We start from the raw sequence: 56,451 nt of genomic DNA, 5'->3' as shown, positions 1-56,451 counted from the left end.
TGCGTCCAGGCGGCGCGCGCGGGGGCCAGCGCCGCCGGGCCGGCGCAGTGGGCCTGCAGCGCCTGCACCAGCGCGGGTGCCTGCGCGGCGAACGCGCGCGCCAGCGGCGCGGTGTGGTCGCGGTACAGCGCCGACACCGCGTCGGGCGGGTAGTAATAGGGCGCGGCGGCCTGCGCCCACAAGGCGCCCGGCGCGCTCAGCAGCAAGGCCAGTGTGGCGGCACGCAGGCGCATCAGAGACTCTCCACGAACTTCACCAGCGCCTGGCGGTCGGCCTCGTTGAACTTCAGCACCTGCTGCTTGCTGGCCTCGGCCTCGCCGCCGTGCCACAGGATGGCCTCGAGCACGCCGTCGGCGCGGCCGTCGTGCATCAGGCGCGTGTGGCCGTTCACGTCCTTGATCAGGCCGATGCCCCACAGCGGCGGTGTCTTCCACTGCCGGCCGCTGGCCCGGAAGTCGGGGCGGCCATCGGCCAGCGCCTCGCCCATGTCGTGCAGCAGCAGGTCGGTGTAGGGGTGGATGGTCTGGCCCTGCAGCGCCTTGCTGCTGAGGTTCGGGAAGGGGCCTTCGGCCGTGGTGTAGCTGGGCCGGTGGCACACCGCGCACTGCGCCTGCGCGAACAGCGCCTGGCCGCGCAGCACTTGCGGATCCTTGGCGTTGCGGCGCGCGGGCGGTGCCAGCGTGGCCTGGTAGAAGACCACTTCGTCCAGGGTCTTCGGATCGATCTCGGGCTCGCCGTCCTTGCCACCGTGCGGCGCGGCCAGGCAGTCTTTCTGCTTCGGCGTGCAGGTCTGCTGCGGGTGCTGCACCGACGTGATGCCGATGTCGCCATGGAAGGCGCCGGCCGTCTGGTGCGCCAGCGTGGCCACGTTGGCTTTCCAGCCGAAGCGGCCGACCATCTCGCGCTGCGCGAACGCGTCCCACACGCGGTTGGGCTGGCCCTTGATGGGGCCGTCCAGCGCGGCCTGCGCCTGCGCGTTGGCCAGGATCTCGCGCTCGGGAATGGCTTCCAGCAAGCCCACGCCGATGACCTGCGGCGCGATGCGCGGGCTCACCATGGCGCCCTGGGCGAGCGGGCCGTAGGCCAGGCGGTCGATGATGTACTCGGGCTTTTGCAGCGTGTAGGGCGTGCCGTCGGCGAACTTGCCCTTCACGGCTTCCCAGCGCAGGCGCACGCGGCCCTCGGGCTTGACGCCCTGGATGGCGGAGGTGTTGAGCTGATCGCCGTAGACGGGGTCGTGCAGCGGCCCGCCCGTGGCGTCCGCCCCGGGGATGGACAGGCGCAGCAGCAGCGCCAGCGGCTCCTCGTCGGAGATGCCGCGCTTCCACGGCGGCGGCTCACCGCGGCCGTCGAACAGGTGGCAGGCGCCACAGGAGCGCGCCAGGAAGTTCGGGCCCAGGCCGTCGCGCGCCTTGGTGCTGGCGGGCGCCTCGACCCAGTTGCGCTTGAAAAAGGAATTGCCGATGACGAAGCGCGTGCGCTCCGCGTCCGTGAGGTTGGCGGCGGGAAAGGAAAACGCGTTCTTTCCCGTGGCCCAGACCGTGGTCTCGCCGCCGGTCTTCTCGCCCAGCGGATCGGGGGCCACATCGGTGGGAACGGCGGTGGGGGCGGCGGCCTGCGCGCCAGCCAGCCCCGCGTGGAGCGCAGCGGCCACGGTGGCCGCCGCGAGGGCGGTCAGCGCAGCGGCCGTGAAGGCCGCGCGCTTCACGGCTGCACCAGCGTGAGCTTCTTGATGCCCACGGCCGCGGCCGCGGCCACGATGTCGTTGGACTGCTCGGTCAGGCTCTTGATGGTGGCCTCGACCTTCGGGCGGCCCGCCGAGCCGGCGATGATCGCTCGGTCAAACGGCGCGGGAATGGCCTCGGCCGCTTCCACGGAGGTGCGGATCTGCTTCGAGGTCTTCTCGGCCAGCGCGGCGTCCTTGGCGTTCACCAGGTCGCGCAGGCTGGGGCCTTGCAGCGTGCTGCCGTCGGCGCGCACGTAGCGGCCGAGCCAGACGTTCTCGATGCCCTTGGCGTTGGTCACGGCGTCGCGGTGGGTGTTGTCGGCGAAGCAACTGTGCTCGTCTTCCTGGTCCTGGCTGGCCAGGGCCACTTCAAGGCGTTCGCCGGCCAGCTCACCGCGCGAGAGCGAGCCCATGGCCACGAACATCTTGCGCAGGGACTCGTTGCCGCCCTTCTCGAACCGGGCGCGGTAGTTGTTCTTGGCGCCCGGCGCCCAGGCCTTCACCAGGCCGCTCAGGTCGTCGACCAGCAGTTCGGTGACGACATTGAGGTACTGGCGGCGGCGATCGGCATTGGGCGCCTTGCCGTCGACGAAGTCCTCGAAGCTGCGGTTGCCCGGGCCGGTCTCGGACAGGTCCTGGCCCCAGAGCATGAATTCGATGGCGTGCCAGCCGGTGGCGATGTTCTCTTCGCCGCCTTTTTCGTTCATGCCGGCCAGGGCCTTCTTGGTGATGGCCTGCTTCTTGTTGTTGACGATGCCCGAGGTTTTCTTGCCGTCGATGTAGTCGACGTAGGACTCGTCCATGGGCCAGGCGTTGAGCTGGCCTTCGGGGCCGTTGTCGTTGTCGATGGGGCCGCCGTAGAAGCGGAAGGCTTCGGTCTGGCCGTAGAACTCGCGCGCATCGAGCCAGGCCTTGCGGGCGGCGTCCTGGGTCTGTTGCGAGGGCGCGGCGGTGAAGGCCTTGACGGCGGCCTGCAGGGCCTTGGCGGCGTTGAGCGTGTCCTCGTAGTTGGCGTGCACCAGGGTGGCGTAGTGCGTGGCCACGCTGGCGGGGGTGGCGGCGGTCTGGGCGTGCAGGGGGGCGGCCAGGCTCAGGGCGAGCACGGCAGCGGCGGCGAGGGGCTTCAGGCGCATGGCGGTTCTCCAGGACAGAAGGGGGAAACGCCGGATTCTAAATGCAAATAATTCTTAACATCGGCGTGAATTGGGCGGAAGCAAGGGGGATTCCTTCTCCGATTGCGATGGTTGGGGGCGTTTTCTCCGGCTGCTCCGGTCGGCTGCTCCGGTCATCGGCGCTCGGGTGTCCGGCTCCGCGACTGTCCCCCGGAGCGGATCGCTGGCGCGCTCCGCTCCTCCTCCTTTATGTCGCTGCGCCGGACACCCGATCACCGACGACCTCGTTGGCACTCGGTCGGTTGGCGTGCTGCCGTGCCCGTTGCTCGCGGACGCTGGGTGCCTTGCGCAGCGAAATAAAGGAGGAGCCAAGGGCGCAGCCCTTGGCGGGGGACATTCGCGGAGCAGGGCACCCAGTGGCCGCGAGCTTCGCGAGGTGCAACGAGCGAAACGAAGCGCTGCGTGACCCGTAGCCACAACAGGGCGGAAGAAGCTCAGCCCACCCCCGTCTGCCGCGCCAGAAACACCTGGTGCAGGGTGATCTTGCGCACCTCCACCTGGCTGGTCTGGATGTGCGTGCGCAGCAGCAGGCTCGCGCGGTCCGCGTTGCGCGCCAGCACCGCCCGCAGGATTTTGGCGTGCTCGTCGTAGGTCGCGTCGATGCGCATCTGCTTCAGAAAATCCAGCCGGCGGATGATGCGGATGCGCTCCGTCACGTCCTGGTGCACACGCGCCAGCTCGTCGTTGCCGGCCGCGCGCACCAGCGTCTGGTGAAACGCCTCGTCCATCGCCGCCACCGCGGCCGCGTCGCTTTCGCGGTCGCCGGCCGGCACCAGCCACAACTCCTTCAGACCCTGCAGCAGCGGGCCGGGCGGGCCCTCGTGCGCGCACAGGCGCTGCACCGCCGCCGTCTCCAGCAGCATGCGCAGGTCGTAGAGCTGGTCGAAGCGGTTGAAGTCGAAGGGCAGCACGCGCCAGCCCGCGCGGAACAGCACCTCCACGAAGCCCTCCTGCTGCAGGCGAATCAGCGCCTGGCGCACCGGTGTGCGCGACACATTCAGGCGCTCGCAGAGCTCGTTTTCGGTGAAGCGGTCGCCCGGCAGCAGGTGGAAGTCGGCGATGTCGCGCTTGAGCTGTTCGTACACCTCGTCGGCGCGCGAGGGTGGCGTCGCTGCGCGCTTGGCGTGAGGGGCTGAACGTCGTTGGGCGGTGGTGGGCACAAGGCACTCTAGCAGTGTGGGGGTCAGGGCGTGGGCAGCGCGGCCAGCAGGGCGGCGCTGGACGCGGTCCAGCCGACGATCGCGCCTTGCGCGCGGATCATCTCCAACGTGGCGCTCTTGAAGTGCGGAAAGTAGCTCTCGGTACAGTCTTCCAGCAGCAGGCCGTCGTAGCCGCGGTCGTTGGCCTCGCGCATGCTGGTCTGCACGCAGACCTCGGTCGTCACGCCCATGAAGACGAGCTGCGTGACGCCGGCCTGCTGCAGCAGGTTGTGCAGCGGCGTGGCCCAGAAAGCGCCCTTGCCGGGCTTGTCGAGCGCGATCTCGCCCGGTCGCGGCGCCAGCGCTTCGATGATCTGGTTGCCCGGCTCACCGGCCACGAGGATGCGGCCCATGGGCCCCTCGTCGCCGATGCGCAGCGTGGGGCTGCCGCGCAGGCGCTTGGCCGGCGGGCAATCCGACAGGTCGGGCCGGTGCGCCTCGCGCGTGTGCACCACCAGGCCGCCGGCGCGGCGCCAGGCGTGCAGCACGGCCTGGCAGGCGGGCACGATGGCCTGCAGGCGTGACACGTCGTTGCCCAGCGTCTCGCCGAAGCCGCCGCGCTCCATGAAGTCGCGCTGCATGTCGATGATCACGAGTGCGCAGTGCGCGAGGTCGAAGTCGAAGGCGAAGGGTTGTGCCGCGATGTTCATCCGTGTCCCCCGCCCATGTGGGCGCCCAGCATTTGCCGATCGGCCTGCGCGGCCGTTGTTTCGAATGCGATGCGACCCTCGCTCATCACCACGATGCGGTCGGCCAGTTCCAGCAACTCGTCCAGGTCTTCGCTGATCAGCAGCACGGCGCCCCCCTGGCGCCTGAGCTCGCGCAGGCGGCCGTGGATCTCGCGCACCGCCGCGAAGTCCAGACCGAACACCGGGTTGGCGGCGATCAGCACGCTGATCTGCCCGTGCAGTTCGCGCGCCAGCACCGCGCGCTGCACGTTGCCGCCGGACAGGCTGCGGATCGGCGCGTTCTCACCCTGGGTCTTGATGCCGTACTCGGCGATCCACTCGCGCGCGCGTCGGCGCCATTCACCGAAGCGCAGGCGGCCGCCCGCGCACAGCGGCGGGCGGTCGAAGTCGCGCAGCGCCATGTTCTGCGCCACCGACAGGTCGCCCACGCAGGCATTGCGCAAGGGCTCCTCGGGCAGGCTGCGCACCTTCAGGCGGTGGTTCTCCTCACGCCGCGCGGCGTAGGCCTCACCCTGCACGCGCACACGGCCGGCGGCTCGCGGGCGCTGGCCCACCAGGGCCTCCACCAGCTCGCGCTGGCCATTGCCCGACACGCCTGCCACGCCGAGGATCTCGCCCGCCGCCACCGACAGGCTCAGCTCGCGCACGGCCAGCGTGCCGCGGTCGCCCATGGCACTGAGGCCCTGCACCTCCAAGGCGGGCAGGCCGCCCTCGGAGGCGACCGGTGTCGCCGGGGGCGCGTTGGTGGCATCGATGGCCTCGGCAGGCGCATCGGCGCCGCCCACCATGGCCTGCGCCAGTGCCGCCGGGTCGGTCTGCGCCACGGCCGCGTGGTGCACCGCCTGGCCGCGCCGCAGCACGGTCACGTCGTCGGCGTAGGCCATCACCTCGCGGAACTTGTGGGTGATGATGACCACCGTGCACAGCCCGCTGAGCGCGAAGCCGCGCACGTGGCCCAGCACCTCGTCGGCCTCTTGCGGCGTCAGCACCGAGGTCGGTTCGTCCAGGATCAGCAGGCGCGGTTTGAGGAAGAGCTGCTTCAGCAGCTCGAGCTTCTGCTTCTCGCCCGCGGCCAGCGCCTGGGGCTTCGCGTCCAGGTCGAGCTTGAAGGGCGTGGTGTCGAGAAACGCGGCCAGCCGCTCGCGCTCGCGCCGCCAGTCGATGCGGGCGGGCACCCGTCCGCTGGCCAGCAGCAGGTTCTCGGCCACCGTCATGCCCGGCGCCAGCGTGAAGTGCTGGTACACCATGCCGATGCCCAGTTCGCGCGCGGCCACCGGGCTGGCGATGGCCTGCTCGCGCCCGTCCACCAGCACGCTGCCGCTGGTGGGCCGCTGGAAGCCCGCCACGCACTTCACCAGCGTGCTCTTGCCCGCGCCGTTCTCGCCCAGCAGGGCGTGCACCGTGCCGGGCGCCACTTTCAGGTTCACGTCGCGCAGCGCGTCGAAGCTGCCGAAGCGCATGCCCAGGCCGTAGGTCTCCAGCGACATCGCGCCGAGGCCGCGCGGCAGTGCGCCGATGGGGGTGGCCGGCGCTTCGATCATGCGATTGCGTCCAGAACCGCCTGCGAGGGTGCGTGCGCGCCGAACACGCCGCCCTGCATGGTGATCATCTTGAGCGCGGCCTCGTGGTTGCCGCGGTCGGTGGCGGCGGTGCAGTCCGACAGCAGCAGGCATTCGAAGCCGCGGTCGTTGGCCTCGCGCATGGTGGTGTGCACGCACACGTCGGTGGTGATGCCCGCGAGCAGGAGGTTGTGAATGCCGCGCGTGCGCAGGATCAGCTCCAGGTCCGTCGCGCAGAACGAGCCCTTGCCGGGCTTGTCGATCACCACCTCGCCCGGCAGGGGCGCGAGCTCGGGAATGATCTCCCAACCCGGTTCGCCGCGCACCAGGATGCGGCCGCAGGGCCCGTCGTCGCCGATGCCGATGCCGTCGGTGCCGATCTGGCGCGAGCGCCAGCGCTTGTTCGCCGGCAGGTCCGACAGGTCGGGCCGGTGGCCCTCGCGCGTGTGCATCACCGGGTAGCCGGCCGCGCGCATCGTGGCCATCAGCCGCTTCAGCGGTTCGATCGGCGCGCGCGTGAGCGAGATGTCATAGCCCATCTTGTCCACGTAGCCGCCCTCGCCGCAGAAGTCGGTCTGCATGTCGATGACGATGAGCGCGGTGTTCTCTGGCCGCAGGTCGCCGTTGTAGGGCCAGGCGTAGGGGTGGGCGTCGACGAAGCGTTCCATGTCAGCGGTTCGATGAGAGTTCGGTGGGACTGCCGGGCACCACCTGGCCGGGCCGGCAGGTGATCACGAGGATCAGCAGCGTGAGTGCGTAGGGCACGGTGTTGAAGAGGTGGTAGCCCCAGCCGATGCCCACCGATTGCAGCGCCGGCCCGATGGCGCCCGCGCCGCCGAACAGCAGCGCGGCGCCCACGCAGCGCAGCGGGTGCCAGCGCGCGAAGATCACCAGCGCCACCGCGATGAGGCCCTGGCCACTGGAGATGCCCTCGTTCCAGCTGCCCGGGTAGAACAGCGTGAGCGAGGCGCCCCCCAGGCCCGCGATGCAGCCGCCCACGGCGGTGGCCGCGATGCGGATGCCCTGCACCGGATACCCCAGGGCGCGCGCCGCGTTGGCCGAGTCGCCGGCCAGGCGCACCAGCAGGCCGGCGCGCGTGTGGGCGAAGGCCCACCACAGCAAGCCCGCCAGCGCGATGCCGACGGGCAGCAGCGGGTTGATCTGCAAGGCCGATCGCACGGCCGCCGAGTCGCTCCAGAAGCCCAGCGGGATGGCGGGCAACTGCGCCGCCTGCGGCTGGATCAAGGGTTTGCCGAGGTAGAAGGCCAGCCCCATGCCCAGCAGCATCAGCGCGATGCCGGTGGCGATGTCGTTGACGCGTGGCAGCGAACACAACAGGCCGTGCAGCGCGGCCAGCAGCGCGCCAACCACCGCCGCCGCCAGCACGCCGACCCAGGCCGAGCCGCTGAGGTACGAGGCGCCGAAGGCCGTCATGGCCGAGAGCACCAGCACGCCTTCGAGGCCGAGGTTGATGCGACCGCCCTTCTCGGTGAGGCACTCGCCCAGGCTCACGAACAGGAAGGGCACGCCCACGCGCAGCGCGCCGCCGACGATGCCCGAGAAGAGGATGAGCCACTGTTCTCCCGTCATGGCTTGTCTCCGGTGCCCGGCAGGGGGGTGAGCGGTGGCAGCGGCACCGGTTCGGACGGCCCGAAGCGGCCGAAGAGCGCGAGCAAGCCCTTCCAGTCGCGCTCACGCAGCGCCTCGCTGGCCAGGATGAACACGAAAGCGATGCCCTGCAGCAGCAGCACCGAGGCGTCGGGCAGGCCCAGGCGGCGTTGCAGCAGGCTGCCGGCCGCGCCGAAGCCGCCGAACAGGATGGCCACGGGCACGATGGCCAGCGGATGGTGCCGCGCGATGAAGGACACCAGGATGCCCGCGTAGCCGTAACCCGCGATGAGGGCCGCGTTGGCGCTGGTGTGCACGGCCGCCACCTCGATGGCGCCCGCCACGCCCGCCGCCGCGCCACCCAGCGCGCAGGCCAGCACGATGAGCCGCGTGGCCGGCAGGCCCACGAGCTGCGCGGCGCGCGGGTTGCCGCCGACCACGCGCACCGAAAACCCCGAGGGCGTGAGGCGCAGCCACAGCCCGGCCGCCAGACAGGCCAGCACGCCCACCGCCAGGCCCCAGTGCACGTCGGAGCCGGCGATGGTGCCGATGAGCAGGCCTTCGTCCAGGGCGGGCGAGGACGGCTTGTTCAGGCTCGCGGGGTCGCGCAGCGGCCCCTCCACCAGGTGCTTGAACAGCCCGATGGCCACGTAGGCCAGCAGCAGGCTGCTGATGGTCTCGTTGATGCCGCGGTACTGGCGCAGCCAGCCCGCCAGCGCGATCCACAGGCCACCGGCCAGCGCGCCGGCCAGACACACCAGCAGCGTGCCGATGAGGTTGGTCGGCAGCGGCAGCGCGTGCGCCAGCGCCGCGCAGGCCAGGCCGCCCAGCACCAGCGCGCCCTCGCCGCCGATCACGATGAGTCCCGCGCGCGCAGGGATCGCCACGCACAGCGCGGTCAGCATCAGCGGCGCCGCGCGCTGCAGCGTGTTCTGCCAGGAGAAGCTGTCGCCAAAGGCGCCCTTGAACAACAGCACCCACACCTCCACCGGGTTCACGCCCGCGAGCGCGACGATGCCGCCGAACACGCCCAGCGCCGCCGCGATGGCGCCGGCGGGCAGGGCGATGCTCTCGAGGGCGTTGCGCATGGCCGTGTCGGTGTCAGACGCTGCCGACCACACCGTCCACGAGGTAGTTCATTTTTTCCAGCTCGAGGTCGGTCTGCTTGAGCACCTTGCCCGCCGCGATCGGCGTGCCGCCCTTGTTGTCCTTGAGCGGTCCCTTGAAGACGTCGAACGTGCCCGCGACCATCTGTGCCTTGATGCCGTCGGCCTGCTTCTTCGCCGCGTCGGTGACCATGGGGCCGTAGGCGGAGGTCTTCACGAAGCCTTCCTTCAGGCCGCCGCGCACGAAGTTGGGGTGCGGCTTGCCGCTGCGCGCGGCCTCGATGAAGGTGGTGTACGCGGTGAGCCAGTTCCACTCCGCGCCGGTCAGGTAGGCGTTGGGCGCCAGCTTGGCCTGGCTGGCGTGGTAGCCGCAGACCATCTTGCCGCGCTTGGCCGCGGTCTCCACGATCACCTTCGGGCCATCGACGTGCATGGTGAACACGTCCACGCCCTGGTCCGCCAGGCTGTTGGTGGCCTCGGCCTCCTTCACCGGCATGGACCAGTCGCCCGTGAAGATCACCTGCGTGGTGATGCCCGGCTTGACCGAGCGCGCGCCCATGGTGAAGGCGTTGATGTTGCGCAGCACCTGCGGGATGGGCTTGGCCGCGATGAAGCCGAGCTTGTTGCTCTTGCTCATGTGCGCGGCGACGACGCCGTTGAGGTACTGGCACTCGTCGATGTAGCCGAAGAAGCTGGCGGTGTTCTTCGGGTGCTTGCCCTCGGTCCACATGCCGCCGCAGTGGGCGAAGCGCGCGTCCGGGTACTTGGCGGCCACCGCGAGCATGTGCGGATCGAAGTAACCGAAGCTGGTGGGAAAGACCAGGCTCGCGCCGTCCTGCGCGATCATGCCCGTCATGCTGCGTTGCACCGCGGCGGTCTCGGGCACGTTCTCTTCCTCGACCACTTTCACGCCGGCCATTTTCTTGAGCTGGGCCGCGGCCTCGGCCTGCGCCTGGTTGTAGCCGTAGTCGTCGCGCGGGCCCACGTAGATCACGCCCACGGTGATGGGTTTCTGGGCGAGCGCGAGCGGGCTGGCGAGCACGCCGGTGCCGGCGGCGCCGAGCGCGGCCAGGGTCTTGATCGAATCGCGACGATTGGGAGAGAACGGTTTCATGGGAACGCTCCTGGAGGAAGGACAGGGTTGAACGTGGCAGGAAGAACGGGTCGTGCCGTCACGGCGGGGGTGTTCGCACGGCGGCCACACCGGCCCGTTCCAGCGCGTGCCCGGCCCGCAGGGCCAGGTCCTCGCGCCAGGGCGCGGCGATGAGTTGCACGCCAATGGGCAGGCCACCGCTGCCCGAGGGCCACAGCGGCGCGGCCACCACGGGGCAGCCCGCGAAGGAGATGGGCTGCGTGAGCAGACCGATCGAGGGCCGGCAGGGCAGGCGCTGGCCGTTGACCTCGATCCACTCGCTGCCCAGCGCGGGCGCGGCCACCGGCGTGGCCGGTGCGATCAGCACGTCCCAGCGCTGGAACAGCGCGTTGACCTTGTCGCGGTAGACCCGCCGGAAGCGCTGCGCGCGCACGTACCAGGCGGCGGGTTGCAGCGCCCCGGCGATGAAGCGGTCCACCGACAGCGGCTCGAAGTCGTCCATGCGCTCGCGCAGGCGCTGCAGGTGCAGGGCACCGCCTTCGCTGGCCGTGGTGATGAAGGCGGCGGCGCGCGCCTCGGCGGCGTCGGGCCACAGCACCGTCTCGCGCGCGCCGAGCGCGGTGGCCGCCTGGGCCACGGCCTCGCGCGCGTCTTCGCCCGCGAAGTCGGCGAAGTAGCCGCCGAGCACGCCGATGCGCAGCTCCCGCGTGCCCTGGTCTAGCCCGCGCAGCGTGGGCTGCACCGCGGTGGCGAAGCAGCCCGGGTCCAGCGGGTCGGGGCCTTGCAGGGCGTCGTAGGCCAGGGCCAGGCCCGCGAGGTCGTCGGCGAAGGGGCCCAGGTGGTCGATGTTCGCCACGAAGGGGTAGCTGCCGCGCCGCGACAGGCGACCGAAGGTGGGCTTGAGCCCCCACACGCCGCAGAAGGACGAGGGCACGCGGATGGAGCCGTTGGTGTCCGACCCCAGCGCCAGCGGCACCTGGCCCGCGGCCACCGCGGCGCCGCTGCCGCCCGAGGAACCGCCCGCCGAATGCCCCGCGCGGTGCGGGTTGTGCGTGGGCCCGTAGTGGCTGTTCTCGGTGGTGAAGCCGTAGGCGTATTCGTCCATGTTGAGCGAGCCCACCAGCACCGCGCCGGCGGCGCGCAGGCGTTGCACCAGCACGGCGTCGTCGCGCGCCGGCAGGTTCGATCGGTTCACCTTCGAGCCCGCCAGCGTCACCTCGCCCGCGATGTCGAACAGGTTCTTCACCGCGAAGGGCACACCGGCCAGCGGGCCCAGGGGCTCGCCGCGCGCGCGCTGCGCGTCGATGCGGGCGGCGTCTTCGCGCGCGGCCTCGAAGCGCGTGCCGGTGAAGGCCTTGATGCGCGGCTCCGTGGCCTCGATGCGCGCGATGCAGGCCTGCAGCACCTCGCTGGCGCTCGAGCGCCCCGTGGCGATGGCCTGCGCGGTGTGGCTCAAGGTGGGCATGGGGACTTCAAGGCGCGGGCAGTGGAAAGGGCGCGGGGCGATAGAGCTCGGCTGGTTCGGCCTCGTCGTCCAGCGGGAAGGCTTGCAACAGCCGTGCCATGGCGGCGGTGCGCTGCAGGTGCGTGGCCACGCGCGCGGCGCGCGCCGCGTCCAGCGGCAGCTCCAGCGCCACGGCGGCGGCCTGCACGTAAGCCAGGGTCTGCTGCTCGTTCATGGCCGCCCCCTCACCGCCGCACCTCGCGCTGGAAGATCTCCAGGCTGCGCTTCTTGGCCGCGATGAAGCTCGGCTCGGACAGCGTGGCCGTGGTGCGCGGGCGCGGGTCCTCGTAGCGCAGGATCTCGGCCACCTTGGTGGGGCGCTTGGTCAGCAGCAGCACCTGGTCGGCCAGGTACACGGCCTCTTCCAGGTCGTGCGAGACCAGCATCATGGTGGTGCCGGTCTGCATGAACACCTCCTGCAGCTTCTCGCGGATGAACAGGGTCATCTCGAAGTCCAGCGCGGAAAAGGGCTCGTCGAGGAACAGCACCTCCGGTCGGGGTGCCAGCGCGCGCATGATGGACGCCGTCTGCTGCTGACCGCCCGAGAGTTCGTAGGGGTAGCGGTGCAGGTCGAACTTGACGTCGAAGGAGGCCACCAGCTCGGCCATGCGCCGGTCCACCTCGGCCTTGCTTCTGCCCTCCAGCTTGAGCGGGTAGGCGATGTTGTCGATGGTGCGCATCCACGGGAACATCGCTTCGCGGTAGTTCTGGAAGACGTAGCCGATCTTGGTGTCCTTGAGCGACTTGCCGTCGAACAGGATTTCGCCGCTGTCGATCGGGATCAGGCCCGCGATCATGTTGATCAGCGTGCTTTTGCCGCAGCCGTTGGGACCGAACACCGAAACGATCTGGTGCTTGGGGATGTCGAGGTCGAAGTTCTCGTACAGCGGCCAGCCCGCGAAGTACTTGGTGAGCCCGCGGATGGTGATGTGCGTGCCGGCCGGCCCGGGCTTGAATTCGGGCACGGGCACGTCGGCGAAGACGGGGGCGTTGATCACGGCGTTCATCGGCCGCTCCAGTGAACGATCTTGCGTTCGATGACCAGGAAGAGCACGTTGAGCGCGTAGCCCAGCGCGCCCGCGGCGAGGATGGAGGCGTACATGTCCTTCACGTTCATCACCTGCTGCGAGTTGATGATGCGGTTGCCCAGGCCGCTGTCGGCACCGATGAACATCTCGGCCACGATCACGATCACCAGGGCCATGGACACCGCCGAGCGCAGGCCCACGAAGCTGGGTTGCAGGCTTTCCCACACCAGCACGTCGCGGAACACCTGCCAGCGCGTGGCACCCATCACCTTGGCCGCCATCACGCGCTGCTTGCGTGCGTTGATGACGCCGTAGGCGCTGTTGAACACCACGATGAGCAGCGCGCCGAAGGCCGCGATGGCGACCTTGTTCACGTCGGACACCCCGAAGATCATGAGGAACAGCGGGATCAGCGCCGACGAGGGTGTGGAGCGGAAGAAGTCGATGAGGAACTCCACGCTGCGGTAGGCCTTCTCGGTGCTGCCGAGCACGATGCCCAGGGGCATGCCCACCACGGCGGCGATGAGGAAGGCCTGTACCGTGCGCCACACGGTGATGAGGAAGTCGCCCAGCAGCGGGCCCCCGAAGAGGCCGCTGATCAGCGCGCCGAGCGCGTCGAGCGGCGCCGGCAGCAGGATGGGCTTGATGAAGCCCAGCCGCACGACGAGATCCCAGACGATGAAGAGCACGACCGGGCCCACCACGGGCAGGGCCTTGGCCCAGTCGGTCTTCTTCGGTGGCGTGGGCGCGCCGCTCGAGGCCGGCGGGGCCCAGGGTTGGGTGGCCGCTTCGGCGGCCACGGGGGGTGTGCCGCTCATGGCATCAGCCCTTGTAGAGCATGGAGTCGACCATCAGGCGGGAGCTGAAGATGCCCTTTTCGCTGAACAGGTCGAAGAACTTCTGGAAGTGCGCCACGTCGGCGGGCGTGAACTCGTTGAACATCGTGTACGCGGCCAGCGGCACCTCGCCGGTCAGCGCGCCTTCGATGGGGGTGTAGCCCTTGAGGTACTGGCGCGCCTCGACCGCCTTGGTGCGCACGTAGTTCACGCCTTTGCCGTACGCGGCGACGAATTTCTTTGCCGCCTCGGGGTTCTTCTTGATGAAGTCCGAGGACAGCGCGGCCGAGCCACCGAACCAGGGCGCCATCGGGTCCCCGAGCACGTACTTCGCGATCACGCCCGGCTCCAGCACGCGGGTGGTGCCGTTCATGCGCCCGATGGTGCCCGTGGGCTCCAGCGTGTAGGCGCCGTCGACCTGACCGGCGGCCAGGGCGGCCACGTGCTGGCCGATGGGCAGCTCCACCACGGTGGCGCCGGTGGCACCGCCGCGCTCGAGCACGGTCTTGGCCAGCGTCACGTTCTGGATGCCGGGGCCGCTGGCGACGCGCTTGCCCTTGAGGTCGGCCATCACCTTGGCGGGGCTGGCCACCGGCACGATGACCTCGTCGAGCACGTTTTTCACGTTGCTCGGGTTGGAGCAGAAGATCTTGAAGGTACCGGGCTGTGCCAGTTCGCCGATGGCGATGTTGGCCGAGCCGGTGCCGTTGGCGGTGGCGTCGGCGCGACCCGACAGCACGGCCTCCATCACCTGCTGCGCGCCGGCGAACTTGAGCGCCTCCACGTCCAGGCCGGCTTCCTTGAAGTAGCCGAGCTCCACCGCGGAATAGAAGGGCAGACCGGCGGCGATGGGCCAGTAGCCCACGCGGATCTTCGGGCCGCTTTGCGCGCGCACCGACGGGGCGCCGAGCGCGCCGAGCAGGGCGGCGGCGGTGCCCATCTGAAGCAGTTGGCGGCGGCGGGGAGCGTGGGCGCGAGGGAGGGTGGTCATGGAGAACTCCTGCGGTTGGATGGGGGAAGGGTGAGGCGGATACGGGGTTCAGGTGCTGAGCGCGGTGGCCGGCCGGCTGGCCTGCGCCAGGTAGGCGCGCCAGCCGCCGTGGTGCGTGATGTCGGTCGCGCCGAGCGTGGCGGCGTGCTCGCAGACGAAGCCCTGCACGCGCTCGCCACTGGCCAGCTCCAGGCTGCCGATGCCCAGCGGCGCGGGAATGAGCGCGACGAAACTGCCGTAGTGGCGCAGCGGCATGTCCCACACCTCCACCGCGATGGCGGCGCCCTGGCCAGGGGCGACGCGCAGCAGGCCCGGCTTGGGCGGCGTGGTGCCGGGCAGGGCGTAGAAGCGGTAGTCGGCGCTGGTGGTGGTGGTTTGCAGCAGGCGGCCTTCGCGCTCGGTGAGCTGGCCGTTGAGCGGCATGCCGCTCAGGTGCGCGCCCACCACGGCCACGCGCACGCGCGGCTCCTCGTGCAGCGGCAATGCGTCGGGCGCGGGCAGCGGCTCACCCGTGGCGCCTTGGGTGAGGCCGCTGGCGTGGTGCAGGCGCTGGCCCAGCTCGAGCAGCGGCCAGTCCATGCCGGCCGCAGCGATCAGCGTCACGCCGAAGGGCAGGCCGTCGGCGCGCAGGCCGGTGGGCACGGACAGTGCCGCGTAGTCCAGCAGATTGACGAAGTTGGTGTAAGCGCCCAGGCGTCGGTTGAGGGCCACGGGGTCGGCCTGCATGTCGGCGATGGACGCGTGAACCGGCATGGTGGGCACCACCATCAGGTCCATGCCTTTCCAGGCCGCGCGCGTGCGCTGCGACAGCGCCTGGAGTCTCACCTGGGCGTCGCACCAGTCGGCGGCGGAGTAGTCGCGGCCGCGCCCGATGATGCTGCGCACGGGTTCGAGGACGTCGGCTTCGTGGGCGTCGAAGAAGCCGCGGATGGCGGCGTAGCGCTCGGCCACGAGCGCGCTTTCATAGAGCAGGTCGGCGACCTCGGCGAAGGGCCCGTAGTCAAAGGAGACGGGGGTGCCGCCGAGGGTCTTGAGTTGCTGGATGGCCTGGTCGAAGGCGGCGCGGCTGGGGGCGTCGCAGGCGCTGAGGTCGTCGGGCACGCCGAAGCGGAAGCCGGCGGGCCAGGGCGCGGTCGCCAGGGGCAGTTCGCGGGAGTAGGGGTCTTGCGGGTCGTGGCCAATGGCCTGCGAGAAGACCCGCGCGGCCAGGCCCACGGTGCGGGCGAAGATCGACACGCAGTCAAGGCTTTGGGCGGCGGGCAGCACGCCGTGGGCGCTGATGAGGCCGCGCGAGGGCTTGAGGCCGACGATGTTGTTGAGGCCGGCGGGTACGCGGCCGGAACCGGCGGTGTCGGTGCCGAGAGCGAAGTCGACTTCGCCGCGCGCGACGACGACGGCGGAGCCGGAGCTGGAGCCGCCGCTGACGAGGGCCGGGTTGAAGGCGTTGGGGACGGTGCCGTAGGGGGAGCGGGTGCCGTTGAGGCCGCAGGCAAACTGGTCGAGGTTGGTTTTGCCTTCGAGGGTGGCACCAGCATCGAGCAGGCGCTGCACCACGGTGGCGTGCGCGGGGGCGGTGCGGGCGAAGGCGGGGCAGGCGGCGGTGGTGGGCCAGGCCTGGACGTCGATGTTGTCCTTGACGGCGAACCTCAGCCCTTGAAGAGGGCCTTCTGTCGTGGTCTGCAACGGCCGGTCGGGGCGGTGGAGCCAGGCGTTGGTGTTGGATTCGACTTGCACCATGTTGAAACATCCCATCTTGGATACAAGATGTGATGCAAGTCTGATGCCAGGTTTTTCCTGGGTTTGTTTTTGGGGCTGTCTCGGTGGTGGTTGGGGGGGCGTTCTCCGGCTGCTCCGGTCGGCGGCGCTCGGGTGTCCGGCTCCGCGACTGTCCCCCGGAGCGGAGCGCTGGCGCGCTCCGCTCCTCCTCCTTTATGTCGCTGCGCCGGACACCCGATCACCACCGACCTCGTTGGCACTCGGTCGGTTGGTGCGCCACCGTGCTTGTTGCTCGCGGACGCTGGGCGCCCTGCGCAGCGAAATAAAGGAGGAGCCAAGGGCGCAGCCCTTGGCGGGGGACATTCGCGGAGCAGGGCGCCCAGTGGCCGCGAGCCACCGCGAGGTGCGGCGAGCGAAGTGAAGCGCTACGCGAACCGCGCAGCCACCCGGTCGCGCCAGTCCTGCAGCGCAGACAAACCCTGCTCTGCAGGCTTGAACTTGAGCAACCGCGCAAATTCAATGGTGCAAAACCCGGTGATGTCCGCGATGGTGAAGCGCTCGCCCGCGACCCAGGGCCGCCCTTGCAACAGCGAATCGAGCCAGCGCAGGGTCTCCATCGCCTTCTCCTGCTGCGAGGCGCCGAAGTCCGGGAACTGCGGCTGCTCCAGCACCGCCAGCCCCGGGTGCTGGTGGCGGATGGCCTGCGCCAGCGGCAGGGTCACGTACCACTCCACGTGTCGGTCGGCCATCTCGATGAAGGCGCGTTCCTCGGCGTCGCGGCCCATCAGGTTGGGCTCGGGCTGCAGGCCCTCCAGGTAGGCGCAGATCGCGCGCGATTCGCTCAGGATGCGACCGTCGTCCAGCTCCAGCACCGGAATGCGCGCCATCGGGCTGCGCGAGAGGATGGGGTGGGCTTTGTGCTCGTGCGCGTTGATGTCCACCAGCACCTCCTCGATGCCCGTCATGCCCTTCTCGGCGATGAACATCTGCACGCGGCGCGGGTTCGGTGCGCGTTCGGACACGTAGAGTTTCATCGCTGCTCTCCCTTCAGGCTCTGGCCGGTTTCCATCAGCTTGCGCGCGTCTTCCGAGAAGCGCCGGGCCGCTTCGTCGCCGTCGCGGGTGAGGTCCACTTTGGACGGCGGCATCTCGATGCCGCGCTGCACCGCGGGCCGCGCGCGGATGGCGTCGCGCCAGCGCTTGAGGTGCGGCAGGTCGTCGATGTCCACACCGGACCAGCGGTGCGTGCGCACCCAGGCCCAGTTGGCGATGTCGGCGATGGAGTAGTCGCCCGCGAGGAACTCGTGGTCCTTCAGCTGCGTGTCGAGCACGCGGAACAGGCGCTTGGTCTCGCCCTGGTAGCGGTCGATCACGGCCGGGATCTTCTCGGGGAAGTAGCGGAAGAACACATTGGCCTGGCCCATCATCGGACCGATGCCGCCCATCTGGAACATCAGCCACTGCAGCACGCGCGAACGGCCCTTCACGTCCGTGGGCATGAGCCGGCCGGTCTTCTCGGCCAGGTAGATCAGCACCGCGCCCGACTCGAACACCGCGAAGCCATCGGCGTCGTGGTCGACGATGGCGGGGATTCGCCCGTTGGGGTTGATCGCGAGGAAGTCGGGGCGCTTCTGCTCGCCGGCGGTCAGGTCCAGCACCTTCAGGGCGTAGGGCAGGCCGAGCTCTTCGAGCGCGATGGAGGCCTTGTGACCGTTGGGCGTGGCGGCGGTGTAGAGGTCGATCATGGGGCGCATGCTAGGGCGCCCCGGCACGCCAGGGGTGTCGCGTGCGCGAAGCCCCTGGTGCTCAGGCCATGAAGCCCAGGTTGGTGGGGTAGTCCACGCTGTTGAAGTTGGCGATGTAGGGCAGCACCTGGCCCAGCTCGCCGCCGCTCACGCCGAACCACTGCGCCAACGTGGCCGCGTACTGGCTGACCGAGGTGCTGGGCAGCAGGCGGCCCTGGCCCACGTGCCATTGGTCGAAGCTGTCGACGTTGCTGTTGGTCACGCTCACCGGGGGGGCCTTGCCGTAGAAGGCCCGGCCGCGCACGGCGCCACCCACCATGAAGTGGTGCGAGCCCCAGCCGTGGTCGGAGCCGTCGCCGTTGGAGGTGAGCGTGCGTCCGAAGTCGGACGCCGTGAAGGCGGTGACCTTGTCGGCCACGCCCAGGTCCACCGTGGCCCGGTGAAAGGCGGTCAGCGCCCCGCTCAGGCGCTCCATCAGCGTCGCCTGGCCGCCCAGCAGGTTGTCGTGCAGGTCGAAGCCGCCGAGCGAGACGAAGAACACCTGCCGCTTGCTGCCGAGCTGGTTGCGCGCGGCGATCAGGCGCGCGACCAGACGCAACTGGTTGGCCAGGCCGTTGTTGGCGGGGAAGTTGGTGAAAGGCGCGCTGGTGGCCGGGAAGGCGTTGAGCGCGCTGGTGATGGCGCTCTCCGTGCCGTAGGCGCGCGCGGTGACGAGGTTGTATTCGTTCTCCAGCGCATGACCGCGGCTCTGCATCGCGATGTCCACCAGGGCCGAGCGCACCGCCGCGGAGCCATACACGTTCCCGTTGAGGCAGTTGATGCGCACCGCGCCGTTGCTGCTGACCTGGTAGCTCAGCGCCTGGTCGCCCGAGAGGAAGACCGTGTTGCCCGCCACGGACACGCAGGTGAGCACGCCGTTGGTGTTGCTCGAGCGCGCGAGGTCGCCCGCGTGCCCGCCCCATCCGGTGGTGGTGCCCTCGGCGGCCGAGGTCATCCACACGGATTGCTGGTCGTTGTGCGAGAACAGCTTGGGTGGACGCGGGTAGGACGCGCTGTTGCTGTTGTATTGCTGGCGCGTGAGCGGCACCACCAGGGGGCCCACGTTGAGCTGCACGGCGGCGGCGCCGGTGTTGAACAGGTTGGCCAGGCCGCCCATGGCGGGGTGCAGGGCGTACTGCTTGCCATCGGGCAGCGGCGCGGTGGGGTTGAGCACCGTGGCGGCCAGGTCGGCGCGCGGGATCGCGATGCCACCACGGATGGTGGCGTACTGCGCGTGGCTGGTGGCGTCGTAGTTGATGACGGTGTTGGCGTAGTCGTTGCCACCAAAGAGGAAGACGCAGACCAGGGCCTTGTAGTCGGTGGCGTCGAAGGCGGCGGCCTCGCCGATGGCGGCGAGGTTCATCACCGTGGGCAGCGCGGTGCCGGTGAAGGCGAGCTGGCCGGCGCGGCGCAGGAAGGCGCGGCGGGTGTGTTTGGCGGGATCGATGAAGTTCATGGCGCGTCCCTCACTTCTGGACCAGGTACTCGGGGCAGGCCATCACCATGAGCACGGCGGCCCAGACGCGGCGGTTCTTGGCGTCGGCGCTGCTCGATGCGGTGACGTTGGTGGCGTTGAGCGCGTTGACCATGAGGGTCCGCGTGGCGCCCGAGATGCGACCCGCGGCGAGCACGAGGTTGAGGTGGTCCACCAGCGCGGCGGCGTTCGTCACCAGGGCGAGCTCGCGCGAGTAGTTCGCCTTCACGTCATAGGCGTAGTTGTTCCAGGCGGCGTAGGGAACGCCCGGGTTGGGGCAGTTGATGCCGCGCTCGATCACGCCTTGCATGAAGTTGAGGTAGCCGCCCACGGTGGTTTCGTTGACGAGCTGGAATTCCGGCGCGGTGGCGTTGCTGGCCGCCATGGCGGTGTTGGGCGGGATGTAGCCAGGGCGGAAGAAGTTGAAGACCGAAGGTGAGCGCAAGGGGCTCTGGCCGAGCTGCGTGCCGGCGTTGTCGAGCTCGAAGATCTTCCAGCTGCCTGCGGCGGAGGTGACGTTGAAGCTGCGCGCCCACTGGATGAAGCGGACCATGGGCTCGCGCAGCTTGCCGTGGGTGTTGCTCGCCAGCGAGATGCCGCCGCGCGCCTCCGGGTCGAGCAGGATCGCCACCACCACGGTCTTCAGGTCGCCGCGCACGCCCTGGCCGTTGTTGTTGAACTTGCTGGCCACCCGGGCCACGTAGGCCGGGCTGGGGTTGCTCGTCACCAGTCGCTGGATCATCTGGCGCGCGAAGAAGGGCCCGGTGTTGGCGTGGTTGAACAGCCGGTCCAGCGCGATGCGCAGGGCCTCGCGGCCGGGCGTGCCCGCCGGCACGGTGACGCCGAGGAAGCGCGCTTCCAGTGTGGAGTGGCGGCTCTCGCGCAGGCTCATGGGCTTGCGCGCGAAGGCGCGGGACTCGATGGTGTAGCTCTGGCCCGGCGGCGTGTGGCGCACGCCGTCGGAGGTGTCGAAGTCCCAGCCGGTGAAGACGCGCGCGAGGTTGGTCACGTCGTCCTGGTCATAACTCTCGATGGGGCGGCCGCCGCTCATCTTGGGCGTGCCGTCGAGGTTGAGTTCGAGCAGGCCGATGGTGAAGAGCTGCATCACCTCGCGCGCGTAGTTCTCATCGGGCACGCGTCCGCTGCTGGGGTTTTCCTTCTGGTTGCCCCGGGTGTTGAGGAAGTAACCCATGGCCGGGTGCAGGGTCACGTCTTCCAGCAGCTGGCGGAAGTTGCCGAAGGCGTTGCGCGTCAGCATGTCCCACCACGAGGCGTAGGCGTGGCTGCGCCAGGTGAACTCCGCGGTGGCCAGCGAGCTCACGAAGATCTCGGACAGCGCGAGCGCCACGCGCTTGCGCATGGCCTCGCCACCCGAGAGCAACTGGCTCCAGAGCATGAAATCGGCCGGGTAGTGGTTGAAGAAGTAGCTGTTGCTGTCGACCGCGCCGTAGCCGCGCGATTCCAGCCAGTCCCAGCCGCTCTGGCCGCGTGGCTGCTGGAATTGGCGGGCCAGCCACAGTGGGTAGCCTTCGCTGCGGACCGCGGCGATTTCTTCGGGCGTGGACGAGAACTGCGCCTGTTGAAGAAAGCGCGCCGCTTCGGTGTCGTCGGCCGCGGCAAGGTGGGTGTAGTCGCTGACCGGGAAGTCGACCACGGGCACGAATGGCGCCTCGCCGCCCCCGCCGCCGCCATCTCCCCCGCCGCCGCCACCGCAGGCCGCCAGTGCCGCCGCGGCCGCCGCCGTGGCCCAGGCCGCGCGCCCGTCAGGGCCCGCGGGTGCTTCCTCCCGCTCGATCACCGCTTCGCCGGGCAGATCGTCGTGTTCGATCGTCGCCATGACCGTCCTCCATCCATTGGATGGGGCGCGAGTCTAGGCAGGCGGATTGCGCCGCCGATGACGCGTTTCGCTTGGTTACAGGGGGGTGTAGTAGCGCCGCCGCATCCGCCAAACGGAATACCGTACGGGGGTATCTGTCAAGCCGCCGGTCGTTCAGTTGCTGCGGGCCGCGTGCAATTCATCACGTGTTTTGAGGGCCGCGGCGCGCGCCGCCGTGGCGAAGTCCTCGCGAGACGAGGCGTAGAGGATGGCGCGCGAGGAGTTCACGATGATCGGGCCCGTGATGGTGTTGCCTTGCGCGCGCAGGCCCGCGCGCACGGTGGCGGCGGCGTCGCCGCCCTGTGCGCCCACGCCGGGGATGAGCAGCGGCAGCGTGGGCGCGATCTCGCGCACGCGCGCGATCTCCGCCGGGTAGGTGGCGCCCACCACCAGGCCCAACTGGCCATTGAGGTTCCACGGTCCCTGCGCGAGGCGCGCAACGTGCTCGTACAGCAGCGGGTCGCCGTCGACGGTGGACAGGCGCTGCGCCTGCAGGTCGTCGCCGCCGGGGTTGGAGGTGCGGCACAGCAGGAAGGCGCCCTTGCCGTGGTGGCGCAGGTAGGGCTCGACCGAGTCGAAGCCCATGAAGGGCGAGAGCGTGACCGCGTCGGCGCCGTAGCGTTCGAAGGCCTCGATGGCGTACTGCTCGGCGGTGGCGCCGATGTCGCCGCGTTTGGCGTCCAGGATCACCGGCACGCCGGGCGCGGCGCGGCGCATGTGGGCGACGAGCTTTTCCAGCTGTTCCTCGGCGCGGTGCGCCGCGAAGTAGGCGATCTGCGGCTTGAAGGCGCAGGCCAGGTCGGCCGTGGCGTCGACGATGGCGGCGCAGAAGTCGTAGATGCGCGCAGCGTCGTTCTTCAGGTGCGCGGGGAATTTGGCGGGGTCCGGGTCCAGGCCCACGCACAGCAGGCTGGCGTTGTCGCGGGTGGCGGCCTGCAACTGGTCGATGAAGGTCATGGGCCGGGATTTTAGGTTGGGGGCATCGGGCACCTCCGCCCAGGCGGTGGTTTGAACAATCGTACGATCGCTGGCATGCATTCGATCTCCCGCCAGCACCTGACCCTGCTCGTCCTGCTCACCCTGGTGTGGGGCATCAACTGGCCGATCATGAAGATCGGCATCACCGCCTACGAACCGCTCAGCTTTCGCGTGCTGAGCATGTGGATCGGCCTGCCGGTGCTGGCCGGGGTGCTGTGGTGGCGCAAGGCTCCGTTCCGCGTCGCGCGGGAGCACTGGGGCGAACTGGCCGGGCTCACGGTGACGAACATGCTGTTCTGGCACACGCTGGCGGTGCTGGCGATCCAGTCGCTGTCCAGCGGGCGCGCGGCCATCCTGGGCTACACCATGCCGGTGTTCTCGGCGATCGTGGGCGCGGTGTGGTTCGGCCAGCGGCTGCCACTGCGTGCCTGGGGCGGCGTGGCGGCGGCCGCGCTGGGCGTGCTGCTGCTGTTGTGGCACGAATTCGTTCGCCTGTCGGGCGCACCGATGGGGGTGTTGATGATGCTGGTGGCCGCGGCCGTGTGGGCCCTGGGCACGCAGCAGATGCGCCGCACCACGCTGCCCTACAACACGCTCACCATGGCCTTCTGGATGACCGTGCTGGCCACGCTGTGGATGAGTGTGCTGGCCTGGCTGTTCGAGCGCGAGGCCTGGGGCGTGACGCCGGGCCCGGTGGTGTGGGCGGCCATCGCCTACAACGCGCTGGGGGTGTTCGCCTTCGCACAGGTGGCCTGGCTGGTGCTGGCGCGCGGCCTGCCGCCGATTGCCTCCACGCTGAGCGTGATGATGATTCCGGTGCTGGGTGTGTTCAGCGGCGCCTGGATGCTGGACGAGGTACTGCACTGGCAGGATTGGGCGGCGGTGGCGCTGATCATGCTGGCGATCGCGGCGGTGCTGTGGCCGGGCAAGGCCGCTGCCACCGGGCAGCCCGCGGGGGCGTCAAACCAGCCAGGGACGTAGCGCGGCGAGCCCTCAGCCACCCGTCCAGCCTTCCCACAGTGCTCGACCCTTGCGCCATTGCCGGGGCCACCACCCGCTGCGCAGCCGCGCCAGACGGCCGCTGGCCTGCAACGCGTCGCGCTCTGCCCGCAACTGGTGCAGCACGGCCATGCACGTGGTGTAACCCCGCAGCGTCCAGTCCCAGTAGATGGGGTGGCGCAGCAGGGCGCCGGCGACCAGTTCGTCCAGACTGAGGACGCGCTGGCGTCGTCGCAGCGCCGGCGCGTCCTGCTCGGTGTCGGTGGTCAGGCCCCAGCCGGCATAGAAGGGCAGGCCATGGGTGACCACGCGCTTGCCGCGCAACAGGGCGTCGAAGCCGGTGAGCGAGGTCATGGTGTGCAGCTCATCGCAGGCCTCGATGCAACTCACCACGCCCAAGCCGGTTTCCACGTGGTCGGCCCAGCGCCGGGCCTCGGCCGGGGGCAAACGGCCCGGGCGGTTGCCGCTCGCGACGTCGGGGTGCGGTTTGTAGACGATCCAGGCCTCGGGGCAGGCCGCGCGCGCGGCGGCCAGCAGCGCGGCGTTGCTTCGCACCCGGGTGCAGCCCAGGCGCACGGACGCGTCGTCCTCGACCTGGCCCGGCACCAGCACCACGCGCCGGCGCCCGGCGGACCAGTCGGCGCGGGTGCGCGGCTCGTGGTTGTACTTGCTGAGGCCGTGCTCGACGATGAAGGCGCGCACGCGCGCGGCCTCGGCCAATTCTTCCCGGTCGAAACGGGTGGTCTGCAGCAGGGTCTCCAGCGCGCTGGGCGTTGAGGGGTCGATATGCAGACCCTGAGCGTCCAGCACCAGGGAGCGTGGGCGGATCAGGTCGGAGCCCAGGCCGACCGAACGCAGGAAGCCGTCCTCGATGCGCACCAGCCCGGCGCCGCTGCGCCGCGCCAGATCGGTCAGGCCGGGCGGGGGCGTGGCGCCCCAGGCGAGCAGGCGGTCGGCGGGCGTGGGGCCGAGGGCGGTGGCGGCGGCCGCGTCCGGCACGAAGCGCAGTTCGCCCACGCAGGGCGCCAGCACGGGGCGCAGGTGCGCCTGCTTCCAGCGCCGAAAGCCCACAGCGATGAGGCGCTCGCCGCGCCAGGGGAGGGCGTCATCCACGGTGGCGCTCCGGCAGGAATCCGGCCAGGCGGCGTTGGCGCGCCAGCCAGTCGATCGCATCGAAGACCGTGCCGGGAGCGTGCGTCTCAGGGTTGAGGTAGCGCGCATACCGCAGATAGGCCGCGACGAACAGTTCATCCACGCTGCGCGCACGCGTGCGGCGCTCGCAGCGCTGCCGGTCCCGCGTGGCGCCCCAGCCGGCGTACCAGGGCATGCCGAAGCAAAACACCGGCCGGCCGGCCAGCAAGGCTTCGAAGCCCAGGGTGGAACTGACCACATACACCGCGTCCATGTGTCGCAGCAGGCTCAAGGGTTCGATGGCCTGGCGCAGCACCACCAGGCGCTCGCCATCGTGCAGCCGTGTGTAGTGGCCCTGGCGGCGACCGGTCAGCGCCTGCGGGTGCGTTTTGACGTAGACCGTGGCGCGGGGGTTGTTGGCCAGGGCCGCCGCCAGCAGATCGGTGAAGGTGTGCTCGCTGGCGCCGCCCAATGCGATGCTCAGATCGCCTCGGGTCTGGTCCACCACCAGCACGCGCTGCACGTCGTCGGGGCGCAAGAGCGGGCGACCCAGCACGGCCTGCACCTGCGCCATCGGCGGGGCGTGGTTGTACTTGCTCAGGCCGTGTTCGAGGATCAGCGCGCGGGCCCGCGCGGCGTCCCGGGCGGCACCCCCACCGAGCAGATCCTCCTCGCTGGCCAGCAGCCGCTCGAGCGCGCTGGGGCAGGTGCTGTCGTAGTGGATGCCGATGTCGTCCAACACCAGGGACACAGGCGGGTGCTGCCGCCCGGGTTGGAACGAGCGCAGAAAGCCGTCTTCCAGCGCCAGGAAGGGGCAAGCGCGGGCGGCCGCCACCTGGCGGGCGCGCAGGGCATGCCGGCTGCGGCCCCAGCCCACCGTGGCGTCCAGCGCGCCGCGGGGCCGCCACCAGCAAGGCACCACCTCGGCTTGCAGAAAGGCGTCCAGCATGGGCATGCGCCTCAGCCCCCGGTTGAACACGCCCACCCGCTTCATGTGATCAGCCGCTGGATCAGCTCGATGCGGTGCGCCCAGGTGTGGTTGTGGCGGATGTATTCCGCGCCAGCGAGGGCGCGGTCGCGGTCGCGCCGGGACAGGCCGTCCCGGTGCAGGCGTTCGAACACTGCGCGGCATTGCTCCTCGTCGTGCACCACCTCGCAGAAGTCGCGGAAATGGCGGTCCACCGATGGCGAGGGGTTGGTCACCGCCAGGCTGCCGCAGGCAATGATCTCGAGCAGCCGGCGCGAAAACATGGTGGGCGAGTCGTCCACCGTGTTGACGTTCAGCGACACCAGGTGCCGGCGGTAGATGTCCGCGGTGGCCTCGTGCGGCACTTTGGGGCGCACATCGAGCCAGGGCAGGGCGGGGAAGCGGTAGTCGGGGTTGCGGCGGTTCGAGTTGCGGTCGAACACCGTGAGGCCCAAGGGCTCGGCCGCCCGGAACATCCGGTTTTGCCACTCGCGGCGACGGGCGTGCACGTGGTGGCTGTAGCTGCCGGCGAAGCAGGCGCGTCGCTGCGTCGGGCCCTGCGGGTCGGGGCGGTGCAGGCTGGGCTCGATGGCGAAGGGCATCACCCCCAGCCTGACCTGCGGGCCCAGGCGCTCGCGGTAGCGGGGAAGGCAGTTCTCGTCCACGGTCAGCACGACGTCGAACAGCGACGCGCTGTCGATGAACCGATCGAAATGCGCCCCGTCTTCCTTGTTCCAGAAGACGGTCGTGATGCCCGCCGATCGGGCCTGCGACACGAGCCTTTGCAGGGCTTGGTTATTGCGGTGCGGGGCCTGCGGGTACGCGGCGATCCGGTAGCGCCAGTCGTCGTAGACGCCGCGCCAGGCGGACTCCACCAGCAGGAGGTTCGCGTCGCACAAACGGGTAGCGCGCCACACGCGGGGCGCATGGATGTAGCGCACCGGGAAGGCCCGACGAAGCGAGGCGTGGGTGAGGTCGTCCGCCACGAGCGCGATGTGGATGCCGGGCGCGCGCGCGGGCGCAGGGGCGACCGGTCTGGTCAGGCCGCCGAGCCAGCGCTGCGCCATCGCGGGCAAGGCTTGGGCGAAGTCCATCTCGTCGTCGTGCTCAGGTGATGTGCGCCACCAACTGCCGAGCCAGGGCCCGGTAGTAGCGCTCGTCGTAGTGGTACGGCGTAAAGTCCCACAGGTGCTGGCCACCCGCCAGCATGTGCCCGGGTTCCGGGCCGCCGATGGACTCGAACGGGACGCAGGCACTTTCCAATGCCGAGAACGCCGCACGCATGATCTGGTTGTTCAGTTCAATGAGTTTCGCGAATGGCGAATCGGAGAAGCTCTGGATGTTCTGATCCTTGTCCAGGTAGCCATCCGCCCATTGAGCGCGATGCAGGAACACCGAGGAGCAGATGCCGTGAATACGTTCGAGGAACGGCTTGGCGGCCCATCGCCGAAGGGCCACGGCCGTCTCGTTCCACGGGCGAACCACGGCGTGTTCGACGCCGGCCCGTTCGAAAGCTTTGATCATGGGGCCGCTGGCGGAGAACACCGAGCCTTGATGCAGTATCAGGCCCAGGCGCTCGTCGATCAGGTCGGCGATGACAATGTCGGGTCGCGAAGCCTCAAGGCGATCCCACAGGGACTTGTCCAAGTCGTAGCGCGCACGCTTGTTTTCAAAGCTGTCCTGAGGAATGCTCAAGCGTGAATCCGTGTTGGGCAACGACTGAGCCGACGCCAAGGAGCTTCGCGCCGAGTAGAAGCACACTTCGAACGAACCGAGATGGGTCTTCTGCCGTTCGAACAGATCTCTGGTCACGCAGGAGCCGAGAATCGCCACCCGGACCTTGGCCTTGCCCCGCGCGGCCGGATTGCGGCGGGTGGCCTGGCGCTCGAGTCGCCGCTGCCTGGCCCGCAGCATGTCGATGTCCGTTTCACCTGCGCTGGCGGGCCCCTGTTCATGCCGCAGCCCGTGGGTCGCTTCTCGCAATGCCTGACGCACCAGCGCAAGTTGCTCCAGGCACTTGTATGGCATGCCGACGGGCGCGTGCAACATTGCCCGTTTGAGCGACTCCACCTTGCGGCGGTCCAGGCCGAACTGCCGCGACACGTCGTCGGACATCTCGAACCTGGCCGTGTCCTTCAGGATTCTCGCGCGGGCACCGAAGTAGTTGGAATCGCTCAGCTGGTGCCTGGTGTAGAGGTACAAGGGTTCACTGTCCGTGACGCCGATGTAGTTGGCCGAGATGTTCTGATCGCTCAAGGTTTCGCAGATCGTTTGGCACGCGTAGCTGGAGACCACGAGAGGCGCGTCGCCGGGACATCGGTCGACCAGCGACAGGCCCAACGCGAGGAGTTCGTGTTGTACCGGTCGCACCACGCCGTCGGTGGGCAGGTACTCGAGGCCGTTTTGCAGCGCGATGACGCAGGCTCGGTCGCTACCGACATCGGCCAATGCCGCTTGCTGGATGCGATGGACCGCACTGACGTGCAGGCAATCGTCGTCGTCGATCCTGCTGGTGACCAGTACCTCACACGGCGTCGATCGGGCGATCCGGTGGGCGGTGATGATGATCCTGGCGTAGTCGTCGACCTCATGCAGGACAAGACCGCGCACAAGGTCCTTCAGGCCCTCCAGGCGCATGCGATGCAGATTGGGCAGGCGCTGGTCGATGAAGACGTGCCATTCGAAGTTGGGGTTGGTCTGCGCCGCGAGCGACACCGCGACCGTGTGCTGCAGAATCTCCAGGCGGTAGGTCAGCCACAGCTCGTCGGTGATACCGACGCCGAAATTGGTGAAGATGAGGTGTTTAAGCATGGGAAGGCTGCGGGGCCAGCACGCGCATTTCGGCCTCGATGATTTGCGACTTGCTGCGCGAGCGCCTGACGTTCAGGGGGGCCTGTGACGAAAGCCGGGCGAACAACCGCTCGTCCTTGACGAGGGCCTCGATTGCGTTGGCCAGGTCGTCCGCCGATTCGGGCCGACACAGCAGGCCGGAGTCCTTGTCCACGAACTCCGGCACGGCGGCCACCGCGCTGGTGACGGCCACCAGACCCGACGCCATGGCTTCGTCCCGGGAGACGCCCTGGGTGTCCATGCGCGTGGGGCACAGGAAGACGCCGTATTCCTTGTGCAACGCCGCGATCTCGGCGTGGTTCAGGAAGCGCTGTTCGATGATCACATTGCCGAATGGCCTCAGCGGCGCCACCGTCGACTCGAACAGCTGGCCGTCGCCGATGAGCCGGAATTCCAGTTCCTGGAAGAAGGGCCGGGTCGACAGTTTGAGAATCGCCGCGACCGTCTGGTCGTTCGCGTAGGTGCGTGAGGTGTAGGGCCGGATCGAGAGGATCTTCTTGCGCTGCGCGGCTGGTTTGGGCTGGTAGCTGAAGAGCTCGGTGTCGACCGGGTTGTGAATGACGTGGTGGGCTTCAGGCGGCAGGCGAAAGCCCAGGTCCTGCATGACTTCGTCGGCGAAGTGGCGCGACACGAAGACCAGTTTCAACCGGGCCGGCGGCGGGTTCAGCAAGCCGCGCCAGAACGCCGTGCGCACCTCGCTCTGGGCCTGGGCGGCATGGCGCTCGGCGTCGGTGTCGTAGTTGAAACTGCGCCGGTGCCAGGGCTGGATCTCGGACCCGTGCACCCAGACGGTGGTGGGCATTCGGTCCACGTGGTGCTTGAGCACCTCCCACATGGCCGGCTCCAGGAAATGCACCAGAACACCCTTGTAGCGACCCGATTCCAGCAGCTTGTGCAGAGCCTCCTGCGAGCCGGTGATCACGTCCACGTCCTGGTACTCGTGGTACGACAAGGCCTGGTCGGGACGCAGCCGGAACACGTCCACCGGCAGCCCACGTTCGCGGTACGCCATGACGCGGCTGTGCACGAAGCCGTTGCGGTACAGGTCGTCGTAAGAGGCGTAGTGGTTGGTCACCAGGAGGTATTCGGCGCGCCCCAGCACGGTGGCGGGACGCAGCGTGCGATGCCCCAGCACCAGGGCGTTGACGCAGGCCTCGCCGCTGCCATAGACACGCAGGCCCAGGCGTATCCACTCGGTGCCGGCCGGCACGGCGACCTCCTGGTTGCGGTTGGCGGCTTTCACCGCGCTGCTGATGCGCTGCTTCTGCGCGTCCAGGAAGAGGATGACGAACTGCAGGTTGAGGCCGGGCGTGACGTCCAGGTGGAACTTCAATGGCCGCTGCGGCCCGAAGAAGTCGGGCCTGAAGTCGGACGCGGAGTACAGGTAGTCGTGCTTGCCGTCGCCCAGTCGGGACGCCACTTCCCAAACATGGCCTGCCACCCGCAACTGGTAGGCCTTGCCGCCGGGGGGCTTGAAGTGCGCCGCCAGCTCGGCGCCGCGGAGCCGGGGCGCGCTGTCCACGGCCGCAGGCTCGGGGGGCAGGGCCTCGGCGTGCGCCAGCAGTGCCGGCCAGTCCAGACCCTCGTGCAGGTCCCGCAGATCGTTCACGGCGGCTGGTACTTGCGGCGCAGACGCACCGTTCATGCAGTAGTTGAACTCGTCGACCGCGAGCATCTCCGCCTTGACCAGCACGCGTGTGTGCATCGAGGTGAGCCAGTCGTACAGGGCGAGGTCAGCCATGTCGGTCACGTTCACCAGGGCGCAACGCGCCGGCAGCTTCGTGGCGGGGCGGTACTGCGCGCCCTCGTTGACCAGGATCAGCCCGCGACCGGGGGACCACACGTGGTGCGTCTGCTTGCCGATGGCGCGCGCCTGGCTGTATCGGGTGGCCAGTGCCAAGTCCAGCGCGTAGTGAGGGCCGTGGTAGTCGTCGGGCACGATGCCCGCCACCCAGGGCGATGCGGTGGCGAGATCGCCCATCGTGAGTTCCTCCAACTCGCGCATGCGCAAGGCGCGTACGCGCGGGTGAGGGGGCGGGAGGTGTTCGGCCGGGAAGTCGTCGGGCACCGCCAGCAGCAACTGGCATTCGATGCCGCGCTGGCGTTCGAAGCTGGCCAGCAGCGAGGCGAGTTGCACCGGGGTCCTGGCATGGCCGGTCAGTGTCACGCTGGGCAACAGGCTGGCCGGTTCGTCGCCCTGACCGCCGCGCGCCTTGCCCACCACGTAGGCCAGGCGGTCCTCGTAGGTGTGGTCGCGCATCACCTTGCGCAGGCCGGCCAGGCGGAACTTGCGTTCGCTCGCCGGATCGCCGCACAGGCTGCGCAGCCGGCGCACGATCTCGGGGCCGCTGTCGGTGGTCACCACGAGATCGCCGAAGAGCAGGCGGATGCCGCGCGAGTAGTTGCTGATGGTGACGGTGTTGGAGGCCAGCAGTTCGAACACGCGCCGCGCAAACATGCTCTGCGACTGCTTGATGGAGTTCAGGTTGATCGCATAGCGGTAGCCCTTGTAGGCGCGATCGATCTGATCGAAGGGCAGGGTGCCGACGATGAAGGGCTGGTAATCCGGCGGGAACTGGTAGTTCGGATCGTTTTTGCCGAAGTTGCGGTCGTAGATTTCCACCGCTCGGTAAGCGGGTAGGTCGGCCATGAAGTTGCCCAGGTCGCGCGTGCGGTCCGGGTAGCGCACGTAGTAGGCGCCGGCAAAGCAGAAGGCGTCCTTGCGCGCGTACTTCTCGATCGGGTTCGAGGCCTGGGGTTGGCAGGCGAAGGGCAGCAGGTACACGCGCTCGTGCCCCAACGCGGCCTTGTAGCGCGGGATGCAGTCGATGTCGGTCGTGAAGATGTGGTCGAACAGGCGGGCCGTGTTCAGGAAGGTCTCGAAATGGATGGGGTCTTCCTTGTTCCAGAACACCGTGGGAATCTGCCGTGAACGGCACCACTGCAGAATGGCCGTGACCTCGTCGCCCAGGTGGGCGACCTTGCTGCCCCACCGGTCGTCCTTGCCGCGCCAGGCCGATTCGATGAACAGCAACTCGGGCTGGAAACCGTCCAGCTCCTGTTGCCATTCGCCCACCGACAGCGAGAGCAATTGGCACTCGGGCGCATACGAGCTGAAAGTGAACTCGTCCATGATGCACGCGACCTTGAGTGCTTTCAGGTCGCGTCCCAGCCCATGGCGGGGTGCCGACAAGGTGGCCGGCAGCGGTTGATCGCTCCTTCGGGCAGCGGAATGGACAGGCGCGCGTGCCGCGGGGCGGGGCGGGTACGCCGACAGGCGACGCTCGTTGTGCGCCTGGGCGGCCCGCCGCTGCCGCCCCTCGCGGTACAGCGCCCAGAGTTGGACGGGCAGGCCCAGGACGGCGCGCAGGGAACCGAAACCGTGCAACAGGGCGTACCCCAGGCGAAAGGACATCATGGCCCTTGTGCGGGCCACCTGGTTCCGCGCACCGAGCACCTCCTGGTCGTTGCGCTCCAACTGCCGACGCAAGGCCGCGAGAGATTGGCGCTCGCGCAGCACCTGCTCGGTGAGCCTGTCGATGTGCTGACGTTGGCGCTGACCCGCGGTGCGTTCCGCGGCCAGCAGGCGATGGAGTTCGTCAAGCTCGGCCCGATGCCGTTCCTGCAGGCGCTCCAGGTCGGCCTTCAGCGCCCGCAAGGTTTGACCCCGATCCGGCGCCATGCCGGATTCGCGGGTGAGGGCGTCGATCGGTCGATCCACGGCACTCAGTTGGTGCGCAGCAGACCGACCGTGTCCACCACGGCGTCGTGCCGCCGCAGGCGCTCCCGCAGCGCCTCGAATGCCTGGTGGGCGACGAGAACCACCACCACGTCGGCGCGCTCGATCGCCTCAGCGGGTGACACGAGGGCCTGGTGGGCAAGCGATGGCGGTACGTCGGCGATGTGGGGTTCGGCGATCCACAGCGTGCGCCCTTGCTGGCTCAGCGCCCGCGCAATCTGCATGGCGGGACTCTCGCGAAGGTCGTCGATGTTGGGCTTGAAGGCCAGGCCCAGCACCGCCACGCTGGCGGACTCGCGTTTGCCCGTGGCGTGGACGGCCCGCGCCACCTGTTCCAGCACCCATTCGGGCTTGTGGTCGTTGACCAGCCGGGCCGTGTGGATGAGGCGGGCCTGTTCGGGCGCGCTGTCCACGATGAACCAGGGGTCGACGGCAATGCAATGCCCACCCACGCCGGGACCGGGGGTCAGGATGTTCACGCGCGGGTGCCGGTTGGCCAGCGGGATCAGTTCCCACACATCGATGCGCAACCGGTCGCAGATGAGCGAGAGCTCATTCGCGAAGGCGATGTTCACGTCGCGGAAGCTGTTCTCGGTGAGCTTGCACATTTCGGCCGTGCGGGCGTTGGTCACGATGCACTGGCCTTTCACGAAAACCTGGTACAGGGCCACCGCCATGTCGCTCGCGCGTTTCGTCAGGCCACCGATCACGCGGTCGTTGCTCACGAGTTCGCGCACCACCTGGCCGGGCAGCACGCGCTCGGGGCAGTACGCGACCTGCACGTCGGCCTGTTCTCCGGCCGCCGCGGGAAAGCTGAGGTCGGGTCGCGCGGCGGCCAGCCAATGGGCCAACTGCTCCGTTGCGCCGACGGGAGAGGTGGATTCCAGCACCACCAGATTGCCCTTGGCGAGCACCGGTGCGATGGCCTGGGCCGCCGCCTCGATGTAGGACAGGTCGGGCCGGTGGCCGTCCTTGAACGGCGTGGGCACCGCGATCAGGAAGGCCTGCGCGGGTTCGGGCGTGAGCGAGGCCCTGAGGTGGCCGCTGTTCACCGCCGCGTGCACCAGTTCATCGAGTTCGGGTTCGACGATGTGGATGCGCCCGCTGTTGATGGTCTCGACCACGTGGGGGACGACGTCGACACCGGTGACGCACACGCGGCGCGAGGCGAATAGTGTGGCCGTGGGCAGGCCGATGTAGCCCAGGCCGATCATGCAGATGTGGTCAAACAAGGGCGGCCTCTCGGCTGGTGGGAATGGAAGAGGGCTCGTCGAAGCGAGGGGCGTGGGCGGCGTTGACCAGTCCGTACCGAAGGGCGACGGCCTGCACGATGCGTTCGGCGGCCTTGCCGTCGCCATAGGGGTTCATGGCCCTGGCCATGCGCTGGTAGGCGAGTTCGTCGTCAAGCAGCCGATTCGCTTCCGCGCCGATGCGCTCGATGTCCGTGCCCACGAGGCGCACGGTGCCCGCCTCGACGGCCTCCGGCCGCTCGGTGGTGTCGCGCATCACCAGCACGGGCTTGCCGAGCGAGGGCGCCTCTTCTTGCACACCGCCCGAGTCGGTGATGATCAGATGCGAGCGGTTCATCAGGTGCACGAAAGGCAGGTAGTCGAGCGGCTCGATGAGGTGCACGTTTGACGCGTCGCCCAGGATGCGCCGCACCGGTTCCTGAACGGACGGGTTGAGGTGCACCGGGTACACGATCTGGATATCGGGGCGCTGGCTCAGGCGCTTGAGTGCCTGGCAGATGCGCTCGAAGCCGTCGCCGAAGTTCTCGCGGCGATGGCCGGTGACGGTGACGAGGCGGCGTGCGCCGTCCAGGAAGGGGAATCGCGCGGCCATTTGCTCGCGCAAAGCCGGCGTGCGCCGCAGCGTATCGGCCACGTGCTGGAGCGCGTCGATCACGGTGTTGCCGGTGACCCAGATGTCGTCCGCTACCACGTTCTCGGTCAGCAGCGCTTCTCGAGCGCGGGCCGTTGGCGCGAAATGCAGGCGAGCCAGCCGGCCGACGACGCCGCGATTCATTTCCTCTGGCCAGGGGGACAGGGGGTTGCCGGTGCGCAGGCCGGCTTCCACGTGGCCCACGTCGACCTTTTCGTAGAAGGCCGCCATGGCGGCGGCCATGGTCGTCGTGGTGTCGCCATGCACCAGCACCAGGTCGTAGCGGCCTTGGCGGAGCACCTCGCGCAGGCCCAGCAAGATGTTGCTGGTGACGTCGGTCAGGTCCTGGCCGGGTCGCATGATGTTGAGGTCGTGATCGGGCTGGATGTCGAAGAGCTTGAGCACCTGATCCAGCATCTGGCGGTGCTGGCCCGTCACGCAGACGTGTGACTGGATGCCCGGCACGCGCTGCAGCGCCAACACCACCGGCGCCATCTTGATGGCTTCAGGGCGGGTGCCGAAAACGCTCAGGACCCGGAGGGGGTGGTTGCGGGGCGCGAGAGCGCCTTCATCTTTGTGCAGATACATCATTTGATTCCCAGGACGACCCCGGCGGTGATGGCGATTTGCGAAAGGATCCGGGTGAGGTCCAGGGCGAACTGGCGGTTCTTCTGGTCCACCTTGGGCAGCACGAGGACCTGGTCGCCGGGGTTCACGGGCGTGGCCTCGCTAAGGTGGCGCGCCTCACTCTGTTCGTAGCTGCCGTCCACGCGGGCCAGCACCACGCGGGAGTGATCGGCGTTCTGCGTGAAGCCGCCGGCGCGCTGGATGTAGTCGCCCAGGGAGAGGCCGCTCTGGTGCACCACGGCGTTGGGGAACAGCACCTCGCCGTTGACCAGCACCAGGCCGTCACGTGTGGGAACGCGCAGCACGTCGCCGTTCTCAAGCAACAGGTCATCGCGCTTGGGGTCGCGGGCGACGAGCACCTGTCCGAGCGGCTCGACCAGGCGCGCGCGTTCCACCCACTGCAGCATCAGCTTGGCTTCCTGCTCGCGCAGCTTGGCTTCTTCGCCGCTGCCGCTGCGCGCGGTCAGCAGCGAGGCTTCGAGACTGCGCAGGCTGGTGGACAGCAGCTCCTTCTGGCGCAGCTTTACGCTCTGGCGAAAGAGCTGCAGGTTCTGCGGCTGTGACCGCTCGTTGAGGCGGATGCGCGAGAACACGTCGCCGAGCCGGCTGCCGTACGGCAGCACATATTCCTGGGCGCTGTCGTGTTCGCCTTCGACCCGCACGGTGATGGTGCCGGGCTTCTTGTCGGCCGTGAATTCCAGTTCGTCGCCATTGGCCACCGACACGCTGCCCGCTTCGCTGAGGGGGTGGTAGTCGGTGTGGCGCACGGTGCCGGTGTTGCGCGTGATGCGCACGTGGGTAGCGGCGGCCTGCGGGCGGGCCAGGGCGACGAAGTCGGCCACGGTGCGCTCGGTGCCACTGAACTCGAAGCGTTTCGGGTTGGCCGCGAGCCCGCCCACGCGCACGGTGTTCTGGCGCGGCGGCACGAAGATGACGTCGCCGCTGGCGAGCTGCAGCGCGGGCAGCCGGCCGTCGAGCAGGAAGTCGTAGAGGTCGACCCGACCGCGCAGCGCGCTGCCGCGGCGCACCTGCACGTCGAGGAAGCTGCCGCGCTCGGGGTCGATGCCGCCCGCCTGGTCGAGATAGTGCAGCAGGCTGTCCATGCTGGTGCCGCTGTACTGCCCGGGGCGCGACACGAAGCCGCTCACGAACACGCGCACCGGCTGCGCGTCGGCCAGGCTGGCGTAGCTGGACACATTGGTGCGGTAGACGCGGCGCACTGCAGCCTCGACGGTCTGTTGCAGGTCGGCGTTGCGCACGCCGCGCACCGGCACGGGGCCCACGTTGGGCAGGAAAACGTTGCCCTGGGGGTCGACCACCAGCGGCGCATCGAAACTGAAGGCGCCCCACAGCCGCAGTTGCAGCGTGTCACCGGTGGCAATCACGTAGTCGGGGTTGAACAGCGCGGCGCCCTCGCGCGCAAAGGCGCCGGTGAAGAGTTCGGCGCCGAAGACCTCGCTGTCGCGGGGGGCTGAGGCAGCGGGCGAAGGCTTCACGCGAGGCACGGCGGGCAGCGGCGCCGCGCGTGCGGTGGCCGCGTCGCCCAACACGGGTTCGAATGCGCTTGGGGTGGCCGCGTCCGCCAGTGGCGCGCAGCACAACGCGCCGGTCAGCCACAGGGCGGAGAAGGAAAGCGGGGGGCGTGAGGGACGCATGGGAACGGTCTCAGTCCTGGTGGTCGCGCACGATGGTGAGCAGGAGTTGCAGCACGCCCGCGACCAGCAGCGTGCCCAGCGCGTACGCAATGGCGTTGAACAGCCGGTGTGGCCGATCGGGGTATTCGGGTAGACCGGCCGACTGCAGCACCTGCACTTGCTTGAGCGTGCGTGTGGCGTCGACCCGGCCACGCTCCAGCGAGACCAGCGCGGTGTTGAGTACCTGGTTGGCGAATTCGGCGTCGGCCTGCAGGCGCTGGTACTCGGATAAGGCGGCATTGAGCGTGCCGCCCTGCGGCGAGGTGAGTCGCTCGCGCTCGCGTCGAATTTGCTGCTCCACGGCAGCGATCTGTGCGTTTACCTCGACGAGCTGGCTGGCGCCGGGCTGCAGGAAGGTGGCCATGCCGCCACGCCGGGTCTGCAGCTCGGCCAGTTGCGTTTCGAGGCGGGCCACGATGGCTGCGATGCTGTCGGCCGCGGCCTGGGGCGAGGCCATGCCCTCGCGGTTCTGGAAAGCCAGCAGCGTGGCCCGGGTGGCGGCCGCGCGCTCGCCGAGTTCGTGCACCTGCCGTTCAAGAAACCGCACCTGGTCCTGCGCGAGCTGGTGCCCCAGGGCGTTCATATGGCGTTCTCCCTCAGCCAGCAGCGCTGCCGTGATGGCCTGGGCCATCTGCGGCGTGTAAGCCTGTGCGCGGATGACCAGGACACCCGCGAACTCGTCCATCTCCACGCTCACACGGCGCAGGAAGTGGCGGTGCAGGCGTTCAATGGGCGCTTGAGCGTCCCACAGGCGAGACAGGAGGTCGCCGTTGCCGCTGTAGTGGGCACGCAGCCCGAGCGCGCCGTTCAGCTGGCGCAGCATGTCGAGGGAGCGCAGGTGGTCACGCAGCAGCAACTGATCGGTGCGGTTGTTGGCGCTGCCACCGAAGAGCGTGGCGAAGTCCATGGCTTGCCCACCCGACAGGTCGGACCGGGCGAGTACCACGCGGGCTTCGGATTCATAGCGATCGGCCGCGAGCAGCGCCCAGTACGCCGTGCTGAATGCGATGGACAGCGCAGCCATCCACCACAGGCCGTGATGACGCCAAGAGCGTGGAAAGGAAAATGTTTTCATGCCGACAGGCTTTCCTGATACGCCGCGAGGGCGTCGTCGATGCGGTCGAACCAGTGCGCCTGGCCTTCGTGCAGCCAGATGCCCGCGGTGCAGAACTCCCTCAGGGTGGCGGCGCTGTGTGAAGTCATGATCAGTGCGGCCCTTCCGGCCAGGTCGGCGAAGGCGCGGCGGGTCTTGGCCTGAAAGGCCGCGTCGCCGGTGCTGGTGACTTCGTCGGAGATGTAGACGTCGAAATCGAAGGCCAGCGACAGCGCGAACAGCAGGCGCGATCGCATGCCACTGGAATACGTCTTCACGGGCGCGTCGAAATGCACGCCTATGTCGGCGAAGGACTGGATGCGTTCCATGCGCTCGGACATGTCATGCCCTTGCCCATACAGCCGGCAGAGGAAGCGGGCGTTCTGCCGGCCGGTCAGCGAGCCTTGCAAGCCGCCGCCGAAGCCCATGGGCCAAGACACGCGCGAGTGGCGACGCACGCTGCCGCGCGTGGGCCGGTCGATGCCGCCGATGAGGCGCAGCAGGGTGGATTTGCCGGCGCCGTTGCGCCCGATCACGCCAACGTTGGTGCCCATGGGCAGCGTGAGGTCCACGCCCCTCAACACCCAGGGCCCCGGCCCATGATCGGTGAGGTAGCGCTTGTGCACATCGAGGATTTCGATCACAGCGTCACCAGACGATGGCGGAACCGCAACTGCAGTGCGAGGCCGAAGAAGAGAAGCACCAGCGCACAGGCCATCAGATAGGCCAGGCTCAGCTCGGGGGCGTGGTGGTAGTAGTCTGAAATACCGGCGCGTGCGCCTTCCACGCCGTGCGCGATGGGGTTGAGCATGAACGCGCTTCGCCAGGACGGCGGGAGGCTGGACAGCGGAAAGAACGCACCCGATATGAGCGCCGTTGGCACCATGAACACGTTCAACACGTGGCTGAATTCGGGCACCAGTTCGCCTGCGACCGAGGCAGCGAGTGCCCATCCCAGCGCCAGCAGCCACAGGCCTGCCACGGACAAGAAGCAGGTCAGCGCATCATCCGTTCCGATGGGCCGCCCCATCAGGGCCAGACCCATCGCGACCAGCGCCGCCGTGACGACCATGAGCAAGGCCTCCAATATGCAGCGCACCAGCACGGTATCGACGGGCAAGACCTGTCGATAGGCGTAGAGCGCCTGGTTCGCATTGACGGCTGCGACACCCTGGATGGCGCAGCGGCGGAACACGAAGAAGGCGAGCAAGCCGCTGGTGAGCCAAATCGTGGTGTCCATGCCACCGATCGCTCGGGCGTGGAAGGCGCTGAAGAAGCCGGCCATGAACGCGATGTAGGCCAAGGGCTCGACCAGCAGCCACAGCCATGCCGCGCGTTTGCCGAACAGGCGCGCCACCGCCTCTCGAAGCAGCAGCGCATGCCACACCGCGAGCGTGACCCGCCAGGGAGAGCGAGGGCGCAGCTTCACAGGACGACAGCTCCAGGCTGGCGCCGCGTACCCCAATTGAGCGGCGCGTGACGGGGGGCATAGAGATCACACGGCACTTGCGTCAGGGTGATCAACTGCCGCAGGAACTGCTGCACCAGGGCGGGTTCGGGCGCCCGGGCGCCGCGCCAGAAGCTGTCGAGCTCGTCCATGTGGCACAGGCCGGGGCGGCGGTACACGGCATCGCCCAGCACCATCAGTGGCCGGTGCTGGCGCAGGGCGATCAGCCCCACCGTGCTGTTCACCACGACGACGCCGAGTGCTTGCCGGACCAGGGCCGCCGTATCGCCCTCGTGCAGATGCACCACCCGCCGAGCCACACCGAGGCGCTCGGCCACCAAGAGCACGGCGCGTTCGGTTTCGCGGTGCCCCCGGGACCATGGGTGCTGGCGCACGACCAGCAGGGCGTCGGCGGGGGCGTGCCGGGCGAAGGAGGCGAGCACCTTCGCCACGCTTTGCTGCACGGTGCTGAAGGGGCTGTGGGCGGTGATCTGGGCGTCGCCTTCGTTCTGCAGTGGGAAAAAGAAGTAACGCTCGCGCGCGAGGCCGGCCACGGCGCGGGCGTCTTCGCGGTGGTGGCGCAGCCAGCGCCAGCCCGTGCGCACCCAGTGCGCCACATGCGGGCGCAGGCGGTCGGATCGGTGGTGGACGTAGTGGGGGTTGAGCGGTGGCAGCAAGCCCAGCGCAAGGTAGTGGCGAACCGCGTGCCAGGCCATGCGGGCGGCAAGGCCAGCAGGCGCGTCCGAGCTCGGCCAGACCGGCTCGTCTTCACCGGGCCCGCTGCACCAGCGGTAGCGGTCCAGCGTGGTGGAGTGGCCGTTGACGCCCTCGAGCTCGACGGTGGCGAAGCCGGGGCGAACGTAGCCTTCTTCCAAGACGACGGCGGGAACGCCGGCCCGTCGCGCCGCCTCCAGGGCGGCGACGTGGTGCGGACGGGACTGGCCGAACAGCGCGACACAGTCAATGCCGTGGGAGGCCATCAGGCGGCCCAGGAAGCCGGGCCAATCCTCCAGCGTGCCGCGAAACACCAGGGGTTCGAGGGCCTGGCAGTCCAGGCGGTCGCCGGCCTGGAAGACGACGCGGTGCACCTGTGCCCCCCGGCCCAGGAGCCACTGGGCCAGACGGTCGAAGAACGGCCCCACCGGGCCTTGCAGCAGCAGGACGCGGGACGAATGCGCCAGCCGGGCGAGGGCCGGGTTGTCCGCCACGAGGCGTGGCGAAGGCGGCGCGAGGCGGTGAGGTTCGTTCGGGGCTGTCACCAGCGAGAGCACGGCAGACTCCAAAGAGGGAGTGTTTCGCCGGGCTCGTCAGCTCATCGGGCCTCGCTGGAGCAAGGTCTCACCGTGTGATTGGAGTGGCAGAAACGAATACCTGGGTATTGTTTCTGCTCACTTGATCAACACAAATACTCAAAAAGAATTATTTATAGAGGTCCATCGCCAGGCACAGATCCGCCCAGGCCTTGGCCTTGTCCACCGGTGTGCGCAGCAGGTAGGCGGGGTGGTAGGTCACGATCACCGGCACGCCCTCGTAGCGGTGCACGCGCCCGCGCAGGCGGCCGATGGGCTCGGTCGTCTTGAGCAGCGACTGCACCGCGAAGCGGCCCATGGCGATGATGAGCCTGGGCTTGACCAGCGCCACCTGGCGCGAGAGGAAGGGCTCGCACTGCACCACTTCCTCGGGCGCGGGGTTGCGGTTGGCCGGCGGGCGGCACTTCAGCACGTTGGCGATGAACACGCCGCGCGCGTCCTCGGCCTGGCGGTCGCGCCCGCAGGCGCGCAGCATGGCGTCAAGCAACTGGCCCGCCGGGCCCACGAAGGGCTGGCCCTGGCGGTCTTCCTGTTCGCCGGGGGCTTCGCCCACGATCATCCAGTCGGCCTCGGTGTGGCCGACGCCGAACACGGTGTTGCGCCGCGATTCGCACAGGCCGCAGGCGCGGCAGCCGGCGACGGCCTCGCGCAGGGCGGGCCAGTCGAGTTGCGCGATGTCGGCGCGCGCGGTGACAGGGGGGGTGATCGGCGCGGGCGCGGTTGTGGCGGGCGCCAGGGCGGCCGGTTCGCGCGGCGGGGACGTGCGCGCGGGCGGTTGGGCCGGCGTGGGTGCCGCCACGGGGGGGGCAGCCAGGGCCACTGGCGCACGCGCCGCGGCCGGCGTCCAGACCTTCACGCCCATTTCCGCGAGCATCGCGCGCTGGCGGGCGTCGAGTTCGCGCACCCAGTCGTCGGCCGTGCCGGTCTCGTTCATGGCGTCGGCTCCGCTGGGTCCAGTCCCAGTTGCATCACGATCGCGTCCTCGCGCTGCAGCGTGGAGAGCGGGTAGTAGCCGCGCCGCACGCCCACCTCGCGAAAGCCGTAGCGTTCATAGAGGCGGCGCGCGGGTGCGTTGCTCTGGCGCACCTCCAGCCACAGCGCGCGCGCGCCCTGGCCGCGCGACCACAGCGCCAGTGCGTCGAGCATGAAGCGCGCCCAGCCCTGGCGCTGGTGCGGCGGGTTCACGGTGATGTTGAGCAGGTGCACTTCCTCCACGCCGGGCATGGCCACGAAGTAGCCGAGCAGCCAGCGGCCGTCCGGCCGCGAGGGGCGGGGCGTCTCGCCCGTGCGCGCTTCGCCCACCAGCATCACGGCCGGGTAGCCGGCCTGCAGCGAATCCCGGAAATGCCGCGGCGACCAGGGATGGCCGTAGGCGCTGGTCTCGACCGCGTGCACCGCGTCGAGGTCGGCCTCGGTCATGGGCATGAAGGCGATGGCGCGTGCATCCGCCTCCAGCGGCACCGGCAGGGTGTCCATGGGCGCAGGCCACAGGCCGGCGGTCCACGCGGGCAGGGCGTGCGTCATGCCTTGGCCTCGCGTTCGGCCGTGGTGCGCGCGACCTTGTCACGCACGTACAGCGGCAGGGCGTCGCTGGCACCGACCGCCGCACCCTGCGCCATCAGCGCGGGCGCCAGCCGCAGCAGGGCGTCGGCCGTGGGCAGCGCGTGGCGCCGGCGGCCCGGCGCGTCGCTCAGGGCTTCGGCGTAGACGCCGAAGGCATTGCCCGCGAGCAGGGTGCGGTCGTCGTCCGCGAAGCCCTGCTCGCGCAGCCAGCCGGCCAGGTCGGCGGGCGCGCACAGCCTCGGGGGAGCGATGGCGCGCAGGCCGCCACCCTCGAGTGCGTAGGCCGCAAAGTAGAGCTCTTCCATGCGCGCGTCGAGCAGCGCGACGATGCGCGCGGGCGCGGCCCGTCCTTCGGCGGCGTCGTCGGCGCGGGCCTGTTCGGCCAGGGCCAGCAGGGTGTCCAGGGGCAGCACGGGCAGGCCCCGCGGGTGACGCGGGCCGCGCGTGCCGTAGGCCAGGCCCTGGGCCACCGCACAGGCCGTGCGCAGGCCCGTGAAGGAGCCGGGCCCACGGCCGAAGGCGATGGCGTCGAGTTCGTCCAGCGAGAGGCCGGCCTCGGCCAGCAGGCGCTGCACCTGCGGCAACAGCTCGGTGGAGGCCTGTGCGCCGCCCGGGCCCTGGAAACGGTGCGCAGCCTCGTCTGCCCGGCCGGTGCCCAGGGCCAGCGAGAGGGTGTCGGTGCTGGTCTCGATGGCCAGGAAACACGGGGCGGCAGGCATCGGGGGATTATCGGCCACCGGCTTTCGGGCCCCGCCGATAATTCCCGCGTGAACCGTTTCCTGCTGCCCCTGCTGCTGACGCTGGCCGTCGCCCTGCCGGCCTGTGCGCAGGGCCCCTCGCGCGAGGGCCTGCCCCCGCCCGTGAGCGCCGCGTTGCTGCGCGCCGAGGTGCCCGCCACTGCCTTCTCCGCCGTCGTGGTGCCGCTGGACGGCCAGGAAGCGCGGCTGCGCCACCAGTCGGGCATGCAGGTCAACCCGGCCTCGGTGATGAAGCTGGTGACGAGCTACGCGGCTTTTGACCTGCTGGGCCCCGCCTACACGTGGAGCACGCGCTTCTACACCGATGGCACCGTGTCGGCGGGCGCGCTGCGCGGCAACCTGTACGTGCGCGGCGGTGGCGATCCGAAATTCGTGCTGGAGCGCATCCAGGAGGCCTTCACCGCACTGCAGGCGCAGGGCGTGCAGATCGTCCTGGGCGACATGGTGCTCGACAGCAGCGCCTTCGATCTGCCGCCTTTTGACCCCGGCGCCTTCGACGGCGAGGCGCTTCGGCCCTACAACGCCGGGCCCGACGCGCTGCTGGTGAACTTCAAGTCGGTGGTGCTGAGCTTTCAGCCCGACCCCGCCGCCGGCGTCGCGCGGGTGGTCAGCGAGCCGCCGCTGGCGGGCCTGGCCATTGACGCCAGCGTGCCCTTGTCCAACGGCGCCTGTGGCGACTGGCGCGGGGGGCTGCGCGCGCGCTTCGACGACCCGGGGCGCATCGCTTTCGAGGGCCGCTACCCGTTTCGATGCGGCGAGCAGAAATGGCCTGTGGCCTACCAGGATCCGTCCAGCTTCGCGGCGCGAGCGCTGGAGGGCCTGTGGCGCGCGGGTGGTGGCCTGCTCACGGGCCAGGTGCGCGCCGGCCTCACGCCGCTGGACGCGAAGCTGCTGCTCGACGCGCCCTCGCTGCCGCTCACGGACATCCTGTCCGACGTGAACCAGTGGAGCAACAACGTCATGGCGCAGCAGGTGTTCCTCACGCTGGGCCAGCTCGCGCCGCAGGCCACGTCGCTGCCCGGCAGCGGGCCGCTGCCCTGGAAGCGCAGCGGTTTCGAACAGGCCCGCACGGTGCTGGGGAACTGGTGGCGCCGCACCTTCGGCGAGCGCGTGCCGGCGCCGGTGATCGACAACGGTTCGGGCCTGTCGCGCGACGAGCGCATCACGCCCGAGGCCCTGGCCATCCTGTTGCGCCACGCGGCGCGCCACCCGCAGGCCGACGCCTTCGTGGGCACGCTGTCGCTGGCGGGCGTGAGCGGCACCGCGAGGCGTTACGCCCTCGACGAGCGCAGCCCGGTCTACGGCCACGCCTGGCTCAAGACCGGCACGCTGCGCGACGTGACCGGCGTGGCGGGCTACGTGAGCGCGGTCAATGGCGTGCGCTACGTGGTGGTGGCCTTCGTGAACCACCCGAACGCGCCGGCGGCACGGCCGGCGCTGGAGGCGCTGGTGGAGTGGACGGCCCGGCTGGTGGACTGAACGCGGGTCAGGCGGCGGCTCTCGCCAATCGGTCCCGCACGCCGTCCCACTCGGGACCCTCGGGCGGCGTTTCCACCCAGATCAGGCGCACGCCGGTGGCGTCGAGTTCGCGCAGCACCGCGAACAACTCCTGCGCGGTTGCCTCGGCGTTGTCGGGCATGCGCCGGCGCGGCGCGCCGCGCGCGGACTCGATCGGGCTGCGCGCGTACAGCGCGATGTGCTTCGCGTCGCTGCCCAGCACCTGGAAGGCGGCGCGCAACTGCTTCGCGTCCATCAAGCGCACCTTGGCGCGCGGCGCGTAATGCGATTCGAGCGTGCCTGAGGCGCGCGGTGAGGCCCCGTCGCGCGCGCGCAGCGGCTCGCCCGCGATGGTTTCCAGCCGCGCCGGCGTGAGCATGCCCGGGCGCAGCAGCACCGGGTGGCCGCGCGTGCAGTCCACGATGGTGGATTCGATGCCCACGGGGCAGGCGCCGCCGTCGAGCACCAGCAATTCGTCTTCGCCGAGTGTGTCGAATTCCTCCACCACGTGGCCAGCGGTGGTGGAGCTCACGCGGCCGAAGCGGTTGGCGCTGGGCGCGGCCACACCGCGCACGCCGTGCGCGGCGGCGGCGCGCAACACCGCCTGCGCCACAGGGTGCGACGGGCAGCGCAGGCCGATCGAGTCCTGCCCGCCCGCGGCCACCGCGCCCACGTCGGCGCGGCGCGGCAGGATCAGCGTGAGTGGGCCGGGCCAGGCGGCCGCGATGAGCCGCTCCGCGAAAGCCGGCACCTCGCGCGCGTAGTGATCGATCGCGGCGCGCGGCGACTCGGCCGCCACGTGCACGATGAGCGGGTGGTCGGCCGGGCGGCCCTTGGCCTCGAAGATGCGCTGCACCGCGCTGGCGTTGTCGGCATCGGCCGCCAGGCCATAGACGGTTTCGGTGGGCAGGCCCACCAGGCCGCCCTCGGCCAGGCGCCGTGCGGCCCGCTCGATGGCTTCGGGCTCCTGCGCGTTCAGCAGCAGCGGCATGGCGGGGTCAGAGCGGCGGCAGGCCCAGCAGGGCGAGCGCCTTGGCGGCGGTGTCGCGCACCGCGGCCACCGTGGGGCCGGTGATGTTGAGGTGCCCCATCTTGCGGCCGGGCCGCGCGCTGGCCTTGCCATATAGGTGCAGGTGCGTGCCGGGCAAGGCCAGCAGCGCGTCCCAGGGCGGTGTCACCGCGGCCTCGCGGCCCGGGGCGAACCACAGGTCGCCCAGCAGGTTGAGCATGATGGCCGGGCTGTGTTGCACCGGCGGGCGCAGCGGCAGGCCCGCGACGGCGCGCACCTGCGCCTCGAACTGCGACACGTCGCAGGCGTTCTGGGTGTAGTGGCCGCTGTTGTGCGGGCGCGGCGCCATTTCGTTGACGATCAGGTCCAGTCCGCCGAGGCCGTCGTCGACCAGGAAGTACTCCACGCACAGCACGCCCACGTAGCCCAGTTGCTGCGCGATGGCGATGGTGGCCGCCTGCGCGCGCCGCGCCAGCGCGGGCTCGATGGCGCCCTCGTGCACCTCGGTGACCGCGAGGATGCCGTCGTGGTGCGTGTTCTTCTGCACCGGGAAGCTCACGCAGTCGCCGTTGGCGCCGCGCGCCACGATGACCGAGCACTCGGCGCGCAGGGGCATGAGCTTTTCCAGCACGCAGGGCACGCGGCCCAGGCGGTCCCAGGCGGCGGCGAGTTCGGCGCGGTCTTTGACGCGCGCCTGGCCCTTGCCGTCGTAGCCCAGGCGCGCGGTCTTCAGGATGCCGGGCAGGAGATCGGCCGCCACGGCGGCGAGCTGCTCGGGCGTATCGATGGCGGCGTAGGGCGCGGGTCGCACGCCGCTGCCGTCGGCCGCGCAGCGCGCGAAGTGGGCCTTTTCAGCCGCGCGGTCCTGGGCGATGGCCACGCAGGCCGCGCCCGGCGCCACCGGGCGCTGCGCCGCCAGCGCGGCCAGGGCCGGCGCGGGCACGTTCTCGAACTCGGTGGTGATGGCGTCGCTGAGCTCGGCGAGCCGCGCGAGGCCTTCGGTGTCGTCGTAGGCGCTGCGGATGTGATGGTGGCTGATCAGGCCGGCCGGGCTGTCGGCGTCGGGGTCGAGCACGGCGGTGGCGTAGCCCATGGCCTGCGCGGCCTGCACGAACATGCGGCCGAGCTGGCCACCGCCCATCACGCCCAGCGTGGCGGGACGGCCCGAGGCGTCGGTGGCGCCGGGCAGCAAGGGGTTGTTCAGGCTCATGCGGGCGGCAAGGTCATGGCGCGCGCGGCTTCGGTCTGCTCGGCGCGGAAGGCCTGCAGCTTCGCGCGCAGTGCCTCGTCGTGGTTGGCCAGCATCGCCACCGCGAACAGCGCCGCGTTGGCCGCGCCGGCCGGGCCGATGGCGAAGGTGGCCACGGGCACGCCCTTGGGCATCTGCACGATGCTGTGCAGCGAGTCCACTCCGCTGAGGTGCTTGCTGGCCACCGGCACGCCCAGCACCGGCACCACCGTCTTGGCGGCCAGCATGCCGGGCAGGTGGGCCGCGCCGCCGGCACCGGCGATGATGGCCTTGAGACCGCGTGCGGCGGCCGCTTCGGCGTAGGCGAACATGTCGTCGGGCATGCGGTGGGCCGAGACCACGCGCGCTTCGTGCGCGACGCCGAACTGCGACAGGATCTGCACGGCGTGCTGCATGGTGTCCCAGTCGCTGCTGGAACCCATGACCACGCCCACGGGAATGGGGTTCATGGCATTCGGCTTTCGGCCCGCGGGGCCTCCGGTAAAGTGGCGATTTTACGTTTCGCCCCCACTTACCCCCGAGCGCAGCCATGATCGACGTCACCATCGCCAACTTCGAAGCCGAGGTCATCGAGGCCTCGATGCAGACCCCCGTGCTGGTGGATTTCTGGGCCCCCTGGTGCGGCCCCTGCAAGGTCATCGGCCCCATCCTGGAAAAGCTGGAGGCCGACTACGCGGGCCGCTTCAAGCTCGTGAAGATCGACTCCGACCAGGAGCAGCAACTGGCCGCGGCCTTCGGCGTGCGCAGCATCCCCACCTGCGTCCTCTTGATGAATGGCCAGCCGGTGGATGGTTTCATGGGCGCTTTGCCCGAGGGCCAGTTGCGCGCCTTCCTCGACAAGCACCTGCCCGGCGAGGGCGAGCTGGTGGCCGAGGCCGAAGAAGCCGCCGCGCAGGAGGCCCTGGCCGGCGGCGACACCGAGACCGCGCTGGAGCGCCTGCGCCAGGCCGTGCAGGCCGACCCCGACAACGACGACGCACGTTTCGACCTGGTGAAGCTGCTGCTGGAACTGGGCGAGGACGACGAGGCCAAGGTGGCCTTCGCGCCGGTCATCGCCAAGGCCGACGCGGTGCGCCGGCTCGATTCGCTCAAGCGCTGGATGGCCGCGCGCGACGCGCAGGCCGACGTGGCCGAGCCCGAGGCGCGCATGGCCGCGCTGGACACGGCGATCGCGGCCAACAAGCGCGACTTCGACGCGCGCTTTGCCCGCGCGCAGTTGCTGATGGCCTACGGCCAGTGGACGGCCGCAATGGACGAGCTGCTGGAGATCCTGATGCGCGACAAGGCCTGGAGCGAGGACCTGGCGCGCAAGACCTACATCGCGATCCTTGACGTCATCGAGCCGCCCAAGCCCAAGGTGGCCGAAGGCCAGGTGCCGCCGGAGGACCCGACGGTGGCGACGTACCGGCGGCGCCTGTCGTCCGTCGTTCTGAGCTGAGGCCCGCCCTCAGCCCACCAGGCGCGTGAGCGCCTCGCGGTACTTTTCCGCGGTCTTGTTGATCACCTCGCGCGGCAGGCGCGGCGCGGGGGCGGTCTTGTCCCAGGGTTTGCCTTTCACCTTCGCGCCTTCCAGCCAGTCGCGCAGGTACTGCTTGTCGTAGCTGGGCGGGTTGCTGCCCACGGCGTAGCTTTCCGCCGGCCAGTAGCGCGAGCTGTCGGGCGTCAGCACCTCGTCCATCAGCACCACACGGCCGGCCGCGTCCAGGCCGAACTCGAACTTGGTGTCCGCGATGATGATGCCCTTCTCCAGCGCGATGGCCGCCGCGGCCTTGTACAGCGCGATGGCGATGTCGCGGATCTGCGCCGCCACGTCGGCACCCACCATCTCCACCGTGCGCTCGTAGGTGATGTTCTCGTCGTGTTCACCCATCGCGGCCTTGGCGGCCGGCGTGTAGATGGGCTCGGGCAGCTTGGAGGCGTTCATCAGGCCCTCGGGCAGCGGCACGCCGCAGACCGAGCGGGTCTCCTGGTACTCCTTCCAGCCGCTGCCGGCCAGGTAGCCGCGCACCACGGCCTCCACGGGGATGGGCTTGAGGCGCTGCACCAGCATGGAACGGCCCGCCACCTGCGCGCGTTCGGCCGGCGTGACCACGCTCTCGGGGTCTTCGCCCGTCAGGTGGATGGGGCAGATGGCCAGGCCCTTGGGGCCGAGGCGGTCGAACCAGAACAGCGAGAGCTTGGTGAGCAGCTCGCCCTTGCCGGGGATGGGCTCGCCCATGATCACGTCGAAGGCGCTGATGCGGTCCGACGCGACCATGAGGATGCGGTCGTCGCCGACGGCGTAGTTGTCGCGCACCTTGCCGCGCGCAAGCAGCGGTAGCGACGTGAGATTGGAGGTGTGCAGGGCGGAGGTCATGGCGCGGGTCGATCGGAGGGGCAAGAAAAAGGCCCGTTGAACGCTCAACGGGCCTTGCGCAGTTCGGCGGGATTATCGCAAGTTGGCGCACCGCCCGGGCAATGCCCGAGCGAGCCCTTACTTGGCCGCCAGTCCCAGGCGCTCGATCAGGGCCTTGTCCTTGGCGAAGGTCTCCCCGGCCCACTTGCGGTAGTCCTCTCCGTTGCGGTACCACACGGCCTGGTTGAGCTGGCCGAGCACCTCCATGTGCTTGGGGTCGTCCATGGCCTTCTTGAAGGCGTCGTGCAGGGTCTTCACCACGGCCGGGTCCATGCCCTTGGGGCCCGCCAGGCCGTAGGGCGAGGTGGAGACCACGCCGTAGCCCAACTCCTGCGCGGTGGGCACCTCGGGCCAGCGCTGGGTGCGCTGCTCACCGAAGGTGACCAGCAGGCGCATCTGGCCGGCGTCGACGTACTTGTCCCAGCCGCTGGCGTCGCTCTGGGCCATCACGTGGCCGCCCAGCAGCGCGGCCTGCAGGTCGGCGTTGCCCTTGAAGGGTACGTGCACGAGCTTGACCTTGGCGTTGCCGGCCAGCTCTTCCATCAGCAGGTGCGGGCTGCTGCCGGTGCCGGTGGAGCCGTAGTTGATCTCGCCGGGCTTCTGGCGCGCGGCCTCGATGTAGTCCTTGAAGGTCTTGTAGGGCGAGTCGGCCTTGACGGTGAGGCCGAAGGTGTAGCCCGAGACGCCGATGATGTAGGTGAAGTCGTTCAGCGGGTCCCAGTTGGTTTTCTGCATGTGCGGCATGCGCAGCAGCCCCAGGGGAAACTGGGCGATGGTGTAGCCGTCGGGTTTGGCGGTCTGCGCCATGGTGCTGGGGCCCAGGGTGCCGCCCGCGCCGGGGCGGTTTTCCACGGTGATGGGCTGCCCCAGGTGCTTGCTGGCGAGCTCGGCCAGGGTGCGCAGGTGGCGGTCGGTGGAGCCGCCGGCGGGCCAGGGCACGATCAGTGTGATGGGGCGGCTGGGGTAGGCCTGGGCCTGGGCGGGCACCCAGGGGGCCGCGCCGGCGCTGGCGGCCACGCCGGCCAGCAGCAGGCTGCGGCGGCGGATCGTCGGGGGCTTCGGGGCCGTGGGGTTCTGGCGGGTCATCGTCTTGTCTCCTTGCTTGTGGTGTTGCCGGATGGCGAGGGATGCCGCGCGGCGCACGGCGCGGGGGTAATCACGAAGGCGAGGGGGCGGTGGCGTCGCGTGCGGCCTGCTGCGCCTGCAACTCGCGCCACATCACCTTGCCGCTGCCCGAGCGCGGCAGCGAGGCCACGAACTCCACGATGCGCGGGCTCTTGTAGGCGGCCATCTGGCCGTGCGCCCAGTCGATCAGGTCCTGCTCGCTCACGCGGCCGCGCTGCTCAGGCCGCAGCACCACCAGGGCCTTCACCGTCTCGCCGCGCCGCGGATCGCGCGCGCCGATCACGCAGGCTTCCTGGATGGCGGGGTGGCGGTACATCAGGGCCTCCACCTCGGCCGGCGAGACCTTGTAGCCGCTGGCGTTGATCATCCGCTTGAGGCGATCGGTCATGAAGAAGTAGCCCTCGTCGTCCACGTGGCCCAGGTCGCCGGTGCGCAGGAAGCGCTGGCCGTCGATCTCGATGAAGGCCTCGGCCGTGGCCTGCGGGTTGCGCCAGTAGCCCTGCATCACCTGCGGGCCGTGCACCACGATCTCGCCGGTCTCGCCCACGGGCCGTTCGGTCAGGGTCTCAGGGTCGATCACGCGGGCATCGACCTCGAACACCGGCAGGCCCAGGCACTGGCGCTTGGGCCGGTGCAGCGGGTTGATGTGCGTCGCGGCCATGGTCTCGGTCATGCCGTAGCCCTCGATGTAGTCGCGGCCGGTGAGGGCCTTCAGCCGCGCGGCCAGGGCGTCGGGCATGGCCGCGCCGCCGCCGCGCACGCAACTCAGGCGCGAGAGGTCGAAACGGTCGAGGTCCGGCAACGCGAGGAAGTCGATCACCATGGTGGAGATGGCCTGCCACACCGTGACGCCGTAGCGTTCCATGCAGATGGCGGCGGCCTCGCGGTCCCAGCGCGACAGCACGACGAGGGTGGCGCCCGCGTACAGCGGCCCGTTGAGGCTGCCCGACAGGCCGGTGACGTGGAAGAAGGGCAGCACCGAGAGGCAGACCGCGTCCTGCGTGGTGCCGAACCAGCGCACGCCGCCCACCAGCGTGGCCATCACGCTGCGGTGGGTGTGCATGCAGCCCTTGGGCAAGCCGGTGGTGCCCGAGGTGTAGGGCATGGCGCAGAGATCGTCGGGGCCGGCGGTGAGCGGGCCCGGTGTGAGCTGTGCCGCCACGGTGTCGGCCCAGGCGGTGAGGGCGGGGTGATCCGGCGCCTCGCGCGGCGCGCGAACGAAGTCGGGCACGCGCAGTTCGGTGGGTTCGCGCAGGTGGTCGCTGTAGGTGGCGACGATCGCGTGCCTCAGGCCCGTGCCCTTGTCGGTGCCGGCATCGGCCAGCAAGGGCCGCACGAAGGGCAGCAGGTCCTGCGCGACGATGGCCACGCGCGCGCCGCTGTCCTCGATGCAGTGGCGCAGCTCCTGCTCGCGGTTCATGGGGTTCACCGGCACCACCACCGCGTTGGCGCGCAGGATGCCGTAGAAGCCCAACGCCCATTGCGGGCTGTTCTGCAGGCACAGCAGCACGCGGTCGCCCGCCCGCACGCCGCAGCGCTGCTGCAGGAAGGCGGCGATGCGCTCGGCTTCCCGCAGGCCCTGCGCGTAGCTCAGCGGGGTGTCGTAGTAGACGGTGAAGGGCTTGTCCGGGTGGCGCGCGGCCGACGCGGCCAGGTTGTGGAACACGTTCACCGCCGGCAACGCGAGCGCGTGCGGCAGGCCGGGTGGCCAGTGGTCCGTGTTGGGGCGGGACATGGTGTTCGTATATTCCGCTGATCGGAAAACGCTATCGAATGCAGTCAATATGCGGCCTCTCCCGATAGAGCGTCAATCGGATTCAGGGAAAGCGAGCATCGAAAGTCCGTCGATGCTGGCGTTAAATTCCGATAAGCGGAATATCAGGACGCATCCGGTTTCATGGGACGCCAGCGCCACCAGCCCTCACCTTCGCCCGGCGAGGCCGACCCCTCGCAGGACCGCCGTTTCGTCACCGCGCTCGCGCGCGGCCTGAGTCTGCTGCGCTGCTTTGGCCCGACCGACCGCTGGCTCGCTCATCAGGAACTCGCGCGGCGCAGCGGCCTGCCGCAGGCCACCGTGTCGCGCCTGACGTTCACGCTGGCCAGCCTGGGCTATCTGCGCCACCGCCCCGGCACGGGGGAATACGCGCTGAGCCCGGCGGTGCTCTCGCTGGGCTTCAGCGTGCTGTCCAACTTCGAGGTCGGGCGCCTGGCGCGGCCCTTCATGGAGACCCTGGCCGAGCACACGCAGGCCGCCATCTCGCTGGGCGTGCGGCACGGCACCTCCATGGTCTACGTGGCGCATTGCCGCAGCACGGCGCGCCTCATCCTGGGGCTGGACGTGGGCACGCGCCTGCCCTTCGCCGAAACGGCCATGGGCCGTGCGATGTGGTGCGCGTCCACGGCGGGCATGCGCGAACTCATCGCGCGCCACCTGCGGGCCGAGGACCCGGCGCGCTGGCCCGAACGCGAGCCGGGCCTGCGGCGCGCCGAGGCCGACCACGCGGCGCGCGGCTACGTGGTGTCCTCATCCGAATGGGAGCAGGACATCGCCGCCATCGGCGTCGGCCTGGACCTCGGCGATGGCCGCGAGCCGCTCTCGCTCACCGTGGGCGGGCCGGCGGCGCGGCTCAAGGGCGCGCTGCTGCACGGGGACTTTGCGCCCGCGCTGGTGCGCACGGGGCAGGAGATCGTGGCGGCGATACAGGCGGGGGGCTGGGAAGACTGAATTCCAAAAGAAAACGCCACCGCCGGCGAACCGGTGCGGTGGCGTGGCACGAACGCGTGGCGGTTCAGTTCACCACTTGCGCCAGCTCGCCCTTGGCGTACTTGCCGGCGACGACCTGCAGCGTCTCGCCCTTGATCTTGCCGGCCTGGCCTTCGCAGCCGAACTCGATGTAGCGCTGCTTGCAGACCTGCTTGGCGGCCTCGCGCGCGGGCTTGAGCCACTCGCGGGCGTCGAACTTGTCGGGGTTCTCGGCCAGGAACTTGCGCACCGCGCCCGTCATGGCCAGGCGGATGTCGGTGTCGATGTTGATCTTGCGCACGCCGAACTTGATGGCCTTCTGGATCTCCTCGACGGGCACGCCGTAGGTTTCCTTCATCTTGCCGCCGTACTGGTTGATCTGGGCCAGCAGCTCCTGCGGCACGCTGGACGAGCCGTGCATGACGAGGTGCGTGTTGGGCAGGCGGCGGTGGATCTCGGCGATGCGCTCGATGGCCAGGATGTCGCCCGTGGGCTTGCGGGTGAACTTGTAGGCGCCATGGCTGGTGCCGATGGCAATCGCCAGCGCGTCGAGTTGGGTCTTCTTCACGAAGTCGGCGGCCTGCTCGGGGTCGGTCAGCAGCTGCTCGCGCGTCATGGTGGCGTCGGTGCCGTGGCCGTCTTCCTTGTCGCCCTTCATGGTCTCCAGGCTGCCCAGGCAGCCCAGTTCGCCCTCGACGGTGACGCCCAGCTTGTGCGCCATGTCCACGACCTGCTTCGTCACGTCCACGTTGTAGTCGTAGCTGGCGATGGTCTTGCCATCGGCCTCCAGGCTGCCGTCCATCATCACGGAGGAGAAGCCCAGGTTGATGGCACCCTTGCAGACGTCGGGGCTCTGGCCGTGGTCCTGGTGCATGACCAGCGGGATGTGCGGGTACATCTCGATGGCGGCCTGGATCAGGTGCTTGATGAAGGGCTCGCCCGCGTATTTGCGCGCGCCGGCGCTGGCCTGCAGGATGACAGGGGCGCCCACTTCGTCGGCCGCGGCCATGACGGCCTGCACCTGTTCGAGGTTGTTCACGTTGAACGCCGGGATGCCGTAGGTGTTGGCGGCGGCGTGGTCGAGCAGTTCGCGCATGGAGACGAGTGCCATGGGATTCCTCTTTGAGTCGTTGGTAACCGTGGTGTAACCCGGGATTTTAACTTTCGACCTGCGCGCGCCGGTTCCCATGCACCCCCTGCCTTACGTGTGCTTTCACACGTTGGCCATGTCACCAATCGTCACATTCCCGTGGGGAACTGTGAGGGGGCAAAGGCACACGGTCAGGCTTTGGCACAAGAGAGGAAGCGCCATGGCCCGCCGTCGCCACCAGAGGATCGCGACACTCACCTTCGCCGCACTGCTGCCCGCGCTCTCGCAGGCCCAGGTCACGCTCAAGCCCGATGGACAGTGGAGGCATCTGCTGACAGCGGGTGCCAACTTCTCGTCGGGCAACAACGATGCCGCGACCGTGAACCTGGCCGCCGAGGGCGCGCGCCAGACCAGTTGGGACAAATGGACCTGGGGCCTGAAGGCCGACCGCGCGCACAGCAACGACGTGGACACGGTGGAGCGCTACGGCCTGCGCACCCAGTACAACCGCGACTTCTCGATCGACTGGTTCGGCTTCGGCTCGGGCGAGTGGCAGCGCGACCGGCTGGCCAACATCGCGGCGCGCTACTCCGTGGCCACCGGTGTGGGCCGCCACATCTGGAGCGACGACAGCGGCTTCTTCGACGTCTCGGGCGGTATCGGCTACACGCACGACCGCTACATCACCCCCACCGACATCGCGGGCGAGAGGCGCGAGCGCTACGGGCGCATGGAACTCGTGCTGTCGGAGGAGTCCAGCCACAAGCTCACCGACACCACCAGCCTGCGGCAGAAGTTCTCGCTGTTCCCCGACCTGCGCGAGTCGGGCAAGTACCGCGCGGTGCTGGACGTGGGCCTGACGGTGGCGATGACGCAGACCGTGAACCTGACGGCGGGCCTGAACTACCGCTACGACAGCGACCCGGGCACGAACCTGAAAAAGACCGACACGATGTTCGTGACCGGCGTTTCCATGCGGTTTGATTGACGCTCAGGCAGCTCTGCAGATCTTGAGCGTGTTCGTGCCGCCGGGCTGCCCCATGGGCTCGCCCACGGTGATGGCGTAGACGTCGCCGGTCTGCACGATGCCGCGCTTCTTCAGGTGCGACTCGGCGTCCACCAGGGCGTTGTCGCGGTCGGCGTTGTTGTCCATCAGCAGCGGGCGCACGTTGCGGTAGAGCGTCATGCGCCGCTGCGTGGCCAGGTTGGGCGTCATCGCGTAGATGGGGATGCGCACGATGTGCCGGCTCATCCACAGCGCGGTGGAGCCCGAATCGGTGAGCGCCACGATGGCCTTGGCGCCCAGGTGGTGCGCGGTGAACAGCGCACCCATGGCGATGCTGTGGTCGATGCGCGTGAAGGTCTTGCCCTGGAAGTCCGCGCCCAGTTCGTGACGGTCGGCCTTCTCCGCCTCCAGGCAGATGGCGGCCATTTCCTTCACTGTCTCCAGCGGGTACCGGCCGGCGGCGGTCTCGGCGCTGAGCATCACGGCGTCCGTGCCGTCGAGCACGGCGTTGGCCACGTCGCTCACCTCCGCGCGGGTGGGCACGGGGTTGACGATCATGCTCTCCATCATCTGCGTGGCGGTGATGACGACCTTGTCCATTTCGCGCGCGAGCCGGATCATGTGCTTTTGCAGCGCCGGCACGGCCGCGTTGCCCACCTCCACCGCCAGGTCGCCGCGCGCGACCATGATGCCGTCGGAGGCCTTGAGGATGTTGGCGAGTTCGGGAATCGCCTCGGCGCGCTCGATCTTCGCGATCAGGCCCGGCTTGTGGCCGCCACCGGCCACGGCGCAGAGCTGGCGCGCCAGTTCCATGTCGGTGGCGTTCTTGGGGAAGCTCACCGCCACGTAGTCGGCCTTCAGGCCCATGGCGGTCTTGATGTCGTCCATGTCCTTGGCCGTGAGCGCGGGCGCGGTGAGGCCGCCGCCCTGCTTGTTGATGCCCTTGTTGTTGGACAGTTCGCCACCGAGCTTGACGGTGGTGTGCACGGCCGGGCCCTGCACGAAATCCACGGTCAGCACGATCAGGCCGTCGTTGAGCAGCAGGGTGTCGCCGGGCTTCACGTCGCGCGGCAGTTCCTTGTAGTCCAGGCCCACGCCGTCCTGGTCGCCGGGCTCGGTGCGGGCGGCGTCGAGCACGAACTTCTCGCCCGGCACCAGCTGGATCTTGCCCTGCGCGAACTTGCCGACGCGGATCTTGGGTCCCTGCAGGTCGGCCATGATGCCCACCTCACGGCCGGCGCGCTGCGCGGCTTCGCGCACCAGGCGGGCGCGGTCGATGTGGTCCTGCGCGGTGCCGTGCGAGAAGTTCAGCCGCACCACGTTGACGCCCGCGCGGATCATGGCTTCGAGCATGTCGGGCTCGCTGGAGGCGGGACCGAGGGTGGCGACGATCTTGGTGGCGCGCGTGAGCATGGACGCAGTCTCCTGAGGGGCCGGAACACCGGCGGGCATGTAATTTGGTTTCAATTATCCATGAAGCGATTTCGCTGGGGTTACAAGCGGGGCACGGCGGCGGGGGCGGTGTTGTAGGACGGCTCCGACACGCCAAGGCGCTCTTGTCCGGCCAGGGCTGAGCGAGGCGCTGCCTACAGTGGCTTCTTGCGGCCGGGCACGCCCTGTGCCCCGCACCCGGCACGCGCACGGAGGACTCCCCATGCACAGCGCCCTTGTCAGCGCCGTTTCCGCCATCGTGGCCTACCTCGCGACGCTGGCGATCGCGGTGGTGGCGGCGGTGTCGCACCCCGGTGCCGAGCCCGAGCACCACTTCCTCCAGGCCGTGGCCGAGTTGAGCGAAGCCGCCACGGACCTGCTGTCCTGGCCCTGAAGGCGTCCGCTCAGGCGGGTGGGTCGGCCGGCTCGGGCGGGCGCGCGGGCAGTTCGGCTGCCACCCGGGTGCCCTGGCCGCAGGCAGCCACTGTAGGCAGGGCAGCGGCCAGCCC

Annotated in this window: 50 protein-coding genes (1 of these 50 only partly in view); 6 read left to right on the top strand and 44 right to left on the bottom strand. The window is 69.6% G+C overall.

The window, feature by feature from the left end:
* The 21 genes from VLG41_RS01330 to pyrF form a co-directional block, all read right to left on the bottom strand.
* Window positions 1-233: the 5' end (the start) of an imelysin family protein gene (locus VLG41_RS01330; protein ID WP_325347596.1), read on the bottom strand. It extends 793 nt beyond the left edge of the window; the window shows 233 of its 1,026 coding nt (coding positions 1-233); its start codon is at window positions 231-233; its stop codon lies off the left edge, out of view.
* A complete protein-coding gene (locus VLG41_RS01325; protein ID WP_414652410.1) occupies window positions 233-1,708 on the bottom strand; it encodes a di-heme oxidoredictase family protein in 1,476 nt (491 codons plus the stop codon). Before VLG41_RS01325 ends, VLG41_RS01330 begins: the two co-directional genes overlap by 1 nt.
* A complete protein-coding gene (locus VLG41_RS01320; protein WP_325347595.1) occupies window positions 1,705-2,859 on the bottom strand; it encodes an imelysin family protein in 1,155 nt (384 codons plus the stop codon). The genes VLG41_RS01325 and VLG41_RS01320 overlap by 4 nt, the downstream gene beginning before the upstream one ends.
* Window positions 2,860-3,332: 473 nt before the next feature.
* Window positions 3,333-4,058 carry a GntR family transcriptional regulator gene (locus VLG41_RS01315; protein ID WP_325347594.1) on the bottom strand — a complete coding sequence of 242 codons (726 nt, stop codon included), beginning with the start codon at window positions 4,056-4,058 and terminating at the stop codon, window positions 3,333-3,335.
* A gap of 23 nt (window positions 4,059-4,081) precedes the next feature.
* A complete protein-coding gene (locus VLG41_RS01310; protein ID WP_325347593.1) occupies window positions 4,082-4,747 on the bottom strand; it encodes a cysteine hydrolase in 666 nt (221 codons plus the stop codon).
* Window positions 4,744-6,327 carry an ABC transporter ATP-binding protein gene (locus tag VLG41_RS01305; RefSeq protein ID WP_325347592.1) on the bottom strand — a complete coding sequence of 528 codons (1,584 nt, stop codon included), beginning with the start codon at window positions 6,325-6,327 and terminating at the stop codon, window positions 4,744-4,746. The genes VLG41_RS01310 and VLG41_RS01305 overlap by 4 nt, the downstream gene beginning before the upstream one ends.
* Complete coding sequence (locus VLG41_RS01300; protein ID WP_325347591.1) at window positions 6,324-7,013, bottom strand: isochorismatase family cysteine hydrolase; 690 nt, start codon at window positions 7,011-7,013, stop codon at window positions 6,324-6,326. Before VLG41_RS01300 ends, VLG41_RS01305 begins: the two co-directional genes overlap by 4 nt.
* A gap of 1 nt (window position 7,014) precedes the next feature.
* Window positions 7,015-7,935, bottom strand: a complete 921-nt coding sequence (locus VLG41_RS01295) for an ABC transporter permease (protein ID WP_325347590.1) — start codon at window positions 7,933-7,935, stop codon at window positions 7,015-7,017.
* Window positions 7,932-9,041, bottom strand: a complete 1,110-nt coding sequence (locus VLG41_RS01290) for an ABC transporter permease (RefSeq protein ID WP_325347589.1) — start codon at window positions 9,039-9,041, stop codon at window positions 7,932-7,934. Before VLG41_RS01290 ends, VLG41_RS01295 begins: the two co-directional genes overlap by 4 nt.
* Window positions 9,042-9,054: 13 nt before the next feature.
* Complete coding sequence (locus tag VLG41_RS01285; RefSeq protein WP_325347588.1) at window positions 9,055-10,173, bottom strand: BMP family ABC transporter substrate-binding protein; 1,119 nt, start codon at window positions 10,171-10,173, stop codon at window positions 9,055-9,057.
* A 58-nt stretch (window positions 10,174-10,231) separates the two neighbouring features.
* Window positions 10,232-11,617, bottom strand: coding sequence for an AtzE family amidohydrolase (locus VLG41_RS01280; protein WP_325347587.1), 1,386 nt, complete (start codon window positions 11,615-11,617; stop codon window positions 10,232-10,234).
* Between the two features lie 7 nt (window positions 11,618-11,624).
* On the bottom strand, window positions 11,625-11,831 hold the full coding sequence (locus VLG41_RS01275) for a DUF4089 domain-containing protein (RefSeq protein ID WP_325347586.1): 207 nt from the start codon (window positions 11,829-11,831) through the stop codon (window positions 11,625-11,627).
* A gap of 10 nt (window positions 11,832-11,841) precedes the next feature.
* On the bottom strand, window positions 11,842-12,663 hold the full coding sequence (locus VLG41_RS01270; RefSeq protein ID WP_325347585.1) for an ABC transporter ATP-binding protein: 822 nt from the start codon (window positions 12,661-12,663) through the stop codon (window positions 11,842-11,844).
* Complete coding sequence (locus VLG41_RS01265; RefSeq protein WP_325347584.1) at window positions 12,660-13,502, bottom strand: ABC transporter permease; 843 nt, start codon at window positions 13,500-13,502, stop codon at window positions 12,660-12,662. Before VLG41_RS01265 ends, VLG41_RS01270 begins: the two co-directional genes overlap by 4 nt.
* Before the next feature lie 4 nt (window positions 13,503-13,506).
* Window positions 13,507-14,511, bottom strand: a complete 1,005-nt coding sequence (locus VLG41_RS01260; protein ID WP_325347583.1) for an ABC transporter substrate-binding protein — start codon at window positions 14,509-14,511, stop codon at window positions 13,507-13,509.
* 48 nt (window positions 14,512-14,559) lie between these two features.
* Entirely contained in the window at window positions 14,560-16,248 is a 1,689-nt protein-coding gene (atzF, locus tag VLG41_RS01255; protein ID WP_325347582.1) for an allophanate hydrolase, read from the bottom strand.
* Window positions 16,249-16,652: 404 nt separating this feature from the next.
* Complete coding sequence (locus VLG41_RS01250) at window positions 16,653-17,261, bottom strand: glutathione S-transferase family protein (protein ID WP_325347581.1); 609 nt, start codon at window positions 17,259-17,261, stop codon at window positions 16,653-16,655.
* Window positions 17,258-17,971, bottom strand: coding sequence for a glutathione S-transferase family protein (locus VLG41_RS01245; RefSeq protein WP_325347580.1), 714 nt, complete (start codon window positions 17,969-17,971; stop codon window positions 17,258-17,260). Before VLG41_RS01245 ends, VLG41_RS01250 begins: the two co-directional genes overlap by 4 nt.
* Before the next feature lie 61 nt (window positions 17,972-18,032).
* A complete protein-coding gene (locus VLG41_RS01240) occupies window positions 18,033-19,466 on the bottom strand; it encodes a DUF1501 domain-containing protein (protein ID WP_325347579.1) in 1,434 nt (477 codons plus the stop codon).
* 10 nt (window positions 19,467-19,476) lie between these two features.
* The gene (locus tag VLG41_RS01235) at window positions 19,477-21,321 is read right to left on the bottom strand and encodes a DUF1800 domain-containing protein (protein ID WP_325347578.1); all 1,845 of its coding nucleotides are present in this window, start codon (window positions 21,319-21,321) and stop codon (window positions 19,477-19,479) included.
* A gap of 153 nt (window positions 21,322-21,474) precedes the next feature.
* On the bottom strand, window positions 21,475-22,317 hold the full coding sequence (gene pyrF, locus VLG41_RS01230; RefSeq protein ID WP_325347577.1) for an orotidine-5'-phosphate decarboxylase: 843 nt from the start codon (window positions 22,315-22,317) through the stop codon (window positions 21,475-21,477).
* A 75-nt stretch (window positions 22,318-22,392) separates the two neighbouring features.
* Between pyrF and VLG41_RS01225 the strand changes: the two genes are divergently transcribed.
* On the top strand, window positions 22,393-23,319 hold the full coding sequence (locus tag VLG41_RS01225) for a DMT family transporter (RefSeq protein ID WP_325347576.1): 927 nt from the start codon (window positions 22,393-22,395) through the stop codon (window positions 23,317-23,319).
* 12 nt (window positions 23,320-23,331) lie between these two features.
* Here the strand turns inward: VLG41_RS01225 and VLG41_RS01220 are convergent, their stop codons facing one another.
* From VLG41_RS01220 to tsaB, 15 genes are all read right to left on the bottom strand, one after another.
* On the bottom strand, window positions 23,332-24,450 hold the full coding sequence (locus VLG41_RS01220; RefSeq protein ID WP_325347575.1) for a hypothetical protein: 1,119 nt from the start codon (window positions 24,448-24,450) through the stop codon (window positions 23,332-23,334).
* Window positions 24,443-25,417 (bottom strand): hypothetical protein, encoded by a 975-nt coding sequence (locus VLG41_RS01215; RefSeq protein ID WP_325347574.1) that lies wholly within the window; start codon window positions 25,415-25,417, stop codon window positions 24,443-24,445. Before VLG41_RS01215 ends, VLG41_RS01220 begins: the two co-directional genes overlap by 8 nt.
* A gap of 41 nt (window positions 25,418-25,458) precedes the next feature.
* Window positions 25,459-26,529 (bottom strand): CgeB family protein, encoded by a 1,071-nt coding sequence (locus tag VLG41_RS01210; protein WP_325347573.1) that lies wholly within the window; start codon window positions 26,527-26,529, stop codon window positions 25,459-25,461.
* 13 nt (window positions 26,530-26,542) lie between these two features.
* A complete protein-coding gene (locus tag VLG41_RS01205; protein ID WP_325347572.1) occupies window positions 26,543-28,246 on the bottom strand; it encodes a DUF6270 domain-containing protein in 1,704 nt (567 codons plus the stop codon).
* Window positions 28,239-32,006 carry a glycosyltransferase family protein gene (locus tag VLG41_RS01200; RefSeq protein WP_325347571.1) on the bottom strand — a complete coding sequence of 1,256 codons (3,768 nt, stop codon included), beginning with the start codon at window positions 32,004-32,006 and terminating at the stop codon, window positions 28,239-28,241. Before VLG41_RS01200 ends, VLG41_RS01205 begins: the two co-directional genes overlap by 8 nt.
* A 5-nt stretch (window positions 32,007-32,011) precedes the next feature.
* Window positions 32,012-33,238 carry a UDP-N-acetyl-D-mannosamine dehydrogenase gene (gene wecC, locus VLG41_RS01195; protein ID WP_325347605.1) on the bottom strand — a complete coding sequence of 409 codons (1,227 nt, stop codon included), beginning with the start codon at window positions 33,236-33,238 and terminating at the stop codon, window positions 32,012-32,014.
* 10 nt (window positions 33,239-33,248) lie between these two features.
* On the bottom strand, window positions 33,249-34,493 hold the full coding sequence (wecB, locus tag VLG41_RS01190) for a non-hydrolyzing UDP-N-acetylglucosamine 2-epimerase (RefSeq protein ID WP_325347570.1): 1,245 nt from the start codon (window positions 34,491-34,493) through the stop codon (window positions 33,249-33,251).
* Window positions 34,493-36,187, bottom strand: coding sequence for a polysaccharide biosynthesis/export family protein (locus VLG41_RS01185; RefSeq protein ID WP_325347569.1), 1,695 nt, complete (start codon window positions 36,185-36,187; stop codon window positions 34,493-34,495). The genes wecB and VLG41_RS01185 overlap by 1 nt, the downstream gene beginning before the upstream one ends.
* Before the next feature lie 10 nt (window positions 36,188-36,197).
* Window positions 36,198-37,250 carry a chain-length determining protein gene (locus VLG41_RS01180; RefSeq protein ID WP_325347568.1) on the bottom strand — a complete coding sequence of 351 codons (1,053 nt, stop codon included), beginning with the start codon at window positions 37,248-37,250 and terminating at the stop codon, window positions 36,198-36,200.
* Between the two features lie 47 nt (window positions 37,251-37,297).
* Window positions 37,298-37,963 carry an ABC transporter ATP-binding protein gene (locus VLG41_RS01175; protein WP_325347567.1) on the bottom strand — a complete coding sequence of 222 codons (666 nt, stop codon included), beginning with the start codon at window positions 37,961-37,963 and terminating at the stop codon, window positions 37,298-37,300.
* On the bottom strand, window positions 37,960-38,748 hold the full coding sequence (locus VLG41_RS01170; protein WP_325347566.1) for an ABC transporter permease: 789 nt from the start codon (window positions 38,746-38,748) through the stop codon (window positions 37,960-37,962). The genes VLG41_RS01175 and VLG41_RS01170 overlap by 4 nt, the downstream gene beginning before the upstream one ends.
* Window positions 38,745-39,974, bottom strand: a complete 1,230-nt coding sequence (locus tag VLG41_RS01165; protein WP_325347565.1) for a capsular biosynthesis protein — start codon at window positions 39,972-39,974, stop codon at window positions 38,745-38,747. Before VLG41_RS01165 ends, VLG41_RS01170 begins: the two co-directional genes overlap by 4 nt.
* A 211-nt stretch (window positions 39,975-40,185) precedes the next feature.
* Window positions 40,186-41,010: a uracil-DNA glycosylase gene (locus tag VLG41_RS01160; RefSeq protein ID WP_325347564.1), complete on the bottom strand. Its 825-nt coding sequence runs from the start codon at window positions 41,008-41,010 to the stop codon at window positions 40,186-40,188.
* Window positions 41,007-41,552 (bottom strand): ribosomal protein S18-alanine N-acetyltransferase, encoded by a 546-nt coding sequence (rimI, locus tag VLG41_RS01155; RefSeq protein WP_325347604.1) that lies wholly within the window; start codon window positions 41,550-41,552, stop codon window positions 41,007-41,009. The genes VLG41_RS01160 and rimI overlap by 4 nt, the downstream gene beginning before the upstream one ends.
* A gap of 44 nt (window positions 41,553-41,596) precedes the next feature.
* Window positions 41,597-42,358 carry a tRNA (adenosine(37)-N6)-threonylcarbamoyltransferase complex dimerization subunit type 1 TsaB gene (gene tsaB / locus VLG41_RS01150; RefSeq protein ID WP_325347563.1) on the bottom strand — a complete coding sequence of 254 codons (762 nt, stop codon included), beginning with the start codon at window positions 42,356-42,358 and terminating at the stop codon, window positions 41,597-41,599.
* Window positions 42,359-42,406: 48 nt separating this feature from the next.
* Between tsaB and dacB the strand changes: the two genes are divergently transcribed.
* Window positions 42,407-43,876 (top strand): D-alanyl-D-alanine carboxypeptidase/D-alanyl-D-alanine endopeptidase, encoded by a 1,470-nt coding sequence (dacB, locus tag VLG41_RS01145; RefSeq protein WP_325347562.1) that lies wholly within the window; start codon window positions 42,407-42,409, stop codon window positions 43,874-43,876.
* A 7-nt stretch (window positions 43,877-43,883) separates the two neighbouring features.
* On the opposite strand, the gene VLG41_RS01140 is transcribed toward dacB, so the two are convergent.
* Genes VLG41_RS01140 through purE form a run of 3 tightly spaced genes read right to left on the bottom strand, consistent with a single transcriptional unit; the run spans window position 43,884 to window position 46,601 of the window.
* The gene (locus tag VLG41_RS01140) at window positions 43,884-44,879 is read right to left on the bottom strand and encodes an L-threonylcarbamoyladenylate synthase (protein ID WP_325347603.1); all 996 of its coding nucleotides are present in this window, start codon (window positions 44,877-44,879) and stop codon (window positions 43,884-43,886) included.
* Between the two features lie 13 nt (window positions 44,880-44,892).
* Window positions 44,893-46,113 carry a 5-(carboxyamino)imidazole ribonucleotide synthase gene (locus VLG41_RS01135; protein ID WP_325347561.1) on the bottom strand — a complete coding sequence of 407 codons (1,221 nt, stop codon included), beginning with the start codon at window positions 46,111-46,113 and terminating at the stop codon, window positions 44,893-44,895.
* Entirely contained in the window at window positions 46,110-46,601 is a 492-nt protein-coding gene (purE, locus tag VLG41_RS01130) for a 5-(carboxyamino)imidazole ribonucleotide mutase (RefSeq protein WP_325347560.1), read from the bottom strand. Before purE ends, VLG41_RS01135 begins: the two co-directional genes overlap by 4 nt.
* Window positions 46,602-46,681: 80 nt before the next feature.
* Here purE and trxA point away from each other — a divergent pair, with 80 nt between their 5' ends.
* Complete coding sequence (gene trxA / locus VLG41_RS01125) at window positions 46,682-47,590, top strand: thioredoxin (RefSeq protein ID WP_325347559.1); 909 nt, start codon at window positions 46,682-46,684, stop codon at window positions 47,588-47,590.
* 9 nt (window positions 47,591-47,599) lie between these two features.
* On the opposite strand, the gene VLG41_RS01120 is transcribed toward trxA, so the two are convergent.
* From VLG41_RS01120 to VLG41_RS01110, 3 genes are all read right to left on the bottom strand, one after another.
* Window positions 47,600-48,508, bottom strand: coding sequence for a phosphoribosylaminoimidazolesuccinocarboxamide synthase (locus tag VLG41_RS01120; protein WP_325347558.1), 909 nt, complete (start codon window positions 48,506-48,508; stop codon window positions 47,600-47,602).
* Between the two features lie 117 nt (window positions 48,509-48,625).
* Window positions 48,626-49,633 (bottom strand): tripartite tricarboxylate transporter substrate binding protein, encoded by a 1,008-nt coding sequence (locus VLG41_RS01115; protein WP_325347557.1) that lies wholly within the window; start codon window positions 49,631-49,633, stop codon window positions 48,626-48,628.
* 70 nt (window positions 49,634-49,703) lie between these two features.
* A complete protein-coding gene (locus VLG41_RS01110) occupies window positions 49,704-51,407 on the bottom strand; it encodes a long-chain fatty acid--CoA ligase (RefSeq protein ID WP_325347556.1) in 1,704 nt (567 codons plus the stop codon).
* A gap of 162 nt (window positions 51,408-51,569) precedes the next feature.
* On the opposite strand from VLG41_RS01110, the gene VLG41_RS01105 reads away from it, so the two are divergent.
* The gene (locus VLG41_RS01105; RefSeq protein ID WP_325347555.1) at window positions 51,570-52,397 is read left to right on the top strand and encodes an IclR family transcriptional regulator; all 828 of its coding nucleotides are present in this window, start codon (window positions 51,570-51,572) and stop codon (window positions 52,395-52,397) included.
* Between the two features lie 64 nt (window positions 52,398-52,461).
* Here the strand turns inward: VLG41_RS01105 and fba are convergent, their stop codons facing one another.
* Window positions 52,462-53,526 (bottom strand): class II fructose-bisphosphate aldolase, encoded by a 1,065-nt coding sequence (gene fba / locus VLG41_RS01100; protein ID WP_325347554.1) that lies wholly within the window; start codon window positions 53,524-53,526, stop codon window positions 52,462-52,464.
* Between the two features lie 199 nt (window positions 53,527-53,725).
* On the opposite strand from fba, the gene VLG41_RS01095 reads away from it, so the two are divergent.
* Complete coding sequence (locus VLG41_RS01095) at window positions 53,726-54,493, top strand: DUF481 domain-containing protein (RefSeq protein WP_325347553.1); 768 nt, start codon at window positions 53,726-53,728, stop codon at window positions 54,491-54,493.
* 3 nt (window positions 54,494-54,496) lie between these two features.
* On the opposite strand, the gene pyk is transcribed toward VLG41_RS01095, so the two are convergent.
* Entirely contained in the window at window positions 54,497-55,924 is a 1,428-nt protein-coding gene (gene pyk / locus VLG41_RS01090) for a pyruvate kinase (RefSeq protein ID WP_325347552.1), read from the bottom strand.
* Window positions 55,925-56,165: 241 nt separating this feature from the next.
* On the opposite strand from pyk, the gene VLG41_RS01085 reads away from it, so the two are divergent.
* Window positions 56,166-56,336: a hypothetical protein gene (locus VLG41_RS01085; protein WP_325347551.1), complete on the top strand. Its 171-nt coding sequence runs from the start codon at window positions 56,166-56,168 to the stop codon at window positions 56,334-56,336.
* The last annotated feature ends 115 nt before the right edge of the window (window positions 56,337-56,451 follow it).

Source organism: Hydrogenophaga sp. (genome assembly GCF_035481345.1).
Taxonomy (GTDB): domain Bacteria; phylum Pseudomonadota; class Gammaproteobacteria; order Burkholderiales; family Burkholderiaceae_C; genus Hydrogenophaga.
This window is presented reverse-complemented; position numbering and strand designations above follow the sequence as displayed.

Excerpts from the sequence above, each read along its gene's own strand:
- VLG41_RS01245 (WP_325347580.1), bottom strand. The coding sequence starts at position 17,971 with ATGATCGACCTCTACACCGCCGCCACGCCCAACGGTCACAAGGCCTCC.
- VLG41_RS01310 (WP_325347593.1), bottom strand. The coding sequence starts at position 4,747 with ATGAACATCGCGGCACAACCCTTCGCCTTCGACTTCGACCTCGCGCAC.
- VLG41_RS01240 (WP_325347579.1), bottom strand. The coding sequence starts at position 19,466 with ATGAACTTCATCGATCCCGCCAAACACACCCGCCGCGCCTTCCTGCGC.
- fba (WP_325347554.1), bottom strand. The coding sequence starts at position 53,526 with ATGGCACTCGTCTCCATGCGCGAACTGCTCGACCACGCCGCCGCCAAC.
- VLG41_RS01210 (WP_325347573.1), bottom strand. The coding sequence starts at position 26,529 with ATGGACTTCGCCCAAGCCTTGCCCGCGATGGCGCAGCGCTGGCTCGGC.
- VLG41_RS01115 (WP_325347557.1), bottom strand. The coding sequence starts at position 49,633 with ATGACCCGCCAGAACCCCACGGCCCCGAAGCCCCCGACGATCCGCCGC.
- wecC (WP_325347605.1), bottom strand. The coding sequence starts at position 33,238 with ATGATCGGCCTGGGCTACATCGGCCTGCCCACGGCCACACTATTCGCC.
- VLG41_RS01265 (WP_325347584.1), bottom strand. The coding sequence starts at position 13,502 with ATGAGCGGCACACCCCCCGTGGCCGCCGAAGCGGCCACCCAACCCTGG.
- VLG41_RS01250 (WP_325347581.1), bottom strand. The coding sequence starts at position 17,261 with ATGAAACTCTACGTGTCCGAACGCGCACCGAACCCGCGCCGCGTGCAG.
- atzF (WP_325347582.1), bottom strand. The coding sequence starts at position 16,248 with ATGGTGCAAGTCGAATCCAACACCAACGCCTGGCTCCACCGCCCCGAC.
- pyk (WP_325347552.1), bottom strand. The coding sequence starts at position 55,924 with ATGCTCACGCGCGCCACCAAGATCGTCGCCACCCTCGGTCCCGCCTCC.
- pyrF (WP_325347577.1), bottom strand. The coding sequence starts at position 22,317 with ATGACCTTCATCGACCAGTTGCAGGCCGCCACCCGCGACAACGCCAGC.
- VLG41_RS01270 (WP_325347585.1), bottom strand. The coding sequence starts at position 12,663 with ATGAACGCCGTGATCAACGCCCCCGTCTTCGCCGACGTGCCCGTGCCC.
- purE (WP_325347560.1), bottom strand. The coding sequence starts at position 46,601 with ATGAACCCCATTCCCGTGGGCGTGGTCATGGGTTCCAGCAGCGACTGG.
- tsaB (WP_325347563.1), bottom strand. The coding sequence starts at position 42,358 with ATGCCTGCCGCCCCGTGTTTCCTGGCCATCGAGACCAGCACCGACACC.
- VLG41_RS01135 (WP_325347561.1), bottom strand. The coding sequence starts at position 46,113 with ATGAGCCTGAACAACCCCTTGCTGCCCGGCGCCACCGACGCCTCGGGC.
- VLG41_RS01290 (WP_325347589.1), bottom strand. The coding sequence starts at position 9,041 with ATGCGCAACGCCCTCGAGAGCATCGCCCTGCCCGCCGGCGCCATCGCG.
- VLG41_RS01225 (WP_325347576.1), top strand. The coding sequence starts at position 22,393 with ATGCATTCGATCTCCCGCCAGCACCTGACCCTGCTCGTCCTGCTCACC.
- VLG41_RS01295 (WP_325347590.1), bottom strand. The coding sequence starts at position 7,935 with ATGACGGGAGAACAGTGGCTCATCCTCTTCTCGGGCATCGTCGGCGGC.
- wecB (WP_325347570.1), bottom strand. The coding sequence starts at position 34,493 with ATGTATCTGCACAAAGATGAAGGCGCTCTCGCGCCCCGCAACCACCCC.
- VLG41_RS01305 (WP_325347592.1), bottom strand. The coding sequence starts at position 6,327 with ATGATCGAAGCGCCGGCCACCCCCATCGGCGCACTGCCGCGCGGCCTC.
- VLG41_RS01160 (WP_325347564.1), bottom strand. The coding sequence starts at position 41,010 with ATGAACGAGACCGGCACGGCCGACGACTGGGTGCGCGAACTCGACGCC.
- VLG41_RS01275 (WP_325347586.1), bottom strand. The coding sequence starts at position 11,831 with ATGAACGAGCAGCAGACCCTGGCTTACGTGCAGGCCGCCGCCGTGGCG.
- trxA (WP_325347559.1), top strand. The coding sequence starts at position 46,682 with ATGATCGACGTCACCATCGCCAACTTCGAAGCCGAGGTCATCGAGGCC.
- VLG41_RS01215 (WP_325347574.1), bottom strand. The coding sequence starts at position 25,417 with ATGCTGGACGCCTTTCTGCAAGCCGAGGTGGTGCCTTGCTGGTGGCGG.
- VLG41_RS01180 (WP_325347568.1), bottom strand. The coding sequence starts at position 37,250 with ATGGCTGCGCTGTCCATCGCATTCAGCACGGCGTACTGGGCGCTGCTC.
- VLG41_RS01085 (WP_325347551.1), top strand. The coding sequence starts at position 56,166 with ATGCACAGCGCCCTTGTCAGCGCCGTTTCCGCCATCGTGGCCTACCTC.
- VLG41_RS01320 (WP_325347595.1), bottom strand. The coding sequence starts at position 2,859 with ATGCGCCTGAAGCCCCTCGCCGCCGCTGCCGTGCTCGCCCTGAGCCTG.
- VLG41_RS01280 (WP_325347587.1), bottom strand. The coding sequence starts at position 11,617 with ATGCCCACCTTGAGCCACACCGCGCAGGCCATCGCCACGGGGCGCTCG.
- VLG41_RS01105 (WP_325347555.1), top strand. The coding sequence starts at position 51,570 with ATGGGACGCCAGCGCCACCAGCCCTCACCTTCGCCCGGCGAGGCCGAC.
- VLG41_RS01205 (WP_325347572.1), bottom strand. The coding sequence starts at position 28,246 with ATGCTTAAACACCTCATCTTCACCAATTTCGGCGTCGGTATCACCGAC.
- VLG41_RS01120 (WP_325347558.1), bottom strand. The coding sequence starts at position 48,508 with ATGACCTCCGCCCTGCACACCTCCAATCTCACGTCGCTACCGCTGCTT.
- VLG41_RS01185 (WP_325347569.1), bottom strand. The coding sequence starts at position 36,187 with ATGCGTCCCTCACGCCCCCCGCTTTCCTTCTCCGCCCTGTGGCTGACC.
- rimI (WP_325347604.1), bottom strand. The coding sequence starts at position 41,552 with ATGGACACCCTGCCGGTGCCGCTGGAGGCGGATGCACGCGCCATCGCC.
- VLG41_RS01095 (WP_325347553.1), top strand. The coding sequence starts at position 53,726 with ATGGCCCGCCGTCGCCACCAGAGGATCGCGACACTCACCTTCGCCGCA.
- VLG41_RS01300 (WP_325347591.1), bottom strand. The coding sequence starts at position 7,013 with ATGGAACGCTTCGTCGACGCCCACCCCTACGCCTGGCCCTACAACGGC.
- VLG41_RS01285 (WP_325347588.1), bottom strand. The coding sequence starts at position 10,173 with ATGAAACCGTTCTCTCCCAATCGTCGCGATTCGATCAAGACCCTGGCC.
- VLG41_RS01260 (WP_325347583.1), bottom strand. The coding sequence starts at position 14,511 with ATGACCACCCTCCCTCGCGCCCACGCTCCCCGCCGCCGCCAACTGCTT.
- VLG41_RS01110 (WP_325347556.1), bottom strand. The coding sequence starts at position 51,407 with ATGTCCCGCCCCAACACGGACCACTGGCCACCCGGCCTGCCGCACGCG.
- VLG41_RS01235 (WP_325347578.1), bottom strand. The coding sequence starts at position 21,321 with ATGGCGACGATCGAACACGACGATCTGCCCGGCGAAGCGGTGATCGAG.